Genomic DNA, 48,885 nt, shown 5'->3' with positions numbered 1-48,885 from the left:
TGAGGATGAACCTTAGCCGGTCTTTTTGGCGTAAAAGAGAGAGAAATATACTGGAAATATTTAACATAGAAAATTAAGGCAAAATGTTATTATATGGTATTGTTAAAAAATTTACTCCTCATGGCTGCGCATTCGATTATTTTGTGGAATGCTGAAGCATAATATGCTATAATTGTCACTAGAATGAGCAAAGAGAACGGTTCTTGCTTTGTCCATTGTGTTTGAAAATAAATCTTTCTATTCTCAATACGGTGATGGTTGCCGCAACGACCAGCCGAAAGGGGTGTAAACATGGACGATTTGCAGCAACGTGCAGCCTACCTGGTGGAAAGGCTGTTGGCCTTTGCGCTGGCCAATGACATGATATCCAGGTTTGATGTCACCTATACCAGGAATCTGCTGCTGGACCTTCTAAAGATAGACCAGCCTTATCCACAGTCTCTAGATCTTGAAAGCCTGGAGGTGCCCGAGACGGCAACGCCTATACTGGAAGAGCTTTTGGACTATGCCGTTCAGCGAGGGCTCATACCTGAGGATACGCTTACGTGCAGAGATCTGTTTGACACGCGTATAATGGGCCTTTTAATGCCAAAGCCGTCGGAGGTCATCGAGCGGTTTAACAGGATAAAGGACGAGAAGGGCATCAAAGCCGCTACAGATAATTTTTATAATCTCTGCCAAAAGTCTGATTACATACGCGTAAGTCGCATTGCCCGCAACATAAAGTGGCAGTATGAGAGTGAATTTGGCCAGCTTGAGATAACCATCAACCTCACAAAGCCCGAGAAGGACCCCAGGGAGATTGCAGCGCTTAAAAACGCGCCGCAGGTGGGATACCCCAAGTGCGTGCTGTGTCCCGAAAATGTAGGTTATGCCGGGCGGATCAACCATCCCGCTCGACAGACCCTTCGGGTGCTGCCCATCAAGCTCAGGGGTGAGCAGTGGTACTTTCAATATTCGCCTTACGTGTACTATCATCAGCACTGCATTGTGCTGAGCGAGCAGCATGTGCCCATGAAAATCAGCCGGGAGACGTTTGAACGCCTTTTTGAATTTCTCGAGTATTTTCCCCATTATTTCATTGGCTCCAATGCCGACCTTCCCATTGTGGGTGGGTCTATACTCAATCACGATCACTTCCAAGGCGGTTACTATACTTTCCCAATGGAAAAGGCGCCTGTTGAGTATTATCTCAAATCGCAAGAGTATCCTGATGTTACGATAGGCGTGGTTCACTGGCCTATGTCGGCTTTAAGGCTTCGTCATGCAAAGCCTCGGGTGCTGGTAGAGTTGGCCGATAAGCTGCTTCACCTCTGGAGGGGTTACTCCGACCCGTCGGTGGATATTTTGGCATTCACCACAAATGAAAAGGGGGAGAAAGTGCCCCACAACACCATTACCCCGATTGCCAGGATAGGCAAGGATGGTCTCTATGAGCTTGACCTTGTGTTCAGGAATAACCGTACCAGCAAACAGCATCCGATGGGCATATTCCATCCTCATCAGGAACTCCACCACATAAAGAAGGAAAATATAGGGCTTATCGAGGTAATGGGGCTGTTTATACTTCCCGGCCGTTTGAGGGATGAGCTTGCAGATATATGCGATATATTGACCGGCAAAAAAACTTTAAGCGATGATATCTATCAGGAGTCGCATCCACTCAACAAACACCTCCATTGGATTAAAGAATTGATTGAAAGGTACGGCACCAATCTTGATGATGAAGCTGCCCGCAGGATAATCAAGGATTCGGTGGGCGAGAAGTGCCTGCAGGTGTTGCATCATGCCGGCGTGTTTAAGGCTACGAAAGAAGGGCGTCAGGCCTTTGACCGCTTCCTGAAGACGGCCGGAATAAGAAGGGTTTGAGTGGCTTTACCGTCGACAGAGCGCTTTTAATGTGTATGTGTATATTTTATATCTTCTACAAGATGGAGATGAATTGAGGGTAAAAATATATGTACACCAAAGTAACTGGCGAGTCTGCGGCTAAGCAGGCAGTCAGCAGTGAGCGTGTGAGTCATAACATCTCTGCATGTGATGTGGCGATGTGATTCACGCTGTATACCAGTTAGCAAATACACGGCATATTAGCAAATGCGCTATTCAGATAAAGCGTTTGAAGTTGGGAGGTAAAGATGCCATGATGACTTTGGAGCTGCTTAAAGAAAAGCTGAGCACCGATAAGGGCAGGACTTTACTGGCAAAGCTCTACGGTCAGGCCCCGGAAATTATCGAAAAGCAGATTAACAGGTATGTACAGGCTGTTGTGCGTTACAGCCAATTCTTTCCACATGAGTCTCAAAAGGGGTTTTACATGTTCAGCACCCCTGGACGCACCGAAATCGGCGGAAACCACACCGACCACAATGCAGGAAGGGTACTGGCGGCAGGCGTCAGCCTGGACGCCATCGCAGTTGCAACGCCAGCGCCAGATGACGTCATAAGGGTGTATTCCGAAGGGTATCCAGAGCCGTTTGTGGTTAAACTGGACAGCCTGGCCCCTAGAAAAGAAGAGGAAGGGACCACCTCCGCGCTTATAAGAGGAATCGCCAGCCGCATGAGGGAATTGGGTTATAGAATCGGTGGATTCAATGCCTATATTACCAGCGATGTGTTAGGCGGTTCGGGGCTTAGCTCATCGGCCTGTATCGAAGTGCTGCTGGGCAGCATCATCAATCACCTGTACAATGACGGCAAAATCGACGAGATACTTCTAGCTAAAATAGGGCAGTATGCCGAGAACGTATACTTCAACAAGCCCTGCGGGTTGATGGATCAAATTGCCTGTGCAGTAGGCGGATTTGTTACAATCGACTTTAAGGATTTTGATAATCCCGTTGTTCGAAAGATCGACTTCGATTTTGCGGCACAAAACTATTCTCTGCTGGTGATCAATACGGGAGGCAGCCATGCCGACCTCACCGATGAGTATGCCTCTGTGCCTCGAGAGATGAAGGCGGTAGCCAGCGTATTGGGTAAGAAGGTTTGCAGGGAGCTTACCATGGAAGAGGTCATTCAAAATATTCCCAAGCTCAGGGTGCGGGTGGGGGATCGCGCTATACTCAGGGCCATGCACTTCCTGGCCGAGGACCAGAGGGTGGTACAGCAGGTAGAGGCTTTGGAAAGAGGAGATTTTGGTGGATTTTTGAGGCTGGTGAATGAATCGGGGGACAGTTCGTGGAAATGGCTTCAGAACTGCTATACCAACAAAAATCCGCATGAGCAGGGGATTACTCTGGCTTTGAGCGTCACCGAGAACTTTTTAGATGGCAGCGGAAAAGGAGCCTGCAGGGTACACGGCGGTGGTTTTGCTGGTACCGTGCTGGTGTTCATGCCCAATGAACTGCTGGATGAGTATGTGGGGCTCATGGAGGGCATATTCGGAAAGGGTTCGGTAACCGTTTTGTCCATACGGCCCTATGGTACGCTGTGCATAAATTTAGGTATATAAGCAAATTAAAGAAATAGGGAGAATTATTGGGAAAAAACTATTTTTGATGAGAAGAATAGGTAGTAATTGGGCCTATTCTTCTTTAACAATATTTAACTGACTTTGACTTACTTTGACTTTAGTTTTTATAATAAAAGCGAACTCGAAAGGAGATACTTAAAAAAGTAAAAATTCAAAACGAAAAATTATTTTAGAAAAGGAGTGGTTGTCAATGCGTGATATTACGCCCTTCAGGAGGAGACGTCCCGCTTTGACGCCCAGCGAATGGATAAGAGACTTTTTCGGGAGAGACCTTTTGGATGAATTCTTTGATATGGGATTCTTGACCGGGTTTGGTTCTGGTTTAGCCGGCATGCGCGTCGACGTGAAGGAAACCGATAAGGAATACATCGTCGAGGCTGAACTGCCAGGATTTGACAAGGACGACATCGACATCGAGTTGTTTGATGACAGGTTGACCATCTCTGCAAGGCGCAAAGAAGCCGTCGATGAGGAGAGAGCCGATTACATCCGCCGCGAGAGGAGATACGGCGAAGTATCCCGTACCTTCATCTTAGAAGGCGTGAAGGAGGATGGCGTAAGGGCAGAGTACAAAAACGGTATCTTGAGGGTTGTGCTGCCCAAGGCCGAGGAATACACACGGCGCGGCAGAAAGATTGACATCAACTAATGGCTGGCGGAAGAGCAAAGGGGTTATGGCCCGCTATGGCTGTAACCCCATTTTTTTATGACCTTAAACGGTTGTTAGGCAATTTTGAGATTGTTGCTCTGTTTCTTCAAGCAGGGCTTATTCACAGGCTCTCGCTTCTTTAAGCGGTGAGCAGTTCGCGAATTTTCTTTACGTAATTCTGGGTTTCAGCAGGCAGCTTTGCAAACTGGACAGGGTCGTTCAAATCGGTGATGCCCCTTGACTCAATGTTGGCCGGCCCCCAGTTATAGGCTGCCAGGGCCAGATCCAGGTTTCCGTTGAAGCGCTTGAGCAGGCTTTGCAGGTACCGTACCCCGCCATCGATGTTTTGTACCGGGTCAAACGGGTTTGTCACCCCAAGCGATTTGGCAGTGGTGGGCATGAGCTGCATAAGGCCCATAGCCCCGGCAGGCGATACGGCATACGGGTTAAAATTGGATTCCACCCTGATGATGGCCTTGATGAGCGCTGGGTCTACGCCGTATCTGCTGGCTACCTGTTCAATGATGCCATCAAATTGGGTCTGAAAACTTGACTGGCTTGCCATCATTTGCCAGGTATATGCCATCCACTGATGTGGCTGCAGTGTCATCAGCGCGTCCAAAATATTTCCAGCGTTATTGCCATTTAACTGCTGTGAATACAACTGCATAAACGGCAACAGGCTGGTGTACGTCCACGAAGAATCGGTGTCTGTGCCAAACGGTGAAAATGCGCCATCCATGCCTAACTGGGGTAACAGGGAAGCAAACAGCCAGGGGTTGTACGGCCTCTGTCCATTCAGCTGTTGAAGGTGCATATTGATAGAACCAGTGCGATTCCCGTCATCGGTGAACGGTGTATTTCCATTTGTGACCGATGCGTTCCCATTTAAAGTTTTCTCATGGAGCCGCTCAACTGACTGGCTTGAGCCCGTGCGCTGAGCACCTTCAGCTTGCCGCAGCACCTCTTCAAATGATAGAGCATTTCTCCTGTGACCGGTCAGATTTACGCTGTAAGGCAGGCGCCCCTGTATCTCTTCTAGCTTTTGTTCGAATATCTGGCGCACTATGTTTGGCAAGGGATATCACCCCATTTTCACCGTTATATGCACATTTTACCATTGAATCGGGAGTTGTGCAAGTATGACGTTTGGCCTAATCCAGTTGGCCTGACGTTGCATTGCAGGTTTTTCTGAAGCGGCACAGGCTTCATTTTCTTTGTTTAAAGATTTCTTGATGCCATGGAATAAAAAGTTACCTAATAGGGATTACTTTACATTAGAGTGTTATATATTCTACTGGGATAGTTGAAAAGCAGTTCTAAAAATTATGGCAAAATATACAAAAAAGCATTAAAATAATAACATGAATCTGAACAGAAGGGATTGATGATTACCCATGGAAACAAAGTTTTATGGAAACAAAGTAACCATAATTGGGGTGGGCTTTGTGGGTGCCACCACCGCTTATGCTTTGATGATGGGCGGAACGGCTTCGGAAATCGTGCTGGTGGATGTAAACCAGAAAAGGCTTGAAGGGGAGATGATGGACCTCAATCACGGCATAGCTTTTGTCCCTCCTGTCAGGATACGCGCCGGTACATATGAGGATTGTGCCGATTCCAATGTGGTCATAATAACCGCAGGGGTGGCTCAAAAACCGGGTGAGACCCGCATTGATCTGCTCAAGAGAAACATAGAGGTTTTTCGTTCCATTGTGCCCAGGATTGTGGAGCACAATAGGGATTGCATAATAGTGGTGGTCACCAATCCGGTGGATATACTGACCTACGTGACGCTTAAGATTTCGGGACTGCCTCCATCTCAGGTAATGGGCTCGGGTACCGTGCTGGACAGCGCGCGTTTCAGATTCCTGCTGGGGCAGCACTGCCATGTTGCCACCCAAAATGTCCATGCTTATATCATAGGCGAACACGGCGACAGCGAGGTGGCTGCCTGGAGCATTACCAATATAGCCGGAATGCCAATAGAACAATATTGCTTGAGGTGTGGGCGAAGCTGTGAAGAGGATGTAAAGAGAAAGATATTTGAGGAGGTAAAAAATGCGGCCTACAAAATAATCGAAGCCAAGGGCGCCACTTATTATGCTGTTGGCCTTGCGGTAAGGCGCATAGTGGAGGCTATACTGCGGGATGAAAACGTGGTGCTTCCGGTTTCGTCGCTTATGGAGGGTTACTATGGGGTAGAGGACATATGCCTGAGCCTTCCCACGCTGGTCAATGCCAAGGGAGTTGCCCGGGTGCTGGAGCTTCCCTTAAGCCAATCTGAGCAGGAAGGATTCAGGAGGTCAGCCGAGATTTTGAAAGGGTGGTTAAAAGAAGCGGGATTTTAGGGGGATGGGTATGCCTTTACACGTTGTTTTGGTAGAGCCAGAGATTCCTCAGAATACAGGCAATATAGCTCGTACCTGTGCCGCTACCGGATGCATCCTTCATCTGGTGAGGCCGCTGGGCTTTTCCACTGAGGATAAATACCTCAAGAGAGCAGGCCTGGATTACTGGCACCTGGTGGAGATACATTATCACGATTCGGTTGACGAGATATTTGCCCAGTATCCGCAGGGGGATTTTTATTTTTCCACCACCAAGGCGGCCAAGGATTACGCTTCGGTGAGGTATACCCCTGACAGCTTTATATTTTTTGGCAAGGAGACGGCCGGACTTCCTGAGGACTTGCTGAGAAGGCACTATGATCGCTGCATACGGATTCCCATGAGGGCGGAGGCCAGATCGCTGAATCTGTCAAACTCTGTGGCTATCATTGTGTATGAAGCATTAAGGCAGCTGGGCTTTCCTGGCCTGGAGCTTAAAGGCAGGCTGAGGTCTGAAACAAATGGACAACCATAGATTGGACCTATTTTGGCATACCGGATATAATAGCCTGAAACCTGAAATATACTGATATTGAGGTATGCCCGAAGGAGGCAGCCAGGGCCATTCCATTGGGGGAGGAATCCCATGTGAAGCAGGATTTTGGCTTTGAGACAAGGCAGATACGGAAGGATGGCGATGGTACGGCGCTACATGAGATATTGCGGTGGTCTTCTGAAGAGCTTTATCGTTATATACAGAGGGAAATGGAGATAAATCCTTTGCTTAAGATGCGGGAGGATTTTAAAAGGGAAATGGATGAGGCCTTTGGTGCCAGATTCCCAGTGGACATGGATGAATGGTTCCAAGATGCCTGTGATGATGACGATATAGATAATGCATGTGCTGAAAGGGAATGCCGCCGTAAATACCAGAATATGGCGTATAATGGAATTACGTTGCAGGAGCACCTTATGTCACAGCTCAAAGCGATGGACATTCCCACGGATGATGAAAGGATTGCTGCCTTCATCATTGAAAACCTCGATGAGAATGGTTACCTGTCCGTATCCAAGCATGAAATAGCAGCAATACTCAAGGTTGACAGGGACAGGGTTTCGCGTATGCTCCGTCTGGTTCAGACCCTCGATCCTCCGGGAGTAGGAGCCAGAAGCCTAAGGGAGTGCCTGCTGATACAGCTGTCTCAAATGGGCAAAGCTACGCCTCTTATAAAGACTATAATACTTGAACATTTAAAGGACATGGCGCGCAATCGGCTGGGTGTGATAAGCAGAAAGACCGGGATTCCTCTTGAGGAGGTTCAGCGCATAAGAGACCTCATACGCTCTCTGGAGCCCAAACCTGGAAGACGGTTTGCTAGCCTGAGAGAAGAGAGATATATCGTTCCTGATGTTGTGGTAAAGCGTATAGGGGAAGAGTATCATGTCTTTGTCTTGGAACATGCTGCTCCCCGGCTGCGCATAAACAGAATGTATTTAAACCTACTACAGAAGCCTTATCTGGATAAGGATGTTTCGGAGTACATTGCTGGTAAGCTGAATTCTGCCCTCGGATTGATTAAAGCTGTGGAGCAGCGCAGGATTGCCCTCAATAAGGTGGCCATGTCCATCGTCTCAAGGCAGAAGGAGTTTTTGGATGGCGGGCCCAGGTATCTTAGGCCGCTGACGATGCAAATGGTGGCCGATGATTGCAGCATGCATGTCTCTGCTATAAGCCGGGTTGTTGAGGGCAAATATATTCAAACTCCACACGGGATTTTTGAGCTTAAATGTTTTTTGATAAATTTTTAACTTTTTGCTGCCGTTCTATTGAAATTTTTGGCTGTTTAATATAAAATAAAAGGCGTAATTTGAAATTGCCCTCAGGTGCAGCTGTTTTTTTTATAGTCGTGGTGGGACGTTTTTTGCACGGTGGGACAATTTCAGTCCAGGGTGAAGCCTATGTCACAGCCCCACATGCTTCTGAAGAAAATAGTGCCAGAGTTAATAGAAGTATATGAGAAGAGATATACTATATTGCGTAGTATATATAACTTTCAGCCGATAGGCCGGAGAACATTGGCGTCGCGTTTGGGCATGGGAGAAAGGGTGGTCCGCAGCGAGACGGAATTTTTGAGAAACGCAGGCTTTCTGGAGATTTGCCCTTTAGGGATGAAGGTGACCCCAGAAGGCGAGCTGTTGCTGGAAGGGCTTAAAGATTTTACCCATGAGCTCAAAGGGCTCAATGAGCTGGAGGAGAGGCTACAGGGTGTCCTGGGTTTGGAGCGCGCCATAGTGGTTCCTGGGGATGTGGATGAAGACTGCCTGGTTTTAAAGGATATAGGCAAAGCTGCAGCAAGATTTCTGGAAGGCATCATTACGAGGGGTAATATAATAGCCGTGACCGGCGGTTCCACCGTAGGGGCAGTGGCCGATGCCCTTTCCCCTGTCAACGATAATACCGATATAGTTGTGTTGCCCGCCAGAGGGGGAATGGGCAGGAATGTCGAGCATCAGTCTAACGTAATAGCCTCCATATTTGCCAAGAAATTGGGAGGCCAGTACAGGCTGCTTCACATCCCTGACCAGCTGCGGGCCGAATCGATGGAGACGCTTTTGAATGAGCCGGATATAAAAAGCGTTATTGACAACCTCCAAGATGCCGATATACTTATTTATGGAATAGGCCGGGCGCAGGATATGATGCAGAGGAGGAACTTCACTCCCGAGCAGCAACGGGAGCTAGAAAGGCGAGGTGCTGTGGCCGAGGCGTTTGGATACTTTTTCAATGCAAAGGGCGAAATAGTTTATGCCTGCAATTCCATATGGCTGAAAATGGATAACCTAAAGCGCATTCCGAAGGTTATAGCCGTGGCGGGTGGCAGGCAAAAGGCGCAAGCCATAATGGCGGTGTTTAAGCACTGGAAAAAAGGTGTCCTGGTGACCGATGAGGGCGCAGCGCGGGAGATGATACGCCTGGCTGAACTTGATGTAAATTGAGCGTTTGAGTTTTTAATGTGCAGTTGATATATTATTAGTATGGATCCCATGCTTTCATGGGTTATAATAAAAATTTATAATGAGGAGGAATGTACATATGGCAGTCAGGGTTGGTATTAACGGATTTGGAAGAATAGGGAGGAATGCTTTTAAGGCAGCTCTGGAGAAATACGGCAACGATATCGAGTTTGTGGCCATCAACGACTTGACCGATGCCGCTACATTGGCTCATCTGCTGAAGTATGACTCCTGCTTTGGCAAGTTCAACGGCGAGGTTGTCGCAAAGGATGATTCACTGGTTGTAAACGGGAAAGAGATCAAGATTTTGGCCGAGAAGGACCCAGCTAATCTGCCATGGAAGGACCTGGGAGTAGACATCGTGATTGAGTCTACAGGGCTTTTCACTTCCAGGGATAAGGCCATCAAGCACATCGAGGGTGGCGCAAAGAAGATCATCATCACTGCTCCTGCAAAGAACGAGGACATCACCATCGTCATTGGCGTTAACGAGGACAAGTATGACCCTGCCAACCACCACATCATCTCCAACGCTTCGTGCACGACCAACTGTTTGGCTCCGGTTGCAAAGGTGCTGCACGAGAAGTTTGGCATCAAGAAAGGGCTTATGACCACTGTTCACTCCTACACCAACGACCAGAGGATTCTGGACCTGCCCCACAAGGATTTGAGGAGAGCGAGAGCGGCTGCGCTGTCGATTATTCCTACTACCACTGGTGCTGCTAAAGCTGTTGCTCTGGTATTGCCCGAGCTGAAGGGTAAGCTCAATGGATTTGCCATGAGGGTGCCTACACCCACCGTATCGGTAGTGGACTTTGTGGCCGACCTCGAGAAGCCCGCTACGGCAGAGGAGATCAATGCCGCATTGAAAGAAGCTGCAGAAGGCCCGATGAAGGGCATTCTCGGGTATGAGGAAGAGCCGCTGGTATCCATAGACTTCAAGCAAGATCCTCGTTCATCCATAGTTGATGCGCTATCGACCATGGTAATCGAGGGTACTTTAGCAAAAGTGGTAGCCTGGTACGACAACGAATGGGGTTACTCCAACAGGGTAGCAGACCTCGTCATGTACATCGCATCCAAGGGCCTGTAATGTAAAGGAGTGGTCTTTGTGAACAAAAAAACCATAGAGGATATTGATGTAAGAGGAAAGCGCGTGCTGGTACGCGTAGACTTCAATGTCCCGCTGGATGAAAACGGGAATATCACCGATGATACGCGTATAAGGGCTGCCCTTCCCACCATACAGTACTTGATCAAGAACAACGCCAAGGTAATACTCATGTCGCATCTGGGAAGGCCCAAAGGGGAGTTTGACCCCAAATACAGCCTGGCGCCTGTTGCCAAACACTTGAGCAAGCTGCTGGGCCAAGAGGTCATCATGGCAAAAGACGTCATAGGGGAGAGCGCCAAGAATGCCGTTGCCAACATGAAGGAAGGGCAGGTTGTCCTTCTGGAGAACGTTCGCTTCCACAAGGAGGAGACAAAAAACGATCCGGAGTTTGCCAAGGCTTTGGCGCAGCTGGGCGATATCTACGTCAACGATGCCTTTGGCAGCGCTCACAGGGCTCATGCTTCCACTGAAGGGGTGGCCCATTACCTGCCGGCGGTGGCGGGTTACCTCATACAGAAGGAGCTTGAGGTCATGGGCAAGGCACTGGAGAATCCCGAGAGGCCGTTTGTGGCCATCCTGGGCGGTGCCAAAGTGTCGGATAAGATAGGGGTAATTGAAAACCTCATCAACAAAGTGGATGTCCTGTTAATCGGCGGAGGTATGGCCTATACATTCCTTAAGGCCAAGGGCTATGAGGTTGGCAATTCCCTGCTCGAAGAGGACAAAGTTGAGCTGGCCAAACAGCTGATGGAAAAGGCAAAGGAGAAGGGCGTAAAGCTGCTGCTGCCCGTCGATAACGTTGTGGCTGAAGAGTTCAAAGCCGATGCACCCCATAAGGTGGTGGACAGCGACAAGATTGAAGCCGGATGGATGGGCATGGATATCGGGCCCAAGACTAGGGAGATGTTCGGCGAGGAGATCAAGAAAGCCAGGACCGTTGTTTGGAACGGGCCCATGGGAGTGTTTGAGATGCCCGCCTTTGCCGAAGGTACAAAGGCTGTGGCCAAATATGTAAGCGAATGTGGCGGTACCACCATTATCGGTGGAGGCGATTCGGCTGCCGCTGTAGAGCAGCTGGGATTTGCCGATAAGATGACCCACATTTCGACAGGTGGCGGCGCCTCTCTGGAATTCCTTGAGGGCAAAGTGCTGCCGGGAATTGCAGCCCTTAATGATAAATGACCGAGTATAAATTTGCTGTGCGAAAACAAAAAGGAGTATTGACATCACAAGGAATGTTGTGTTAAATAAAAAAATATGTGAGATTGCCAACATTGCCCCCTAAATTTTATATAGATTACCCAACCAGTTGCTGCCCGGGATTTTTCTCCCGGGCAGGTAGGTTGGGATGTGATGTAAGGAGAGTTGCGTATGAGGAAACCCATCATAGCAGGTAACTGGAAGATGCACAAAACGCCGTCTCAGACGGTGTCTCTCATAAATGAATTGAAACCATTGGTGAAGGATGCACAGGTGGAAGTAGTTGTGTGTCCTCCTTTTGTTTGTTTACCTGCCGCAAAGGAGGCTGTGGCAGGTTCCAACATCAAGCTGGGTGCCCAGAATATGCACTGGGAAGAGCAAGGAGCCTTTACCGGTGAAGTGGCTCCCGGGATGCTGAAAGAGCTGGGCGTGGAGTACGTCATCATTGGCCATTCTGAGAGAAGGCAGTACTTTGGTGAGACCGATGAAATGGTAAACCAAAAGGTACTGTCTGCTGTGGCTCACAACCTTATTCCCATCATATGCGTTGGCGAGACGCTTGAACAGCGCGAGCAAGGAATTACCGAGGAAGTTGTGGACAGGCAGACGCGCGCTGCGTTGAAAGGATTAAGTCCTGATGTGGCCGATCGAGTGGTAATTGCCTATGAGCCGATATGGGCTATAGGTACGGGCAGGACGGCGTCCAGCAATGATGCAAACGAGGTAATAGGCTACATCCGCAAGGTTGTGGGAGAGGTGCTGGGCAGCCAGGCAGCTCAGCAGATGAGGATTTTGTACGGCGGAAGTGTGAAGCCCGAAAATGCTGCCGAGCTGATGCAGATGCCCGAGATTGACGGTGGACTGGTGGGAGGAGCCAGTTTGAAAGCACAGGACTTTGCTAAAATCGTGAAATACTAGGAGGAAGACATGCAAAAGGATTTGACCGTCCTCATCATAATGGATGGGTTTGGGTTAAGCGATCGAAAAGAAGGGAATGCGGTTTATCAGGCCAGGACTCCCAATTTGGATAGATACTGGAATGAATATCCCCATGTAGCCATTCAGGCAAGCGGTCTTGATGTAGGGCTTCCTGCAGGGCAAATGGGCAATTCTGAGGTAGGACACCTCAATATAGGTGCCGGCAGGATAGTATATCAGGAGTTTACTCGCATCAGCAAAGCCATAGAGGATGGCAGCTTTTTTAATAACAAGGCTCTTTTGGCTGCCATAGACAACGTCAAAAAGCACGGCACAAAGCTGCATCTGATGGGCCTTGTTTCAGATGGAGGAGTTCACAGCCACATCGAACACCTGTATGCGCTGGTAGAGCTGGCAAAGAGAAATGGCTTGCAGCAGGTTTATATACACTGCTTTACGGATGGGAGAGACGTTCCACCTACCAGCGGCAAGTCGTACATTGAGGCCCTTGAGCGTAAGCTTGAGGAATACAAATTTGGCAAAATCGCCACTGTAATGGGGCGTTATTATGCGATGGATAGAGATAAGAGATGGGACCGCACGCAAAAGGCCTATGACGCACTGGTTTTGGGCACAGGGGAGTTTGCCTCCTCGGCGGTGGAGGCCATGGAGCAGTCTTACAAGGCAGAGGTAACGGATGAGTTCGTGCGTCCCACAGTGGTGCTGGAGAACGGTAAGCCGGTTGCCACCATTGGGCCCAATGACTCGATCATATTCTTCAACTTCCGGCCCGATAGGGCCAGGCAGCTTACCCGCGCCTTTATCCAGCCCGAGTTCAATGAGTTCCCGCGGGGCAAGGGTTATTTCCCCGTGTGTTTTGTATCCATGACCCAGTATGACGAGACCTTTACCAACATCCATGTAGCCTATGAGCCCCAGACTCTTACCAACACGTTTGGCGAATATATAAGCAAGCTGGGAAAAAAACAGCTCAGGATTGCCGAGACCGAGAAGTACGCTCACGTGACGTTCTTCTTTAACGGTGGAGTGGAGTACCCCAACGAGAATGAGGACAGGGTGCTCATACCTTCTCCGAAGGTTGCCACATATGATATGAAGCCGTCCATGAGCGCATTTGAGGTGACCGATGAGGTTGAAAGGAGAATCGCTTCAGGGGAATACGACGTGATTATTTTAAATTACGCCAACTGCGACATGGTAGGGCATACTGGAGTTATGGAAGCGGCGATTGAGGCGGTTGAGACGGTGGATAAATGCGTGGGACGAGTGGTAGAGGCTGTCCGCGCAAGGGGTGGCAAGGTGATCGTAACGGCTGACCACGGCAACGCCGAGCAGATGATAGATTATGAGACCGGCGAGCCGCATACCGCTCATACTTCAAACCCCGTTCCCTTTATATTGATAGATGACACCAGAAAAGATGTGACCTTAAGGGAAGGGGGCCGGCTGGCCGATGTCATACCCACCATGCTTGAATTGATGGGGCTTACCAAGCCCGAGGAGATGACAGGGGAAAGCTTGATTTTGAAAAAGCGAAGAGGTTGAATAAAAAGTTCGGGTTATGCTGTAATACAGCAAACAAAGCGGCCTTGTAGGCAATGCTGTTTATGCTTTTAAGCCTGTGGAGATACCTAATGGTGTCGTTAAAGCAGGAAACTTCGTCTTCAATTATTAAGATGGAGTAATTTACACTCATGATAAGTCTGGTATGATAAGCCTGTAATGAAAGGAGAGTAAAGCCGTGACGACCATTGTGGATGTAATAGGGCGAGAGATTCTGGATTCAAGGGGTAACCCGACTGTAGAAGTGGAAGTATATCTGGAGGGTGGAGCTGTAGGCAGGGCTGCCGTTCCTTCCGGCGCTTCTACAGGTGCCTTTGAAGCCGTGGAGTTGAGGGATGGCGACAAAAAGAGGTACATGGGCAAAGGCGTACAAAAAGCTGTAGAAAACGTAAACAACGTGATCGCTGAGGAAATCATCGGAATGGATGCACTGGATCAGGTCGGGATTGACAAGCTCATGATTGAGCTGGACGGGACGCCCAACAAGAGCAAACTGGGTGCTAATGCCATCCTGGGTGTATCCCTGGCGGTTGCAAAAGCCGCTGCAGAACAGCTGGGACTTCCACTTTATCAGTACATCGGCGGCGTCAACGCTAAAGTCATGCCGGTACCCATGATGAACATATTAAACGGCGGCAAGCATGCTGACAACACCGTAGACATTCAAGAGTTCATGATCATGCCGGTTGGAGCCACCAGCTTCAGAGAGGCATTGCGCATGTGCTCCGAGGTGTTCCACAACCTGAAAGCGGTGCTCAATAAGAAGGGTTACAGCACTGCCGTAGGCGATGAAGGCGGTTTTGCTCCAAACCTGAAGACCAATGAAGAGGCCATCGAGGTGATCCTTGAGGCCGTTGAAAAGGCAGGTTACAAGCCGGGCGATGACATACGCCTCGCCATCGACGCTGCAGCTACCGAGCTTTATAATGAAGAGGATGGGAAATATCACTTCCCTGGCGAAGGCGTGGTAAGGACGGCAGCCGAGATGGTAGACTATTACGTCAACCTGGTTGATAAGTACCCGATTATATCGTTGGAGGACGGCGTAGCTGAGGAAGACTGGGATGGCTGGAAATTGCTCACACAGAAGCTGGGCAGCAGGATCCAGCTGGTGGGCGACGACCTGTTTGTAACCAACACAAAGAGGTTAGCCAAGGGAATTGAGCTGGGAGTGGCCAATTCAATACTCATCAAGGTGAACCAGATTGGTACCTTGACCGAGACTCTGGATGCCATCCAGATGGCAAACCGCGCAGGATATACGGCGGTTGTATCCCATCGTTCGGGTGAGACCGAGGATACCACCATCTCCGACCTGGTGGTGGCCGTGAATGCCGGCCAGATCAAGACGGGTGCTCCGTCGCGTACCGACCGCGTCGCCAAGTACAACCAGTTGCTCCGCATAGAAGAGCAGCTGGGCGATGTGGCGCAGTATCCTGGCCTCAATGCCTGGTTCAATCTGAAGAACAAGTAAGGCGATATCCCCCACCTTGTGAGGTGGGGGATTTGTTTATGCAGCAGCAAAGCGGGGTTGTGTTGGGGGAGCTCTCTATTGAAAAAATCTGCCTTGATTTTCCCGTAAGGGTGTGGTACAATATTGCCGTCATTCATAGGAAGGAGGAGTTCCTTTGGCTGTTGTGAAGAATATACTTACTGCACTGCTTGTATTAGTGGAAGTGTTTCTGATAGCCGTTGTGCTGCTCCAATCGGGTAGAAAAGCCGGATTATCTGGAGCCATTGCAGGGGGTGCCGAGACGTTTTTCGGCAAGAACAAGGCCAGAAGCTTTGAAGGGAAGCTCCAGCGGTGGACCAAGATATCGGCGGTGCTGTTCATCGTCATTGCGGTGGTTCTGGCCATTCTTGAGTAGCCAGGATTGGTTTTCTGACAGTGCCGGGAGGATTTGCTTTTTACCGTCTGGCCTTTGAGTTAAAGATTTAATTTAAGAAATAAGAGGTGAACAAAAACGACCCAATGGTCGTTTTTTCTGTTATATGAGGATATAAAAGATTAAATTTGCGTCAACTACCTACCGCTTAAAGAAACGGAGGTTTGGGAGCAAGTCCTAGTTGACTAGCCTCAGCCAGCGGTACAAAGTTGACGGGTCTATGTTGAACAGGTCATGACATCCTGGGGTGCTGCTCAAGCTCCTGGTTCTATCGTACAGGTTTAAACAGTACTGAGGGGTAGGACAGTGTTGAAAAAGAGGGGGTTTCCTGCGCTCGCATATGATGAAAAGTTTGCAGGTAATCCAAAATTTAAAGGAGGGAATAAGGATGACGAGAGAAGAAGCCCTTCAGATGGTGAAGGAGAACGTCAAAAACGCCAACCTGATAAAGCACATGCTGGCCACCGAAGCGGTCATGCGCGCTCTGGCCAGGAGATTGGGAGAGGACGAGGAAAAATGGGGAGTGATAGGGCTTGTCCATGACGTTGACTATGAGAAGACCGCCGACTCTCCATCGCGGCACGGGCTTATAGGTGCCCAGATGCTTGCAGAAGCAGGCATGGGGGAGGACGAGGTAAACGCCGTGAAGGCCCACAATGAGGCTCTGGGATACCCGCGCGTGACCAAACTTGATAAGGCATTGTATGCTGCCGACCCTGTAACCGGGTTGATTGTAGCCGCTGCGCTGGTTAAGCCTAGCAAAAAGCTGGCAGACGTGGATACCGAGTTTGTGCTAAAAAAATTCAAGGAGAAGTCGTTTGCCCGAGGCGCTTCAAGGGAGCAGATCATGAGCTGTCAGGAGCTGGGGCTCACCCTGGAAGAGTTCATTGGCCTGGCAATTGACGCCATGCAGTCGATAGCCGGCGATCTGGGACTGTAATTGGGTGATGACCAATGTACAAAACCTAAAGTAACTGGTAAGTCTGCTATTGAACGGATAGTCAGCAGAGGGTGCGTGAACCACCCTCTGAGATTAAGGGTAGCATAGACTACCAAACTTCTCATGAAGCCACAACATCTATAGGTGGTTGGTAGTTCACAATTGTATGAGAAATAGTTGAAGATAAAAGTGAGTCAACGCCGTATAACGCTAATGTTTCTGTTTGTGATGGTGTAAAAAGGGTTAAACTATATAAAAAAGCTGTGAAAATACATGCAGCGTTTTTACACTGCGTAATGCTATCAGCAAAAACGTAAGGTAATTGTTGGCTAAACTAACACAGAAGAAGTGGAGGAAAGAAGGCTTGAAGATAAAGGATAAGATAATCGAGATTTTAGGGGAAAACAACAGGCCTCCCATGTACATCGAGCAGTTGATGGAGGTTCTGGGCATTTCGCCCGGGGAAAAGAGGGTGCTCCAGTCCATACTGGATGAAATGGTCAAAGATGGGCAGATCATCCAGACAAAGAAGAAGAAATATGCCCTGCCTGAGAAGCTGGGGTATATAATAGGCAGGATCCAGGGCAATCCGAGAGGTTTTGGATTTTTGATCCCCGATGACCCCGCTGAAGAGGACGTGTATATATCGGCCGAGAACATGAACGGCGCCATGCACAACGACAGGGTCATAGTGCGCCTTTTGCCTAGCGTATATGGCTATCCGTCCCGAGAGGGAGAGGTGTACAAGGTCCTCGAGCGCGCCAACAAGACCATCGTCGGCACCTTTGAGGGCAACGGCAAAGGCCGCCACGGCTTCGTGGTGCCCGATGATCCAAAAATTGGCATGGATATTTTTGTACCTTCAATAGAAGGGGTTGACGTCAAAACGGGCTACAAGGTAGTGGTGGAGATCTACAAATGGCCCGAGCAGAGGAGAAATCCGGTAGGTAGGATTATCGAGGTCTTGGGTCACAAGGATGACGCCGGGGTTGACGTGCTGTCGATCATACGGCAGTACAAGCTGCCGGAAAAATTCCCTGCCGAGGTTGAGGCCGCTGCAGCTGAGGTCAGCCAGACGGTGCGGGAAGAGGATATGGTGGGGCGCAAGGATTTCAGACATTTGCGGACGTTTACCATCGACGGCGCCGACGCAAGGGACTTTGACGATGCGGTTTCCCTGGAGATAATGGATAACGGCCATTTTCTGCTGGGCGTGCATATAGCCGATGTAAGCCACTACGTCAAGGAAGGGTCGCCCATCGACAAGGAGGCATTTTTGCGGGGCACCAGCGTGTACCTGGTGGACAGGGTGATTCCCATGCTGCCGCCCGAGCTGTCCAACGGCATATGCAGCTTAAATCCCAATGAGGATCGCCTCGCCATTTCGGTCATGATGGAGATCGACGAGGAAGGCAAAGTGGTGGATTATCAGATATACGAGAGCGTCATTCGCAGCAAGATGCGCATGATATACGAAGAGGTCAACAGAGTTTTGGAGGATAACGACCAGGAGCTGCTGCCTAAGTATGCCGAGTTCTTAGAGGATTTGAGGAACATGCAGCGCCTGAGCGAGATACTTCACAGGCGCAGGATGAGAAGGGGCAGCATAGATTTTGACCTCAACGAGGCCAAGATAACCTTGAACGAGGAAGGCAAGGTAGTTGATGTCAGGTTATACACCCGCGGCGTCAGCGAGCGCATGATAGAGGAGTTCATGTTGATATGCAACGAGACCATAGCGCAGCATGTGTTTTGGCGAAACATACCTTTTATGTACCGCATACACGAGGATCCGGACATTGAAAAGATGCTGGAGTTCAACGAGTTTATACACAACTTCGGGTATCACTTGAAGGGCATCGGGGGAAGGATACACCCCAAGACGCTTCAGCAGCTGCTGGAGAAGATCCGCGGGACCAGGGAAGAGGCTATAATAAATACTGTGATGCTCAGGTCGCTTCAAAAGGCCAGGTACAGCCCCGACAATACAGGCCATTTTGGACTGGCGGCAGAGCATTACTGCCACTTTACCTCGCCCATCAGGAGATACCCTGACCTGGTGGACCACAGGATAATAAAGGATATGCTGCACAACAGGCTGGATTCGGCCAGAATAGCCAACCTTGAAAGCATGCTGCCCGATATGGCCGAGCATTGTTCGGAGCGCGAGATCGTTGCAGATGAAGTAGAGCGTGAGGTCGATGATTTGAAGAAAGCCGAGTTTATGCTCGATAAGATCGGCATGGAGTATGACGGGATAATATCGGGTGTTACCAATTACGGCATATACGTGGAGCTGGGCAACACGGTGGAAGGGCTGGTGCATATAAGCACCATGGATGATGACTACTACGTCTATGATGAAAAGCACTATTGCTTGATCGGCCAGAGGACCAATAAGATATACCGGCTGGGCGATGCCGTAAGAGTAAGGGTTGTGGGAGTGGACCTGGCATCGAGGAATATCGATTTTGTGTTGGTGGAATGATAAAAACGGCCAAGTCCCCTTATTGACATGTTGCTTAATGTGTGGTATACTTTGATTGCAATTGAATAGGAAGTAGCAATGAGACGAACCCTATTTGTGCTGCTTGATCAGTTCAAGTAGGGTTATTTTGTCGGTAGTAGGTGTTAATTAGATGGCGGATGAGGGTATAAAGATAATAGCGCAGAACAAGAAGGCGAGGCATGACTACTTCATCGAAGAGACATACGAAGCAGGAATTGTGCTGGCAGGTACCGAAGTGAAGTCGGTACGCCAGGGTAATGTGAACATCCGTGACAGCTATGCCGTCATCAAGGATGGAGAGGTTTTCCTCTACAATATGCACATAAGCCCTTACGAGAAGGGAAATATATTCAACCGGGATCCATTGAGGACGCGCAAGCTGTTGCTAAACCGCAGGGAGATCAACAAGCTAACGGGTTATGTGCAGCAAAAGGGCTATACCCTGGTCCCTCTTAAGGTTTATTTAAAGAGGGGATGGGTTAAGATAGAATTGGCTGTGGCCAAGGGTAAGAAGAGCTATGATAAGCGCCAGAGCATCGCCAAGCGCGATGCCCAAAGGGCTATAGAAAGAGCCTTCCGCGAACGCCAGAAGATGTAGGCTGTTAAAAGATGTATCCAACGATGCATCCATATAGACAGCTAAATGTACAACGCTATATATATCGTGGGGGCGTACTGGGTTTCGACGGGGATAGTTGAGGCGAAAGAAGCGAGCCGCGGACTCCGGGACCGCGTCAACAACCTGGAGAAAAAATAAGTGCAGACGACGCATAATTAGCCTTAGCTGCGTAAGGAAGCAGCTAACGTCCACCCTGTAGTGCCCACGCTACAGGTGCTGGGCGCCGACTCAGTGGGGAACGAACCTGCCTTTGCTTCGGGGCAGGCCGGACTTCGATGAAGCTACCGACACCGGGATCCTGTCAGTGGGAGCCCGGTGAAGGGAATGTCAAAACACTGACTGCGCTCGGAGAGGCTTTCGCCGAGGCATCTTCGGACAGGGGTTCGACTCCCCTCGCCTCCACCATAAAGATAAGGGCTGCCGATTGGGTAACCCAACGTGCAGCCCTTTTTATATTATCATACAATTCTGATTGGTTCGTTGTAAAATTAAATGCAACGCCCTAAAAAATTATAGAAATCAAATTACTTTATATTCCTAGTTTTTTCTCTTGTAATGTGGCTACATTTAGGTTATAATATAGCCACAAAGGAGGTGTCTTTTATGGAATATGTAGGCGTACGACAGCTCAAAAATTCTTTGAGCCGTTATTTGAAACTGGTTAAGAGCGGTAAAACAATACAGGTAACAGACAGAGGGAAACCCATTGCAAAACTGATGCCGGTAGATAATTCTCTTCCGCAGGGAATCATTGAAATGCTGGACAAAGAAATCGCTTCCTGGAACGGAGGAAAGCCTAGAGGAACGACAATACTTCATCCCACCAGTAAAGGCAGAAACGTTTCCGATATTGTATCGGAGGATAGACGATGATCGTATATCTTGATACAAGCGCTTTGGTTAAACTGTATATTAACGAAGAAGGAACTTCTCTGGTCAGGGAGGCTGTGCAGAACTCTTTAATAGTTGCCACTTCTAAAGTTGCCTATGCTGAAGCGCGATCCGCCTTTGCACGTGCCTGCCGCGAAAAACTTATCGATATCGGTACACATGATGAAATTGTTGCTGCCTTGAAGCAAGATTGGAAAAACTACTTTAAAATCGAGATCACCGACGAACTGATAGACCTGGCCGGAGAACTGACTTATACTCATTCCCTGCGAGGATTTGACGCCATCCATCTTTCCTCTGCCCTGACTTTAAGCTATATGGCAAATAATGAGGTTACCGCAATCTGTTTTGATGTAAAATTGTGGGAGGCCTTTAAAAAGTATGCCCGTTTTAATGTGCTACCGGAGAATTGTATAGCAAACAAAAAATAGTCTTTGTCTGTCGGAGGGAAACAGATGAAAATGAAGGTGTATTGTTTGAAATAAAAAAAAGCTCTATAGTTGTTTGTTTTTGGGATAAGTATAAAACATTCTTCTGCAATTGGAAGGGATACATTTATCCTTACAGGAGCAGATATATTTGCCGCCGGGCAGCTTGGTAGTTTTAGGACAGATGAACTTATTTCTGAAAGCTCTGTTTTTACCTTTGCAGGAGCCATCCCACTTCATGGGGAGGGATGGGTCTTTAGGACAGGTAGGGATACCATATTCATTGAATCCTGGTTTACCGAAGTTTTGTTTGGTATTTCTGGGGTTAAGGGCGATGACAGGGAGTATACCGTGATTTTCGAATAATAAAGAATTTAGGGTTTTACAAAAGCCTAAAGATAAAAATGTTAAGGAGGATACTGTTACCAGAGTGAAGTAACACTTTAAACAATACCAGAAAGGAGCTAAAAGCTCCCATACACAAAATTATTTACACTCCCATTAAACTCCGTAAATACTTTGTCCTTGATTTTAAGAAAATCAAGGCTTGTTCTGTCTCTTTTTCTTGGCAATGGTACTTCAATAATGGTTTTAACTCTTCCAGGAGAGGGTGTCATGATGACAATCCTATCGGCTAGAAAGACAGCTTCTTCAATATCATGTGTTACAAATATAATTGTCTTTTTCTTTTCCTGCCATATCCTCTCTATTTCATCCTGCATGTGCATACGGGTCATTGCATCCAATGCTCCAAAAGGTTCATCCATGAGCAAAATCTTGGGTTCAACTGCTAAGGCCCTTGCCAGCGCAACCCTCTGCTGCATTCCTCCTGATAGTTGTGGTGGATGATGTTTTTTATAATCCGATAGTCCTACTAGTTGGATATATTCTTCTGCTATTTGACGGCGCTTTTTTCTTTTTAGTTTTTTAGCTTCGAGGCCAAGTTCCACATTTTTTATTACATTTCTCCACGGCAGTAATCCATAATTTTGAAATATAACTATGCGATCAATAGAGGGCTGTGTAACGGTATCTCCGTCTATCTTGATGGTGCCGGTAGACGGTGTATCAAAGCCCGCTATCAGGTTTAGAAGGGTGGATTTTCCGCAGCCACTGGGGCCAAGAAGGCATATAAATTCCCATTCTTTTATATACAAATCAACTTTATCGAGCACTGTCAAAGCGCTTTTATCTTTCAACGTAAAAGCTTTTGATACTTTCTCGATAGAAATGTACATATTAGTTCCTCCTCCCATCTGAGACTCCCCATTGTCTTTCGATATAGCCTTCCAGGAGTTTTATCAGCCGATCCAGAACAAGCCCTGATATGCCAATAAAAATTATGCCCGCTAAAACTAGATCCGATCTTAAGGAATTCCTTGAATCTATTATCAGGTATCCTAAGCCGGATTGCGCTCCTACCATTTCTCCAGCAACCAGGAAAACCCACGCTGTACCGAGCGCTATATGCAGCCCGTTAGCAATCATTGGGAAGGCGGCGGGAAGTATGATTTTAAAAAGCAAGTGTGGCTGTCGGATGCCAAAATTGTTTGCAACATTCAAATAAACAGGATCTACCTTTCTAACTCCGGAAACGGTGGAAAGAAGGGTAGGGAAGAACCCGGCAATGAAAATGATGATGATTGCAGGAACATCGCCTATACCAAACCAAAGAACGATAAAAGGAAACCAGGCAATGGGAGACACAGGTCTCAACAATTGCACAACGGGTTCTACAAATTCCCATACTTTTTTATTGTAGCCTAAGACAAGTCCAAGGCTGATTCCTGTAATTACAGCCATAGCATATCCCGTTATAAATCTTGACAGGCTGACTTTAAAGTGGGTAATAAGGGTCCCGTCTTTTACCAGTTCTCCCATTCCTTCTAGCACTTTTACAGGGGAGGGAAGGAGGGATGGTTCATATCTTCCTGTAAGTACTATCAGCTCCCATATTGCAACAAATAAAGCCAAACTTGAGATAACTTTTAAAACTTTTACTATTTTCCCCATAACAGCATCACTTCGCATTATCTATTAGTGTATTGTCTACAAAATCACTGTATGGAGGAGGATTTTCTATAAGGCCCATTTCAACAAGGTATTTTGAAAGATCATTGTAATCCTTTTCTTCAAGTTTTAAATTTTTATAAGAAATCCATTTGAGCGATAGCTCCAGGACACGTGAGTCGGTTCTTAAATATTTTGTTAGGATATCCAATGTAGCACGGTCTTTTGAATCTGCTTTATGGGCTGCTTTTACATACTCCTGTACAAATTTTTCTGCGATAGATCTATTGTTTTGAATGAAATCATTTCTCAGCACAAGAGCGCAGCAAACGGAATTTCCCCACAGGTCTTGAGAGTTAAATAATACTTTTCCTTTACCGTTGGCAACCGATACAGCGCCAAAGGGTTCTGCAACTGAATAGCCGGAAATCCTTCCTTCCGACAGGGCTGCAGGCATTTCTGGCGGGGGGAGCTCTATTACGTTTATGTCATTGTATGAAAGCCCATTGTTCTTTAGCATAATATACAGCAAAATATTGTGGGTAGAAAGCCGATGGGGAATTGCAAACGTCTTCCCTTTTAATTCAGCAACGCTGGTAATATATTTTGATGTCACAACAACGTTTCCGTCTCTATGGCCTAAAGCAACGGCTTTTAAGTCAATTCCCTGTTCTCGGGCTTTCATTGCAAGCTGGATCAATATGGAGGCGCCATCCACTTTACCCGCATTTAAAGCTTCTATAACCTCAGGCCATGAACTAAACTTAACGAGTTCAAGCTTTACATCCTGTGGGTTTTGTTTTAATAGTTCATTTTGTATATACAGTGGGACTGCATGTGTAAGTGGAATATATGCTATTTTTATCGTTTTTATCTCTGTCTGTGTATTTGTTTCATATGTTGATTTGCAGCCTGCTAGGTTGAGCATCAAAAGCGCTAATATAATGGCAAAGATGGTTCTAATAAATTTTTCTTTCATTAATATTTCCCTCCAATATTTACCTCCGATTTGTCTCTGATTGTTGTAATGATTTTTATTCCCATCCCAAGGCTTTTCGCTTGTTTTTTATATCTGACACTATTCTTTCGGCAAGCTTTTCGTGGTCTACTTCCACAACCATAACCGAGCCCAGAGTCTTTTGCGTATCCTCAAATAGGAATTTCATCACCTTTTCAGAACCCTGCACCGGTGGATAAACCGAATGATAAGAATTGATTCCAAGGAGCCTGAACCCCAAAGCTGCCCCGACTCCTTTTTCATTGGACCATTCTGGGCTTGCAAAGGCAAAAGGCATATCTTTTATATCTTTACCTAAGGCATCGGCCAGCGCTCTGAAAAACGCAGATGCTCTCGCATTGTCAAGACACTCCCCCATATGCCACACAGGAGGGAGATCCGGTTGGAGAAACTCCCTTAATTCACTCCCGGTCATGCTAAGGGCTGATTTATTGCAAAAGCCCAATTTCAGTAGAGGGAATGAAGCGCAGCCGTTTGTCAAAACGAGGATGTTGTTTTGTATTAAGATCGATGCGATGTCTGTAATCGCCTTTTCATAAATCACTCTTGGATTGTTGCAACCCACGAGATTTACTATTCCTGCGATCTTGCCGTCTTTCAGGGCATCGGCTATTATTTCTATGCTTCCAAAATGGCTGATGGCATACTCCAATGAAAAGCCTACTTCAGCTTCTACTTCGTATTGGGGTATAAAAACAGGAACATCCCTTCTCGATGCAAAGCTGTCAATAGCTCTTTTTATGATTTTCCTGACAAGCGCTTTGGTCTCGCTTAGATTCGAATGCATGTGATCGTATCCGTAATGTTCGGCTCCCTGTAGCCTTGCGGAATCGCTGGTTGTCACCACAGTTGTTTTAAAGCATTTCGCCACTTCCATTATGGAAGGATATACATCCTGAACATCTGCTACCCACAGGTCAATAGCGCCTGTGCCAAGCACCAGCTCTACGCCAATGGCATTTGATAGCGGAATGACTCCGCCGTAACGATACATTGCGGAAAGCCCTGAACAGCATATGCCGTAAAATTGAATGCCCAAAGCACCTTTTTGCTTTGCAAGGTTTATAAACTCCTGGCTTCTTCCTTGTTTTACGATTTCACTTACCAGTAGTGGAGAGTGCCCGTGGACGGCAATATTGACGTACCCTTTTTTCAAAGCCCCTAAGTTTGCTCTTACCGTTCTTCTTTCAGGCATGCCAAAAAGGCTGTCCATGGCTATGGAGGAGCCAAGTACGCTGGTCCAGGCAAATGCAAGCCCGCATCTTAAGAACTGCTTCATGACATTTTCCCAATCTCCATCGGTCCCTGTGCTTGTTCTATGAAGAGCCTCAAACACCTCGTGATAGGCTCCAATAGGGAGAATATCAAGGCCCTCCCATACTCTTATTCTTTCTTCCGGTGCAAAGGCATGCAAGGTTTTATGTTTGCCAGGGACTGCTCTGCATAAATCTTCAATGAGAATATCGGCTACCTCAGAAGCTATCTCTTCCAAGGTTTTTCCCTCTGTATCGATTCCAAGCTGGACGGCCGACTTTTTCAACTTATCAGATCCTGCAATGGGCATATCTAAAAGACCCTGAGCGGCAGCTTTTAAAGCCAGCATTATTTCGCGGCCCCGTGCCCCATGAGCTGCCACTCCTGCTGCAACCCAACGCAAAAGATTTCTGGCCACAATAAGGTCGGCGTCTGCGCCGCATACTCCTTTGAAGCTTTTTTTAGTGATCCTGCATGGGCCCATATTGCAGTTTCTGCAGCATACACCTGCTATACCGAAAGAGCATTGAGGTTTTTGTTTGTCAAAGCGGTCAAAGCAGGTTTCACATCCGGCCTTTTCCATATGTAGAAGCATTTCTCTGACTGCCGGATCGGGGGTATATTTCAGTACATCGCTTTTTGAAGGAAAGCTTTTTTTATATTCCTCTACTGCCTGGATGTAGTCATTGAAGTCAGTATGATGGTAATAAACCCGTTCTTCATGGCCGAAATGTGTGTGATGATAGTGGCGTGGATGGTGCAACTTCATTTTCAACCCTCCTGCAAATAATACTATTCCTATATGATTAGTACTATTTAATTTTATTTAAAAACATAACGGCTGTCAACAGTTATTTTAAATAATTCCTATATGAATAATATGAATAGTTGTAAAAACTTAAAAACTTATAAAAAAAGGCTTACCTTGAATTAAGGTAAGCCTTTGGTTAGGAGTTTTAAGAATCAACATAAAAGAATCAATATAACGCTTTTTCGAAATCTTCAATTAAATCCTCGATGTCTTCAAGCCCCACCGATACTCTTATCAAATCGTCTGTTATCCCCAGCCTTTCTCTTTCTGATCTGGGTACAGCGGCATGCGACATTTTAGAGGGATAGGATACGATGGTTTCAATTCCGCCGAGGCTTGCAGCTACTGCGGCTAGCTTTATTTTTTTCATGAAACTCTTTGCTTTTTCAGCATCGATGGTTTTAAAAGAAAGCACAGCTCCTGCTCCATCCGCCTGGCTGTAATGAATGTCTCTGCCCTCGTGATTTTGAAGCCCTGGATAGTATACCTGTTTTACATTTTTATTCTTCTGCAGATATTCTGCGAGCTTTTGCGCGCTATCCTGCTGATAATCAAGCCTGACCTTAAGCGTTTTCAAGCCTCTTAAAAGCAGCCAGCTGTCCTGAGGGCCAAGAATTGCGCCAAAGCCATTTTGCACTGAATATATCCTTTGGCTCAATTCAGCGCCTTTGACCACTACCAGGCCTCCAATCACGTCGCTGTGTCCGCCGATAAACTTTGTAGCGCTGTGAATTACAATGTCAAACCCAAGCTCTATAGGCCTTTGCAGATAGGGCGACATAAAGGTGTTGTCGATAATGGTGATAAGGTTATGCTCTCTGGCGATTTTAACTATACTCCTTAAATCAGTTATTTTAAGCAAGGGATTTGAAGGCGTTTCAACATAAATTGCCCTGGTATTAGGGGTGATGCTTTTCTTTACAGCATCGATATCTGTTGTGTCCACAAAGCTGGCGGAGAGGTGATAGCGGGCAAAGAAGGATGTGAGGATCCGGTGAGTTCCGCCGTATACGTCCTGGCTCACTATAATATGATCACCCGAAGAAAAAATCGAGAGCACCGAGGCTATTGCGGCCATTCCGGAAGCAAAGGCAAAGCCTTTATCGCCTCCCTCAAGTATGGCTATGGTTTCTTCAAGGGCCTTTCTGGTCGGATTGCCCGAGCGTGAGTATTCGTATTCCTGTGGTTGGTCGATGTCTCTCAGGTGGTAGGTTGAAACCTGGTATATTGGTATGCTGAGCGCTCCCGTATTTTTATCCATTTCATTTCCGTTATGAATTAGTTTTGTTGCAAATCTCATATATATCACCTTACCTTGATTATTTTATTTAAGTTCTTAGTCCAGCGCCTGTTCCAGATCGGATATAAGATCTTCAACCGCCTCAATTCCTACAGACAGCCTAAGAAGTTTATCTGTAACGCCAATTCGCCTTCTCATTTCTTCAGGTATAGCTGAGTGTGTCTGTACAATAGGATAGGTTATGAGGCTTTCTACGCCTCCAAGGCTTTCGGCAAACATAATTACCTGTACCCTTTCAAGGACCTGTTCTACCAGTGCCGTGTGCTTAACTGAAAATGATATCATCGCGCCAAAACCTGAAGCCTGCCGCCTGGAAATCTCATAGCCCTCATGATCGCTCAGCCCTACATAATACACTCTTTCAACCTTCTTATGGTTTTGCAGCCATTTAGCGATAGCCAGCGCATTTTCCTGCTGTTTTTCAAGCCTCACTGCCAGCGTTTTGATTCCCCGGAGGATCAACCAACTATCAAAGGGAGCTAAAACCGCTCCTTCGGATTTCTGTATCAGTTTTATCCTTTCGGCTATGTCGTCGTCGTTTACAATTATAAACCCGGCTAAGGTATCGTTGTGACCTCCGAGGTATTTGGTCCCGCTGTGAATTACGATATCGGCTCCCAGTTCGAGAGGCCTTTGAAAATATGGGGTAAGAAAAGTATTATCCACGATGGTCAGTATTTTTCTTGATTTTGCAAGGGCGGCTGTGAGGGCGATATCGGTAACCTTCATCATGGGATTGGAAGGCGTTTCGATAAATATTGCTGTTGTGGTATTTCTTAAGGCCTGTTCTACCTCATGGATACGGCTGGTATCTACATAAGTGAATTCAATACCGTATCGCCTGTAAATTTCTTCAAACAGCCTGTATGTACCCCCATAAAGGTCATCTGAAACGATGATGTGCTGGCCTGGCTCAAATAAAGAAAGCACTGTTGAAATGGCGGCCATACCACTTGAAAATGCAAAACCATGTTTTCCATTTTCAAGGTTTGCAATGGTATTTTCAAGCTCTTCCCTTGTTGGGTTTTGAACCCTGGAATAATCGTAACCCGTTGTTTGATTCAGGCCCGGATGCTTAAAGGTAGCGCTCTGATATATCGGAAAGCTTACCGCGCCGGTGTATTGGTCATAGCCCTTATATCCATGTACTACTTTGGTTTCGAGTTTCAATTGCTTGGATATCCCCATGAAACATCACCGCTCCTCTTTCACTTTAGCGCAACGGCTTCGATTTCTATCAATACATCCTTGGGCAGCCTGTTTACCTCTACGCATGACCTGGCAGGATACGGCTCAGAAAAATACTTTGCATACACCTCATTCATGGCCGAGAAATCGCTGAGGTCCTTCATAAATACGGTGGTCTTTATCACCTTTTCCATGCTGCTTCCTGCCGCTTCAAGCACGTTCTTTAGGTTTTCCAGCACCTGGGCGGTTTGCTCTTTAATCCCGCCGCTTACCACCTGGCCGGTTGAAGGGTCTATTGGGATCTGCCCCGATGTATAAATCAAAGCCCCTGTATCTATAGCCTGAGAATATGGCCCTATAGCAGCGGGAGCTTTATCGGTATGCACGGCCTTATGCATTTGCCTCACCCCTTTTGAAAAAACCTTCGTTCATGCTGCCCGTTCTGTATCCTTTAAGGTCAAGGGCGACGTATAGAAAGCCCAGCTCTTTGAACCTTGAATATATGACTTCCCTTATCTGCTTATCCAGGAATTTGCCAAAGTCGTTTTCATCTGCCTCGATTCTCGCTACGCTGCCGTGATACCTTACGCGAACCTGCCTGAAGCCCAGATCTATAATGAACTGTTCTGCTTTGTCCACCATTTCCAGCTTTTCCTTTGTTATCTTCTCTCCGTAAGGGAATCTTGATGACAAGCAGGCGAAAGAGGGCTTGTTCCATGTCTTTAGGCCCATCTCTTTTGACAGCAGCCTGATTTCCTCCTTAGTGAGCTTGACTTCCCTCAAAGGGCTTATCACACCGAGTTCTGACACCGCCTGAAGGCCGGGGCGGTAGTCTCCTATGAGGTCATCATAATTTGAGCCCTCGGCTACAAATTTGAAGCCTTCTTCCTCTGCAAGCTTTTTGATCTTGCTGAACAGCTCATGTTTGCATAAGTAGCACCTGTTTAAAGGGTTGTCAGAAAAGCCTTCCACTTCGAGCTCTTCCGATACTATTACCCTGTGTGGAATTCCATGCTCAGCTGCAAACTGCACCGCTTCTTTGAATTCCCTTTCGGGATATGTAGAGGATCTGGCGGTCACAGCAAGCACCTTATCCCCCAAAACATCATGGGCTACTTTTACGAGAAATGAAGAGTCCACTCCTCCTGAAAAGGCGATGACAACGCTTCCCATGGATTTGAGCAAATTCTTTAATGCTTCCAGCTTGGCATGTGCCTCATTGGCATGCGCTCCAGTAGGCATTATTTTTACCTCCCCTATATGTTTGTAATCTTTAAAATTAATAGGAATCTGGCTGTAAAGTTTATAAAACTGATCGTTTTAAGGGATTTTTTCGGCAACCCAGAGCTTTCTTCTTATAGTTAAGTAATCCTATATGATTAATATAATAATTTACAAGAATACATTTTGTCAATAACTTGAATTAATCTACAATAACTTGAATTAATCTACAATGGTTCTATTATAGAGAGGTTTAAATTGGGTGAAAAGTTTAAAAAGCGAGACTAATCAATAAAAATATGGTAAAATAACTCTTGGATTTTACCGTGTATACGATATACGAGGATATGGAGGTGAGAATGCGTTTTTGCTGAGCCCAACTCAAATCATTATTTAATAGATAATTGGGCTTAAACGAGGGTTATAATTTAGGGGTTTTCCTGGTTCATAAGTGTGAGTATTAAATGATGAAATAATTAATACGGCAGAAATCATGGTTAACTTTTGTATTAGACGTTTACTTAGCTATGCACAGCGAAATATATAAAGGAGTTGGTGATGTACATATGGCAAAGCTTGCGGATTTGTTTGCTCCACGAGACATGACAGTGGGGAAACCGTGGAAGCGAATAATCGAGTTTTCGATTCCCATGCTTATTGGCAATGTGGCGCAGCAGCTTTATAATACCGTTGACTCGATTGTCATTGGAAGGTATGTAGGGGACAATGCCCTTGCTGCGGTGGGTACTGCTTTCCCGGTATTGAATTTTTTATTGGTGCTTTTTGTGGCGGTAGCCACCGGTGCAGGCATAATGGTTGCGCAGTATTTCGGGGCAAAGGACCGCGAAAGGCTTTCCCGTTCCATTGGTGTATGTATCACCCTTACGGCCATAGCGTCGTTGATAATAATGGTGGTGGGGCCCATTGTGGTCCGTCCTATGCTCGTGTTTATAAATACGCCCGAGTCCATTTTAGACTGGTGCGCCAATTACCTATTGATATTATTAGTAGGCAACTGGGGTTTTTCGTACTTTAACATTTTATCGGGAATTCTGCGCGGCTTGGGCGATTCGCTTTCAGCGTTGGTGTTTTTGCTTATATCTACCGCTCTCAATGTGGTGCTGGACATATGGTTTGTGGCAGGATTCAACATGGGGGTGCCGGGAGTAGCGCTGGCCACCGTTATTGCGCAGATGATATCTGCTATCCTGTGTCTTATTAAGCTGAAAAAGATGGAGAAAGTATTTGACCTCAATTGGAAAGTGCTCAAGCCTCTTAAGGAGTATGCAACTCAGCTGATAAGGCTTGGGATACCGTCCGGGCTTACACAAGCTATATTTTCAGTTGCCATGGTTGCTGTGCAGTCTTTGACTAACACCTTTGGCGAAATGGTCATAGCCTGTAGCGTCATGGTCATGCGCGTAGACGGTTTTGCCATGATGCCAAACTTTACCTTTGGTGTAGCCATGACTACCTTTGCAGGTCAGAACGTTGGGGCAAAAAAGATGGACAGAGTGGAAAGGGGAACACTGGAGGGCCTCATAATTGCTGTTAGCGTTTCTACCGTAATTACAATAACCATATTGACATTTGGAAAGTATCTCATGAATATATTTACCAGCACTGTTGAGCTTGTGGATTTAAGCATGCGCATGATGCGTATCCTTTCGGTAGGATATATTGCTATGGCGGTGACACAGGTTCTGTCAGGGGTTATGCGTGGGGCAGGCGATACCGTGACTCCCATGTGGATTTCGCTTATCACCACCATCGCTTTGCGTGTGCCTATTGCTTACGGTATTGCCTACCTGACGCGAAGTGAAGCCTATCCTACTGGAAGGCCTGAGTCTGTGTTTATATCTCTGCTGGTTGCCTGGGTGTGCGGTGCCATAATCACTACAATTTTTTATAAAAGAGGCAACTGGCGAAAGAAAGCGCTTTTGGGCAATGAACAAATTGGTGTATAAGCTTGAAGAAGGAGGGGTTTTCATGTCAAGCATACCACGGCCTGAGTATCCGCGTCCCAATTTTGTAAGAAAAGATTGGCTTAATTTAAACGGTATATGGGAGTTTGAGTTTGATGATGACGATGTGGGAGAAAAAGAGGGATGGTATAAAAATCACGCTTTTTCACGTACCATAAATGTCCCGTTTTGCTTTGAAAGCGAATTAAGCGGCATAGGAGACACGTCACGCCATGACCATATATGGTACAGGCGCAAGCTGGCAGTGCCGGACAGCTGGAAGGGTAGAAGGGTTATGCTGCACTTTGGTGCAGTGGATTACCACGCTAAAGTGTGGGTAAATGGTGTTTATATGGGTAGCCATACCGGCGGTCATACGCCCTTTAGCTTCGATATAACCGATGCTCTAAAGTGGGACGGCAGCGATGAGGTGGTGGTAAAGGCGGACGACATATCGTCCGATTGCCAGCAAGCTCGTGGGAAGCAGTCATGGCTGGATCACCCGTTTGATTGCTGGTATAACCGCACCTCTGGGATCTGGCAGACGGTGTGGATGGAGCCTGTAAACCCGGCGCATATTATCAACGTCCGTATGACTCCTGATATCGATAAAGGCACTGTGGGCGTAGAGGCCTTACTTACTGCGCAGGCCATCGGCTGCAGTTTGAAAACGTGTATATCTTTTGAGGGCGTGCCAGTTGCTTCGGTTACTGTACCTTGCTTTCAGCAGCGGGTTGTCTTCGAGGTGAGCGTTATAAACCATGCCTTCAAGTGGGGGTTAATGCTGTGGAGCCCCGAGAATCCCAATCTTTACGATATAACGTTCACGTTGGTGGATGAAAAAGGCGATACGGTTGACCATGTGGCTAGCTATTTTGGCATGCGCAAGGTGTCGGTCAAGGACGGCAAGGTGTTATTAAACAATCACCCTTATTATCAAAAGCTCATACTGGATCAGGGGTATTTCCCACGGTCAAACCTCACCGCTCCCAGTGAGGAGGCTTTGATAAACGACATAAAGATGACAAAGGCTTTTGGTTATAACGGTGTACGGAAGCATCAGAAGGTGGAGGACCCGGTGTACCTTTACTGGTGCGACAAGCTGGGGCTTTTAGTGTGGGGCGAGATGGCCTCGTATTATGAATACAGTCCAAGGGCAGCCAATGCGTATATTAAGGAGTGGCAGGAGATCATCGAGAGGGATTACAATCATCCTTGCATCATAGCCTGGACGGCCTTCAATGAGTCCTGGGGCGTGCCAAATGTAATGGTGGATAGACAGCAGCAAAGCCATACTGTGGCTGTGGTCAACATGATACGGAGCCTGGATAGAACGAGGCTAGTGGTGTCCAATGATGGCTGGGAGCATACAGATACCGATTTGTGTACCATACACGATTACCGTTCAGATGGAGAGGATTTGAGGAGGGTTTATGCTGACAAGGATAAGGTGGTAAATGGCGCTCCTGCGGGGAAATTCATATTTGCTGAAGGATATGGTTATAAAGGTCAACCTGTTCTTATAACCGAATACGGCGGTATAGCATTTGCATCTAGCAAGGGATGGGGATACGGTGATAAGGTGGCTGATGAGGAGGAGTTTTTGAAACGCTTTGCTGGTTTGACTCGTGCCATCATGTCTATAGACTATATATGCGGTTTTTGCTATACCCAGCTTACCGATGTGCAGCAGGAGGTTAACGGCCTTATGACTTACGACAGGAAGCCTAAAATTGATCCCAGCAAAATAAGGGCTATAAATGAGGGGAGAGTATGAATTGGGACAGGGGTGTTTGAATAAAACACCCCTGTTAATGCTTTATACTTAATTTTTGTACTTTTTTTTGTCTAATAAGACAACTAGAATTCCTGTTATTATTAAAAAGAAACCAATTATTGAGAATGTTTTTATATCTAACCACGAACCTGTTTGAACAAGCTTATCTTTTTCCTCAAAGGTACTGCTTTGCTCTGATTCACCAATGTATTCAAACACACCATATACAGAAAAATGTTCGGCTATAAAAGTTATGGTTTTCTGTGATTTATCAATTTCGCCTCCAATGTACTCCCATTTACTGGTTTCAGGATTGAAATAAAATACCGCTGCTTTTGTGATGTCTTTTACGTCTTTTAGGTCAAATGTCACCTTTATGGGAGCTCCAATATTTATGTCTTGTTCCTCTACTTTTACTGTTATATCGTATGCATTTGTCAAAGGTATGAGAGACGATTCGGCCATTTTACCTTTGTCTTGTATACTTATTTTAACTGCTGCTTGTTGTGAGATGTGTGCTACGTTTTTCAAGGCAGCTAGAGCTTTTGTGTCAAACTGCAAGGCAACTTCTTGTGATTTTACTATTGTAGTTTTATTGTTTTTTACCATTAATTCAATGACATCAAAAGGTATTTCCACAGTTCTTTTGTTACTAGCGCTTATTATATTGGTTAAATCGATGTATATACTTTTCTTTGAAGGATCTTCTATGTCTTTTGAAATTTTATTTATATCCATATAATAGGTTCCGGGTTCAATTGTTTTGGAAACGGTAATTTTCACATTAGCGGTAGCTTCTCCGCCGTTGCCGTCTGAGACAGTATATGTGAAAGAGTCATCTCCGCTAAATCCACTTTCGGGAGTATAAGTGACTATTCCATATTTATTATACGTTACCTTGCCGTGTTTAGGTTCTGTAACAGTAATTACTGCCAATGTATCATTATCAGGGTCTAAGTCATTAGCCAACACATTTATTGTGACGGAGGTACTTTCTTTTGTTTCAGCGGTGTCATTTACTGCTTTAGGTGGTGAATTTACTTTATTGACGGTGACTTTGACATTGGCAGTAGCTTCTCCACCCTTGCCATCGGAGATAGTATATGTGAAAAAGTCATCCCCGCTAAATCCACTTTCGGGAGTATAGGTAATCGTTCCATTGCTGTTAATTTCTGCCTTACCATGTTTTGGCTGAGTAATGTTAGTAATTGTTAATGTATCGTTATCGGGGTCTGAGTCATTATCCAACACTTTTATTATAGCCGAAGTACCCTGGTCGGTTTTAGCTGTGTCGTCTGCTGCTACAGGTGCAGCGTTTTTAGGTTTTTGAGATAACTTTGCTATGAAAGCATCTCCCGAGAAGAAATTTCCACCTTCTCCTGGCTCACGTTCATCATATCCACCATGATAATCGGTTTGATAGGCACCTTCAGTAATGGGAAGATCTTCAGACAGAGTTATTCCAGCAATAAATATGTCACCCTGTATATTTAAAGCTATGCCATATCCTATATCGTCGCCTGTTCCACCAAAATATGTACTGTATTTTAGATCTTGTGAATCTTGCCCATTAGGAGCTAGCTTAATTATAAAAGCATCGTAGTTTCCGCCATTGTAGTTTTTTTGATGGGCATCATCTGTCACAGGAAAATCATGAGACTCCGTGCCGCCTGTTAAATATATATTGCCTTCGCTGTCTACTGCTATGCTGTAACTGAAATCGCATTTAATTCCACCAATGTAGGAGCTGTATTTTAGATCCAGCGTACCCTGTTGGTTAGGTTTAAATTTCACAACAAAAATATCATCTTGTTCTCCTCTGCGTGTAGACTGAAAAGCTCCTTTGGTAACAGGAAAATCGTTAGAATGCGTTATACCTGTTAAGTATATATTATTGTAGTTATCCAGAGTTATACTTAACCCTACGTCAAATTCGCTTCCGCCAAAGTAGGTACTATACTTTAAATCCTGCATTCCTTGACCATTGGGTGTAAGTATCGCTATAAAAATATCTTCATATCCATTGAGGCTGGTTTGGTATGCGTTGTCTGTAACCGGAAAATCTTCTGAGTTTGTCTCCCCTGTGATATAAATGTTGCCCTGAGTATCGACTGTTATATCGTTTATATAGTCATTTTTATAATAATTCTCGCTTCCACCAAAATAGGTGCTGTATATTAAATCTGCTTTTCCTTGGTGCTGGGGTGCCAATTTAGCGATAAAATTAGTAGGCACTTCACCTTTTGGGGAATTTTGATAAGCTCCTTCAGTAATGGGGAAATCGCTGGACCATGTAGTTCCTGCTAAATAAATGTTTCCTTCATTATCTACTGCTAAGCTTTGTACATAATCATAATCGGATCCTCCAATGTAAGTGCTGTATTCAATGTCTAGTGTTCCTTGACTGTTAGGTTTTAGCTTGACTACCCAACTTTCAGTACCCCCTTTTTGATCGGTTTGATAGGCTCCGTCAGCAATAGGAAAATCATTCGAGACCCCATATCCAGCTATATATATGTTTCCCTTCTTATCTACTGTGATATCTTCTATAAACGCAACTGCTCCAAAATAAGTGCTGTACTTAAGGTCCAGTTTTCCTTCTCCATTGGGCATTAATTTGGATATATAGGCACATCCCCATGCATTTTCCCACATATTATCCTGATAGGCACCTTCTGTAATAGGAAAATCAGCAGAACGTGTGGACCCTGCAATATATACATTGCCTTCAGCATCCACTGCCATTCTAATTCCTGTACCTTCCATGTGATCGCCTTCAGTCCCACCTATGTATGTACTGTATTCTAATTTTGGATCGATGATGAGTTCTTTATTGGGGTTATATGTTCCCACCTGAAAGGTATAAATATTGCCGGACAGCTTATACATTACATCAATAGTGTTATTGTCTTGAAATGCCACAGGTTTGGTGAGATATATATCGCCTATGGATGACTTCAAATTCAAATATCCGTTACTCTTTAGTTCAATTTTATCCTGGCCTATAACCCGAATTTTTATATCAGATGGATTGGCGCCGGGTTTTATTTTAAATATTTTTTCAATATTGCCTCCATGAGCTTTAAGCGTTACCTCTATGCCGGGATATATTTCTCCTAAACTGATTATGTTCCACGTCTCCAAAGCTGTCTGCCATTTATCAGGGTTTTTGCCTATATATAAATCGGCTTTTATATTTGATTTCTGCATTCCAGTTGATTCAAATACTATGGGATTACCTTCGGCATCTAAGAATTGTTCTTTTATCAATATGGTGTCGTTGTCCCCATCGTACAACCTATGAATTATAGCATTGTTTGTAATATATACAGTTCCATAAAATGTAGTTGCGTAATACTTTACTTCCGATTGTTTTGAATTAGAGTTTTTTATAAAAGGAATGGTAATTCCGTGAAGATTTAAATTGGATGTAATTGTTTTGTTATCGTTATTAAGTAAACTGGATTGTGAACCAGTCGCAGCATGAACCCATGATGGTGGTGAGATAACAATTAAGGAGAAAAACAGTGCAATTGTTAAACTATAGCTAATTATTTTCATAACTGATCTATTTACCATCTCACTTACTTCCTCCTTTTGTAAAATTTAAAAGAAGTTGATAAGGGCTTTATTGCTATGCACTCTGCAAAGTGTTTGATATCAATAAGTTCACCTCCTTTTAAAAACGAGGTGTTAGAAATTATGCATGTTGAAGGAAATGGGTGTGAGATATTCCTGCTACATCAATTCAAAATTTTAGCAAACTATTTAATACCTACTTTTGCATAATAAATCAATGTCAACTGCTTTTATACAGATTTACTTATATTTTAACTTCTTGCTGCCATAATGTGGGTTTTAACTTATGATAACAATTTTCAAAAGGAATTAGGTAATGGATGATTAAATTTTAAATAAAAGTTGAATGATAGCATATTTTTACCCCCAAACTAATGGGTTAAAATATTTTAACTTTCCCGCTTCTGGCTGAAGAAAATTTTACACGGTATAATTAAAGAATAGAGTATTATTTCCTAGGGGGAGGAGGTATTTTTATGCTAGAGGAATTAAATAATCATTTAATGCAACTGCAGGAGCAGGTGCAAGAAGGATATAAAATCCGACGGAGGTTAGAAGCTGCAGAAAAGAGCTATATGGAGTTACAAAAGCGCCTTTGTGAGTTCAGGGAGCAACTGGAAAAGGAAAAAAGTGATGTAGATAAGCTGGAGGGGATGAACCTTACTAATCTATTTTACTCTATTCTGGGCACGAGGGAGGAAAGATTGGAAAAAGAGCGGCAGGAGTATCTGGCTGCAAAGCTTAAGTATGATCAGTGCCAAGATGAGCTGGATGCCTTGGGAAAGGAAATTCAAGACCTCAAGCTGCAACTGGGAGAGATAAACGTATTGGAAAGGGAGTATCAAGATCTCTTACGACAAAAGGAGAAAGTACTCGAGGGGATACATGATGCTACTTCCAGGGAACTTGAAAAACTTTCAGAAAAGCTGGCAGAAGCCCGTGCAAAAGCAAAGGAGATCATGGAAGCGTTAGAAGCGGCCAATGCTGCAATAGATGGATTGGAAAGGGTATTGAGTTGCCTGAATAGCGCTAGCGGCTGGGGCACGTGGGATATCATAGGAGGAGGGATTTTATCTACCGCCATCAAACATTCGTACATTGACGGTGCAAAAACTGCTGTAAGTCAGGTACAATATCAACTGCGGAGGTTGGAAAGAGAGCTTATGGATGTGGGCAGCTTTCAGCATCTGAATATAGATATAGGTTCCTTTGCTACCTTTGCCGACTTTTTCTTTGATGGGCTGATTGCCGATTGGGTGGTTCAATCGCGGATTTCTCAGTCGCGGGAAAACGCGTTTCGGGTATTAAGGCAGGTGGAGAATATTAAGCAAAGGCTTGAGAGGGCTCTTGAGGAGGCTAAAAATGAGATTGGACAGATTGAATACGAAAGGCAGGAACTAATAAGGAAGGCTTGATGGCGTTTGTCTTCTTGATGCCACAACGAAAGCTTACTCTTTTTGAGTTGTGTATATTGTGTATATTAATGAAGGAAATGGAGGCGAGAATTGATGAGGAAGCTTTGCACTTCAGCGGATACAAAAGAAGTGTCTTTGACCATATACAACGGGGGCTTTGGAGCCGTCAAAGAAGTCCGAAAGGTGTGCCTTACTGGTGAGGAGACCGAGCTTGTGTTTGCGGATGTGGCTCAACATATAGAAACAGATTCGCTGTTGGTTGAAGGCTTGAATGTGCTGGAATTTAACTATGATTATGACCTGGTGAGCAGGGATAAGCTCCTTCAAAAGTATGTAGATAAAGAGGTATGGCTGGTGAAAAGAGAGTCTGGTGAAAAGAGAAAATGCCGGTTGCTATCGGTAGAAGAGGGAGGTAGGTGCGTTTTGGAGGATTATGCTACAAAGGAAATATACATTGACTCACAGGCTGAAATCGTATTGCCTTCGCTGCCGTCTGGCTTGATTGTGAAGCCGGCCCTTGTATGGAAGATAGCGCCCAGCAAAACGGATACTGTTAGAGTTTCTTATCTCAGCCGTGGATTTAAATGGATTGCCAATTATGTAGTAGAACTTTCAGAAAATGTTTTAAACATCGCCGGATGGGCTGAGATTAAAAATGAGAGCGGTGCAACCTTTGAAAATGCTAAGGTCAAGCTTATAGCTGGTGATGTTAATCGTGTAAATAAAGGTGGTCGGTTTAGATATTTTGATGGTGAGGTATGTGTTAATGAAGCGACGAAATGCTATGCTGAAGAGAAAAGCTTTTTCGACTATCACATGTATACGTTGCTTCATCCTACTACGTTGAAAAATAATCAGACCAAGCAGATTAACATACTGAGCGGTTCAAATGTGCCATATAAGAAATACTATCAGTTGAATATGTACGAAGAAAAAGTCAATATCGTTGTTGAATTTGCCAATACAAAGGAATCCGGTCTGGGGGTTCCTGTGCCTAAAGGCAAAGTCAAACTGTATAAAATGAATGAAGACGATGGCTCCTTAGAGTTTATAGGTGAAGACTTTATAGACCATACTCCAAAGGATGAGAGCATAAAGTTAAGAATAGGCAATGCTTTTAATATAACTTTTGATTGCATAGAAGTGGAGCGTAAGAAGGTAAATGGTTTTGAGCATCACCGTTACGAATATACAATTAAAAATCACAAAGGGGAACCAGCGGAAGTACACTTTGAGCACGAAATCCGAGGTGTGTGGGAGATGGTATCGTCAAGCCACGATTATGTCAAGAAGTCGTCCGACAAAATAGAATTTGTCGTGTCCGTCCCAGCAGACGATGAAATAAAGGTTAGTTTTGAGTACAAAGTCGATAGGAGGATAGAAGTGATGTTGCGCAAGTGATTGATTCTGAAACCCTTTAAAATATGACCAGGAGGATTTTTTATAGGAAAAATTAAAAAGATGTTACAGTTTGCCTATGATGATGGAAAAGAATGCTAGGGATTTTTATGAATTTTTATGTTGATAAAGCCATCTTAGAGGAGACAAAGCGCATCTTTGAAGAGGTGATTGAAATTAAAAAGCAGCACTTTGATACCTTAGAGAAAGAATATGATAAGTTGGGCTCTACAGAGGCTCCCATAGATATCTTGTGTGTGGTGGATGACAATTAATTTTAAAACCAGAGGTTCTCACATACTGGCCGACGATTCCGACATGCTTTAGGGAGCTAGTGCAGGAACATCCGATGTATTGGTTGATGCGCATAGTTTAATTTGGTAAAGACCGACTTCTGACGCTTTTATGACGAGGCAACTCAGGCAGTGGACGAACCTGACGTCAGAAAGATGCTCGCCGACTTGGCTGGATGGAAAAAGCAGCGTGGTAACATGTTTTACAAAAAATACCTTGAGCTGATCGATAAAAATTTGAGGTATAAAAGAAATAAAGTTATAAAAGAGATCATGGATCCTCCACTCGTGTGATGAGGGGAGGATAATTTTTTACTTTAATCTCGGGGTAAAATATAGCAGAAAAAATGGAGTAATTTGTTGAAATATGAGGTAAGTGTTGCTATAATTAAATTAGCAAATTTTACTATACAACTTGTAATGCTATATGCCAAGCGGCTAAAATCTATAAAAATGAAAAATCAAGCAACCTTTGTTAAAGGGCAAACCTGTCGAAAGGCAGGGACGCAAAGCCGCGGGCCTAAGGAACGTTCTTGTTCTATGGCAGCCGGTTGCACAAAGGGTGATTATGCAAGTACAGGGAATGGCTCTGCAGGAAATATGTACACTCTTTTTGCAATCGGTATGCAGAGCCCTTTTATTTTAGGGGTATGTGGTATAGAATGAAAAAAGTTTTAAATGGTATGGTGGTGAAAATATATGCCCATTTCTTCATATACGCACAGGTTTTCAAGGGTAAAAATTGGGAACGTAATCTCTTCTGTTGTGGGTGTGTTATACGAATACGTAAACATATGTTTGTATAGGGGGAGTAATTTGTGTATTAAATGTAACAAAATAGAAAATAATTCTTTTAATGTCAAATATTTAGCTGGTGCGTCGTAAAGGGCTGTTGAGCACCATACTTTGCCTATTTTAAAACTTGTTCTACGTGTTTTTGTATGGTAAGGTGCACAACAGCCCTTTATTTATGAAAAATTACAAAATTTAATGAAGACAGGGGGCTAAAATGACAGAGAAAATCTTGTGGGAGATTCTACACCGTATCCCGATGGCGTGCGCAATTCACAGGTTAGTTGGAAAACATGAAGAGGATAGAGATTACGTTTTTGTCTACGCTAATCCTTATTTTGAAACCATGGCTGGAGTAAAAATGGATGATATTGTAGGCAAGGGGATAAAGGAAATTCTGCGCTATATCGGTTTTAAAGATTTGGGTTGGGTGGATTTATATGAAATAGCGGCATTAAGTGGACAGACTCAGGAAGTCGATGTATATTTGCCATTGAGAAAACGCTGGTACAGGCTAATTGTCTTTGCGGTAGATAAAAAACTATTCGTTTCGTTTTTTCACGACATTACAAGGGAAATAGAACTAAAGAACGTTTTGGCACAACTTGTACGGTTTAAATTATACGATGAAACAGAGGCAACGACAGCTATGCCCATACTGAGGGAGGATGAGGAAGGCTACTTACCAGGTGTTCATGATGGCGTGCCAAGGGAAAAGTTTTATATCTTAAGTTATCGCGATTTGTTAACCGGGCTTTATAACCGTCGTTTTGCAGAGGAAGAGTTTGCAAGATGGCAGGCTTTTCCCAGGGCGTTTTCCATTGCGGTTATAGTGGCTGATATCAATGGACTTAAGATGATCAACGATGTGTACGGCATTCAGGAAGGGGATAACCTGCTCAAAAGGGCTGCTAGAATATTGATGGAAAGCTGCAGGAAAACCGATATAGTAGTCAGGTGGGATGGGGATGAGTTTTTGATTCTATTGCCCCATATTTCAGAGCGAGCGGTTGAGAAAATTATAGAGAGGATAAAAAGTAGGTGTTTGCAGGAGAAGGACGAAAAGATACCCCTCAGCATAGCCTTCGGCTACGCCATAAAGAAAAAGCCGGTGGAAAGTTTGAACCAAATTGTTAGAGAAGCAGAGGAAATGATGTACTGCGTAAAGCTTATGGAGGAAAAAAGCTATCGCAATGCCATAGTAAATAGCATGCTTATGGCCCTGGTTACCAAGAGCGCAGAGACCGAGGAACATGCCGAACGCCTCAAAAATTACTGTTTGGCAATAGGCAGGAAAATGGGGCTTTCTTCAAGGGAACTGGATGAATTGGCTCTGCTGGCCATATTACACGATATAGGCAAAGTTGGCATAAGGGAGAGCATACTACAAAAACCGGGACCGCTGACTGCTGAAGAGTGGGAGGAGATGAAGAGGCACCCCGAAATTGGCTGTCGTATTGCAAAGACCATCCCTGAGCTTACACATATAGCAGAGTATATACTGTGCCACCATGAGCGGTGGGACGGGCACGGATACCCGAAAGGACTAAAAGGGGAACAGATTCCTCTGTTGTGCCGTATCCTGGCGGTTGTAGATGCCTATGACGCCATGACCAGCAATCGGGTATATCGAAAAGCCATGACTCGGGAAAAGGCGTTTGCAGAGATAAAAAGAAATTCTGGGACGCAGTTTGATCCGCAGGTGGTGGAGATTTTTTTGAGTTTGTTTGAGGAGGGTAGTATAGAAAAATTAAACACGATTTAATGCCCTCTTTAAAAAGAAGGGTGAGGGGTATGCTGGTTAAGGCATATAGTATAGAAGAGGCGCTAGCCAACGCTGAGAAATATTATAACTGCCCCAGAAGTTGTTTAAAGGTTTATACTATAAAGGCCACCGGGGGTCATTTTTTGGGGAATTATCAAGTGGAGAGGAATTTACAAGATAGAGGTAGCCAAAAAAAGAGAAGAGGTGGTTAAAGAGTATAAAGCCATCGATGGAACAGTAGAAATCAAGGATGACGTTGTAAGAGTGAAAAATCCTGTAAAAGGTGGTAAATATCCTTCTTTAATTGTAAATGACCAAAACTTCGAGGTATTTGTAAATAGTAATAAAGTGTCTGGGGCATGTGTGGTTACAGAAACAGATGTGATCCAGGTAATTCCTCGGGAAGTTCCCCCGATAGCCCGCATTGAGGTTGATATCACACCTGATAAAATGAAGGCAATCTTAAGAATTCAAAAGAAGCCGGGAAAAAGATACTTTTTGCGAGATATAAAACCCAGCAATAGTATTGTAATTAGCGGGGACTACGAAGAAATTCCACCACCGCATATTTCAGTCGAGCAGTGCGTCAGTGAGTTAATTAGGAATGGAGTTTTGCAAGAGTTAATACTCGTAGAAGAGATTGAAAAATTGCTTGAGTTGCTGTCGGGTGGGAGTGCTGTTGTAGCAAAAGGAAGGCCGCCAATTGATGGAGTTGATGTCCGTGTTGAATACTATTTTTCTCAACACAGCTTTAGGAATCCCGATTTTGATACTGATAGAAGAGTTGATATGATGGACCATACTGTTATTCCCACGGTTAAAATAGGACAAATATTGGCTGAAAAGGTGGCTTCTGCTATACCAGGTGTGGACGGGATGACGGTTACAGGTGAGGTTATTAGAGCACTACCTGCTAAGGAGGCGGTGTTTAAAGCAGGGAAAGGTGCCGTGATTTTGAATAACAACAGAATTGTGGCAGCTATTTCTGGGAGACCTGTGTTGGAGAAAGGAGTAGTGAGCGTGAATCCGGTCATGAATGTTCCAGGTGATGTAGACGTAAGTACGGGTAATATTAGGTCTTTAAATCCAGTTTCCATATGTCAAATCTAAATAAAAACGGGTTACCCTTTCCAAAATGTAGGGATAACCCGTTTTTCAGCTTTTTGTTTAACCCAGTATCTTATCTACCTCTTCTGCATCTACGTCCATTATATACTTAATTCCGGTTATCTTAGCTGCTTCGGGTGTCAAAGCTGCTATGTCATCTCGTGTGATGTATTTAACGTCAAACTTACGTGCTCCAGCCATTAATTGCTGTAAACCACCCATAACTCGATCCATATATGTGTATACAGCTATTGCTGCCGGTGACATATTGTTAAAGGCTTCTTCACCGTATTGTTCTTTGAGTTTAATTGCACCATAGAATATCTGCTCCACTGATTGACCATGCTTCTTAAGGTCCTCGGGAAGTTTACCTTCTTGTATCATACGAGCTATAGTTTTACCGACCATTGCAGCAGTCATAGGTGAACGCCCCATGCCTACCAGCTTTACATAAGGTGCACCAAGAGCCAAACCCTTGAAAATATGGTCTTCAAGCGTAAAACCACCAGCTATAGCTACTGCTGGTATATAAGCGCCTTTATCTGCCAGACGTTTCAGGTAATTATAAAGCAATGCTTCAATATATACAGTGGGGATACCCCATTCATTCATCATACGCCATGGGCTCATTCCTGTACCGCCACCTGCACCATCTACTGTCAACAGATCAATTCGTGCATCTGAAGCGTATTTTACCGCCCTGGCTAGATCAGCAGGTCTATAAGCCCCCGTTTTTAGGAAGATGTATTTGGCTCCAGCATTGCGTAATTGATTGACCCTAGCATGGAAACTTTCTTCATCGACCATTCCTAATCTGGAATGCCGTTCAAATTCGGTAAAAGCGCCATTCTTAAATGCCTTTTGTACTTCGGGGTCTGTAGGATCAGGTAGTACTATATAACCACGTTCTTTCAGCTGTAGCGCACGTTCCAGGGATGAGAGCTTAACTTCCCCTCCGATGTCTTTGGCACCTTGCCCCCATTTTATTTCTACAGCTTCGACGCCTAATTTTTCAATGGCATATTCTAAAACTCCCAAATTGGTATCTTCTACATTTGCCTGTACTGCAATAGTACCGTATCCGTTATAGTATTTTCTAAACGCGTTAATGCGTGCTTCCATATCTGGAGAACGCTTCACTCTGCCATTTACTATTTCAGCGTTGGGGTCCATGGCACATACATTTTCGCCTACTGTCACAATTACACCGCACAACGCGGCTCCACCAGCGTAACCTTCCCAGTTTTCTTTAGCTACATTGGTAGACCCTTGAGCAGGAAATACTATTGGCATCTTCAGTTTAATCTTATTATCTCCAGCTCCTATTTCAGTTTCTAACTTGACTGCGGGGAAAATAGCCTTATCTGGGTCGGCTTCAATACCTACTGCTCCTACAGCGGTGCCCATGATGTTAAAGTGAGAAAAGTCAATGGGATAATCTTTTTCTGCAGCAGCTGTAATTTTACCAAAGGGTTGTGGATACAGTACTTCTCTGCCTCTTATTGAGGACAATCCAACTTCGCACAGACCGGTACATCCTTCTAAGCATACGGAGCACATGCCACTGAAGGGTGAAAAATCGTTTGGAGTACGTAATCTGGTTTTTGTAGCCAAGCTACGTCCCGGTTTGCTGAACGACATTTTATGACCCGCCTCCTTATTTAAATTTGAATTTTTCTTAGGGGGTGGGGTGTACCCACGACAACACTTATATTTTAATATATAAGTTTAGTTTATGCAAGATTAAAATTAAAATATGTCATTTTGAATCTTGCAGTTGTTTTGTGATTTGTAATTTGTTAGTAATTTTCCGCTTTTTATTATTGGATTGAAATCTGTAAAAGAAATATTGCAGGAAAATGAAGGAATGGTATACGCTATCTTTCTTCTTAAGTAATTGTTTATTAAGCGAGAAACAATTAACTAACGCTAATGGCTGACAATGACAAATTTGTAAATGTTAATGATTAATGATGTTTACAAATAGATGGGACGAGTAGAATAAATATATTGTAATTTCCAATGGACTATTATACAATAAAACTTAATAAGATGTTTAACTTATATAAAATTCAACAAAAAGGACGAAATTGGCATATGAACGAAAAAAAGAAGATTCTTCTGGTGGAAGATAGCCGCTTGACAGCAGCTATGGTGGGCGATTTTTTAGTAAAAAATGGCTTTGAAGTAGAGGTTGTGCCTACGGGAGAGGAAGTGGTACAGCGGATAGGGAAGGGCATGATTCCAGACTTGATATTGATGGATATAGAACTAGCCGGGAAAATGGACGGCATTGAGACGGCAGATATAATATCAAAGCAGCAGGATGTGCCCATCGTATTTCTCACGGCTAACACTTCAAAGGAAGTCATAGAGAAGATTAAGAAAGTTAAGGCTTATGGTTTTGTACTCAAAGATACAGATCGAGTGGCGCTGTTGTCAACTATAGATATGGCTATTAGGTTGCATGAAGCAAGTGTATATGCCACTATGTTTGAGCGGCTTTTTGAGACGTCTGTAAATGAGCTATACATATTTGATCCAGACTCATTCAAGCTTGTGGTAGTCAATGAAACGGCCAGAAGTAACTTGGGGTATAGCTCTTTTGAACTTGAAAAGATGACCATTTTTGACATAAATCCTCAGTTTGAGGCTGAATCGTTGAGAGATATTATTAAAGGATTGAAGGTTGGGAAACAGGAGCGTGTGGTGTTTAATACCTTGCATAGAAGGAAAGATGGTTCGTTTTATTATGTTGAGTCACACATGCAGCTATTCGAGTATAGAAGAGCTAAGTACTGCATGGTGTTTTCCATCGATGTTACTGAAAAAAAGAAAGTTGAGGATGAGCTTGATGAGAGCAAAAAGCAATATGTTGAGTTGGCACAGGAAGCCCCTATAGGAATATTGAAATGCGATGTTGCTGGTAATATCGTCTATGTGAATAAAAAGGCTTTGGACATATTGGGATCTCCAGGAGAGCAGGAAACACGCTGTATAAACCTTTTGACCTTTCCATTACTTGTCGAGGCAGGCTTGTCACAGAAATTGAAAGAGTCTATAGAGAACAATGTGCCTCAAACCTTTGAGAAATTCTATAAGTCAAAATGGGGAAAAGGGGTGTGGCTCAGGATTCACGTAAAACCCCTTTTGAATAAGGAGGGAATGGTAAAAGGGGCTCAAATCATAATGGATGATATAACTGAGAAAAAAGAAATGGAGAGGCAGCTTTATGAGATGTCCATTACCGATCCACTCACTGGTGCATATAATTTTAGATATTTTAATAAAAGGCTGGAAGATGAGATTTTACGGGCTCGACGGTATGGTGAGAGGTTTGCTCTTATAATGTTTGATGTGGATTATTTCAAGAGCTTCAATGATACCTTTGGACACCAAACAGGGGACTTGGTATTAAAGGCTGCGGTTGATATGGTAAAGGGGCGTATACGCAAGACGGATGTCTTAGCCAGGTGGGGTGGTGAGGAGTTTATAATCCTCCTTCCCAACACAAAGCTGGAGGATGCGGTGAAACTGGCTGAAGAATTGCGCCAGAGATTAATGCAGCTGAAAATAGGAGAGGTCGATAGCGTGACAGCCAGCTTTGGGGTGGTTGAGTATCAGGAGGGCGATACATTGGATTCTATCGTGAAAAGAGTCGATGATATGATGTACAAGGCAAAAAATGAAGGGAGAAACTGTGTGAGGTATTAATGACCTTATTGTCATAGCTTTTTTTACATTTTTGGTACTGTTTGAAGATATATTTCTATGCACTATTGTCAAACCTATAATCTGTGGTTATCCTTGATATTACAATTCATAATTTTACTCTTGTATGTTTTATGGGTATAATTTTGAGAAAAATGTAATAAAACGCTATTATTTACAAGTTTATTTAAACGATTTTTCATAAGCGACTTATTCGAGGAAGGTGGAACCATGCATAAAGAAATATCCCACTATCTTGTTGAATGGATACGGGATAGGGTTGCGGAGGCCAATGCCAGAGGCTGTGTGCTGGGTATAAGTGGAGGTGTGGATTCGGCAGTAGTGGCTGCGCTGTGCGCAAAGGCTTGCCCGGGAAAGGTGCTGGGGATTCATATGCCCTGCTACAGCTTGCCTCAGGATACCGACGATGCAAGACTTGTGGCCAAAAGCTTGAACATCGACTATATAGAGGTTGAACTCAACGATGTTTTTGACTGCATGATGGGCGTTTTGAAAGATGCGCGGCAAACAAATAAAATGAGGGAGTTGGAACAAAGAGTTGTGCCTACTGCCCATTCGGAAAGATTGGCCTCGAGTAATATAAAGCCCAGGCTGAGGATGATAGTGCTGTATTATTTTGCCAACCTGTATAATTACCTTGTTGTGGGAACTGGCAACAGGAGCGAACTGGAAGTGGGCTATTTTACCAAGTACGGCGACGGTG

42 protein-coding genes, 1 other RNA gene and 1 riboswitch are annotated in these 48,885 nt (G+C 44.9%); of the genes, 32 read left to right on the top strand and 11 right to left on the bottom strand.

Annotated features, from left to right (window positions below):
• Nucleotides 1-291 precede the first annotated feature (291 nt).
• From KVG29_RS10290 to KVG29_RS10280, 3 genes are all read left to right on the top strand, one after another.
• Nucleotides 292-1,869 carry a UDP-glucose--hexose-1-phosphate uridylyltransferase gene (locus tag KVG29_RS10290; protein ID WP_252228355.1) on the top strand — a complete coding sequence of 526 codons (1,578 nt, stop codon included), beginning with the start codon at nt 292-294 and terminating at the stop codon, nt 1,867-1,869.
• Between the two features lie 274 nt (nt 1,870-2,143).
• Nucleotides 2,144-3,454, top strand: a complete 1,311-nt coding sequence (locus KVG29_RS10285; RefSeq protein WP_252228354.1) for a galactokinase — start codon at nt 2,144-2,146, stop codon at nt 3,452-3,454.
• A 211-nt stretch (nt 3,455-3,665) separates the two neighbouring features.
• The gene (locus KVG29_RS10280; RefSeq protein ID WP_252228353.1) at nt 3,666-4,124 is read left to right on the top strand and encodes an Hsp20/alpha crystallin family protein; all 459 of its coding nucleotides are present in this window, start codon (nt 3,666-3,668) and stop codon (nt 4,122-4,124) included.
• A 139-nt stretch (nt 4,125-4,263) separates the two neighbouring features.
• Here KVG29_RS10280 and KVG29_RS12455 read toward each other — a convergent pair whose 3' ends face one another.
• Nucleotides 4,264-5,202: a lytic transglycosylase domain-containing protein gene (locus KVG29_RS12455; protein WP_276576519.1), complete on the bottom strand. Its 939-nt coding sequence runs from the start codon at nt 5,200-5,202 to the stop codon at nt 4,264-4,266.
• Nucleotides 5,203-5,521: 319 nt separating this feature from the next.
• Here KVG29_RS12455 and KVG29_RS10270 point away from each other — a divergent pair, with 319 nt between their 5' ends.
• The 18 genes from KVG29_RS10270 to KVG29_RS10190 all read left to right on the top strand — a co-directional run bounded on the left by KVG29_RS10270 (nt 5,522) and on the right by KVG29_RS10190 (nt 21,924).
• Nucleotides 5,522-6,475: an L-lactate dehydrogenase gene (locus tag KVG29_RS10270; protein ID WP_252228352.1), complete on the top strand. Its 954-nt coding sequence runs from the start codon at nt 5,522-5,524 to the stop codon at nt 6,473-6,475.
• 10 nt (nt 6,476-6,485) lie between these two features.
• On the top strand, nt 6,486-6,989 hold the full coding sequence (gene trmL / locus KVG29_RS10265; protein ID WP_252228351.1) for a tRNA (uridine(34)/cytosine(34)/5-carboxymethylaminomethyluridine(34)-2'-O)-methyltransferase TrmL: 504 nt from the start codon (nt 6,486-6,488) through the stop codon (nt 6,987-6,989).
• A 113-nt stretch (nt 6,990-7,102) separates the two neighbouring features.
• On the top strand, nt 7,103-8,263 hold the full coding sequence (gene rpoN, locus KVG29_RS10260; protein ID WP_252228350.1) for an RNA polymerase factor sigma-54: 1,161 nt from the start codon (nt 7,103-7,105) through the stop codon (nt 8,261-8,263).
• Between the two features lie 165 nt (nt 8,264-8,428).
• The gene (locus KVG29_RS10255) at nt 8,429-9,451 is read left to right on the top strand and encodes a sugar-binding transcriptional regulator (protein ID WP_252228349.1); all 1,023 of its coding nucleotides are present in this window, start codon (nt 8,429-8,431) and stop codon (nt 9,449-9,451) included.
• A 97-nt stretch (nt 9,452-9,548) separates the two neighbouring features.
• Complete coding sequence (gene gap / locus KVG29_RS10250; RefSeq protein ID WP_252228348.1) at nt 9,549-10,562, top strand: type I glyceraldehyde-3-phosphate dehydrogenase; 1,014 nt, start codon at nt 9,549-9,551, stop codon at nt 10,560-10,562.
• A gap of 9 nt (nt 10,563-10,571) precedes the next feature.
• The gene (locus KVG29_RS10245; protein ID WP_338084641.1) at nt 10,572-11,765 is read left to right on the top strand and encodes a phosphoglycerate kinase; all 1,194 of its coding nucleotides are present in this window, start codon (nt 10,572-10,574) and stop codon (nt 11,763-11,765) included.
• Between the two features lie 189 nt (nt 11,766-11,954).
• The gene (gene tpiA / locus KVG29_RS10240; protein WP_252228346.1) at nt 11,955-12,701 is read left to right on the top strand and encodes a triose-phosphate isomerase; all 747 of its coding nucleotides are present in this window, start codon (nt 11,955-11,957) and stop codon (nt 12,699-12,701) included.
• A 9-nt stretch (nt 12,702-12,710) separates the two neighbouring features.
• Nucleotides 12,711-14,267 (top strand): 2,3-bisphosphoglycerate-independent phosphoglycerate mutase, encoded by a 1,557-nt coding sequence (gene gpmI, locus KVG29_RS10235; RefSeq protein WP_252228345.1) that lies wholly within the window; start codon nt 12,711-12,713, stop codon nt 14,265-14,267.
• Between the two features lie 196 nt (nt 14,268-14,463).
• Nucleotides 14,464-15,759: a phosphopyruvate hydratase gene (gene eno, locus KVG29_RS10230; protein WP_252228344.1), complete on the top strand. Its 1,296-nt coding sequence runs from the start codon at nt 14,464-14,466 to the stop codon at nt 15,757-15,759.
• Between the two features lie 38 nt (nt 15,760-15,797).
• A complete protein-coding gene (locus KVG29_RS12450; RefSeq protein ID WP_276576518.1) occupies nt 15,798-15,926 on the top strand; it encodes a hypothetical protein in 129 nt (42 codons plus the stop codon).
• On the top strand, nt 15,923-16,153 hold the full coding sequence (secG, locus tag KVG29_RS10225; protein ID WP_338084642.1) for a preprotein translocase subunit SecG: 231 nt from the start codon (nt 15,923-15,925) through the stop codon (nt 16,151-16,153). The genes KVG29_RS12450 and secG overlap by 4 nt, the downstream gene beginning before the upstream one ends.
• A gap of 406 nt (nt 16,154-16,559) precedes the next feature.
• Nucleotides 16,560-17,111 (top strand): HDIG domain-containing metalloprotein, encoded by a 552-nt coding sequence (locus KVG29_RS10220; RefSeq protein WP_252228342.1) that lies wholly within the window; start codon nt 16,560-16,562, stop codon nt 17,109-17,111.
• A 364-nt stretch (nt 17,112-17,475) separates the two neighbouring features.
• On the top strand, nt 17,476-19,599 hold the full coding sequence (gene rnr / locus KVG29_RS10215) for a ribonuclease R (protein ID WP_252228341.1): 2,124 nt from the start codon (nt 17,476-17,478) through the stop codon (nt 19,597-19,599).
• Nucleotides 19,600-19,750: 151 nt separating this feature from the next.
• Nucleotides 19,751-20,218, top strand: a complete 468-nt coding sequence (smpB, locus tag KVG29_RS10210; protein WP_252228340.1) for an SsrA-binding protein SmpB — start codon at nt 19,751-19,753, stop codon at nt 20,216-20,218.
• Nucleotides 20,219-20,286: 68 nt separating this feature from the next.
• Nucleotides 20,287-20,644: a transfer-messenger RNA gene (gene ssrA / locus KVG29_RS10205) on the top strand.
• Between the two features lie 198 nt (nt 20,645-20,842).
• The gene (locus KVG29_RS10200) at nt 20,843-21,112 is read left to right on the top strand and encodes a type II toxin-antitoxin system Phd/YefM family antitoxin (RefSeq protein ID WP_252228339.1); all 270 of its coding nucleotides are present in this window, start codon (nt 20,843-20,845) and stop codon (nt 21,110-21,112) included.
• Nucleotides 21,109-21,561: a type II toxin-antitoxin system VapC family toxin gene (locus tag KVG29_RS10195; protein ID WP_252228338.1), complete on the top strand. Its 453-nt coding sequence runs from the start codon at nt 21,109-21,111 to the stop codon at nt 21,559-21,561. Before KVG29_RS10200 ends, KVG29_RS10195 begins: the two co-directional genes overlap by 4 nt.
• A 69-nt stretch (nt 21,562-21,630) precedes the next feature.
• Nucleotides 21,631-21,924 carry a hypothetical protein gene (locus KVG29_RS10190; protein ID WP_252228337.1) on the top strand — a complete coding sequence of 98 codons (294 nt, stop codon included), beginning with the start codon at nt 21,631-21,633 and terminating at the stop codon, nt 21,922-21,924.
• A 98-nt stretch (nt 21,925-22,022) separates the two neighbouring features.
• Here the strand turns inward: KVG29_RS10190 and KVG29_RS10185 are convergent, their stop codons facing one another.
• The 8 genes from KVG29_RS10185 to larE form a co-directional block, all read right to left on the bottom strand.
• Entirely contained in the window at nt 22,023-22,796 is a 774-nt protein-coding gene (locus KVG29_RS10185; protein ID WP_252228336.1) for an ABC transporter ATP-binding protein, read from the bottom strand.
• 1 nt (nt 22,797) lies between these two features.
• The gene (locus KVG29_RS10180; protein WP_252228335.1) at nt 22,798-23,571 is read right to left on the bottom strand and encodes an ABC transporter permease; all 774 of its coding nucleotides are present in this window, start codon (nt 23,569-23,571) and stop codon (nt 22,798-22,800) included.
• 7 nt (nt 23,572-23,578) lie between these two features.
• The gene (locus KVG29_RS10175) at nt 23,579-24,547 is read right to left on the bottom strand and encodes an ABC transporter substrate-binding protein (RefSeq protein WP_252228334.1); all 969 of its coding nucleotides are present in this window, start codon (nt 24,545-24,547) and stop codon (nt 23,579-23,581) included.
• Between the two features lie 55 nt (nt 24,548-24,602).
• On the bottom strand, nt 24,603-26,609 hold the full coding sequence (gene cooS, locus KVG29_RS10170; protein ID WP_252228333.1) for an anaerobic carbon-monoxide dehydrogenase catalytic subunit: 2,007 nt from the start codon (nt 26,607-26,609) through the stop codon (nt 24,603-24,605).
• Nucleotides 26,610-26,817: 208 nt separating this feature from the next.
• Nucleotides 26,818-27,951 (bottom strand): trans-sulfuration enzyme family protein, encoded by a 1,134-nt coding sequence (locus KVG29_RS10165; protein ID WP_252228332.1) that lies wholly within the window; start codon nt 27,949-27,951, stop codon nt 26,818-26,820.
• Between the two features lie 36 nt (nt 27,952-27,987).
• On the bottom strand, nt 27,988-29,139 hold the full coding sequence (locus KVG29_RS10160) for a trans-sulfuration enzyme family protein (RefSeq protein WP_252228331.1): 1,152 nt from the start codon (nt 29,137-29,139) through the stop codon (nt 27,988-27,990).
• 20 nt (nt 29,140-29,159) lie between these two features.
• Nucleotides 29,160-29,537 (bottom strand): RidA family protein, encoded by a 378-nt coding sequence (locus KVG29_RS10155; RefSeq protein ID WP_025747831.1) that lies wholly within the window; start codon nt 29,535-29,537, stop codon nt 29,160-29,162.
• Nucleotides 29,530-30,381 (bottom strand): ATP-dependent sacrificial sulfur transferase LarE, encoded by an 852-nt coding sequence (larE, locus tag KVG29_RS10150; protein WP_252228330.1) that lies wholly within the window; start codon nt 30,379-30,381, stop codon nt 29,530-29,532. Before larE ends, KVG29_RS10155 begins: the two co-directional genes overlap by 8 nt.
• 545 nt (nt 30,382-30,926) lie before the next feature.
• Here larE and KVG29_RS10145 point away from each other — a divergent pair.
• Both KVG29_RS10145 and KVG29_RS10140 read left to right on the top strand, forming a co-directional pair.
• Nucleotides 30,927-32,327 (top strand): MATE family efflux transporter, encoded by a 1,401-nt coding sequence (locus KVG29_RS10145; RefSeq protein WP_252228329.1) that lies wholly within the window; start codon nt 30,927-30,929, stop codon nt 32,325-32,327.
• On the top strand, nt 32,308-34,101 hold the full coding sequence (locus KVG29_RS10140) for a glycoside hydrolase family 2 protein (protein WP_252228328.1): 1,794 nt from the start codon (nt 32,308-32,310) through the stop codon (nt 34,099-34,101). The genes KVG29_RS10145 and KVG29_RS10140 overlap by 20 nt, the downstream gene beginning before the upstream one ends.
• 48 nt (nt 34,102-34,149) lie before the next feature.
• Here the strand turns inward: KVG29_RS10140 and KVG29_RS10135 are convergent, their stop codons facing one another.
• Nucleotides 34,150-37,662 carry an Ig-like domain-containing protein gene (locus KVG29_RS10135; protein ID WP_252228327.1) on the bottom strand — a complete coding sequence of 1,171 codons (3,513 nt, stop codon included), beginning with the start codon at nt 37,660-37,662 and terminating at the stop codon, nt 34,150-34,152.
• 494 nt (nt 37,663-38,156) lie between these two features.
• On the opposite strand from KVG29_RS10135, the gene KVG29_RS10130 reads away from it, so the two are divergent.
• The 7 genes from KVG29_RS10130 (at nt 38,157) to KVG29_RS10100 (ending at nt 44,453) form a co-directional block, all read left to right on the top strand.
• A complete protein-coding gene (locus tag KVG29_RS10130) occupies nt 38,157-39,095 on the top strand; it encodes a hypothetical protein (protein WP_252228326.1) in 939 nt (312 codons plus the stop codon).
• A 93-nt stretch (nt 39,096-39,188) separates the two neighbouring features.
• Nucleotides 39,189-40,496, top strand: coding sequence for a DUF4139 domain-containing protein (locus tag KVG29_RS10125; RefSeq protein ID WP_252228325.1), 1,308 nt, complete (start codon nt 39,189-39,191; stop codon nt 40,494-40,496).
• Between the two features lie 92 nt (nt 40,497-40,588).
• Nucleotides 40,589-40,768 carry a hypothetical protein gene (locus KVG29_RS10120; RefSeq protein WP_252228324.1) on the top strand — a complete coding sequence of 60 codons (180 nt, stop codon included), beginning with the start codon at nt 40,589-40,591 and terminating at the stop codon, nt 40,766-40,768.
• Nucleotides 40,769-40,918: 150 nt separating this feature from the next.
• The gene (locus KVG29_RS10115) at nt 40,919-41,080 is read left to right on the top strand and encodes a hypothetical protein (protein WP_252228323.1); all 162 of its coding nucleotides are present in this window, start codon (nt 40,919-40,921) and stop codon (nt 41,078-41,080) included.
• Nucleotides 41,081-41,257: 177 nt separating this feature from the next.
• A riboswitch (cyclic di-GMP riboswitch) is annotated at nt 41,258-41,345 on the top strand.
• Between the two features lie 450 nt (nt 41,346-41,795).
• A complete protein-coding gene (locus KVG29_RS10110) occupies nt 41,796-43,343 on the top strand; it encodes an HD domain-containing phosphohydrolase (RefSeq protein ID WP_252228322.1) in 1,548 nt (515 codons plus the stop codon).
• 29 nt (nt 43,344-43,372) lie between these two features.
• On the top strand, nt 43,373-43,555 hold the full coding sequence (locus KVG29_RS10105) for a hypothetical protein (protein ID WP_252228321.1): 183 nt from the start codon (nt 43,373-43,375) through the stop codon (nt 43,553-43,555).
• Nucleotides 43,548-44,453: a flagellar assembly protein A gene (locus KVG29_RS10100; RefSeq protein WP_252228320.1), complete on the top strand. Its 906-nt coding sequence runs from the start codon at nt 43,548-43,550 to the stop codon at nt 44,451-44,453. The genes KVG29_RS10105 and KVG29_RS10100 overlap by 8 nt, the downstream gene beginning before the upstream one ends.
• Nucleotides 44,454-44,510: 57 nt before the next feature.
• Here KVG29_RS10100 and KVG29_RS10095 read toward each other — a convergent pair whose 3' ends face one another.
• Nucleotides 44,511-46,091, bottom strand: a complete 1,581-nt coding sequence (locus tag KVG29_RS10095) for an FMN-binding glutamate synthase family protein (RefSeq protein WP_252228319.1) — start codon at nt 46,089-46,091, stop codon at nt 44,511-44,513.
• Between the two features lie 456 nt (nt 46,092-46,547).
• Between KVG29_RS10095 and KVG29_RS10090 the strand changes: the two genes are divergently transcribed.
• Both KVG29_RS10090 and nadE read left to right on the top strand, forming a co-directional pair.
• Complete coding sequence (locus tag KVG29_RS10090) at nt 46,548-48,164, top strand: GGDEF domain-containing response regulator (RefSeq protein WP_252228318.1); 1,617 nt, start codon at nt 46,548-46,550, stop codon at nt 48,162-48,164.
• Nucleotides 48,165-48,392: 228 nt separating this feature from the next.
• A partial coding sequence (gene nadE / locus KVG29_RS10085) for an NAD(+) synthase (RefSeq protein WP_252228317.1) occupies nt 48,393-48,885 on the top strand: 493 nt, incomplete at its 3' end.

This window comes from Caldicoprobacter algeriensis, assembly GCF_023838525.1.
Taxonomy (GTDB): domain Bacteria; phylum Bacillota; class Clostridia; order Caldicoprobacterales; family Caldicoprobacteraceae; genus Caldicoprobacter; species Caldicoprobacter algeriensis.
Note: the sequence above shows the minus strand (reverse complement) of the source record. Positions and strands in the feature narration are given on the sequence as shown.

Coding starts and splice junctions, on each gene's coding strand:
- smpB (WP_252228340.1), top strand. CDS start 19,751: ATGGCGGATGAGGGTATAAAGATAATAGCGCAGAACAAGAAGGCGAGG.
- KVG29_RS10105 (WP_252228321.1), top strand. CDS start 43,373: ATGCTGGTTAAGGCATATAGTATAGAAGAGGCGCTAGCCAACGCTGAG.
- cooS (WP_252228333.1), bottom strand. CDS start 26,609: ATGAAGTTGCACCATCCACGCCACTATCATCACACACATTTCGGCCAT.
- KVG29_RS10130 (WP_252228326.1), top strand. CDS start 38,157: ATGCTAGAGGAATTAAATAATCATTTAATGCAACTGCAGGAGCAGGTG.
- KVG29_RS10220 (WP_252228342.1), top strand. CDS start 16,560: ATGACGAGAGAAGAAGCCCTTCAGATGGTGAAGGAGAACGTCAAAAAC.
- KVG29_RS10180 (WP_252228335.1), bottom strand. CDS start 23,571: ATGGGGAAAATAGTAAAAGTTTTAAAAGTTATCTCAAGTTTGGCTTTA.
- KVG29_RS10285 (WP_252228354.1), top strand. CDS start 2,144: ATGATGACTTTGGAGCTGCTTAAAGAAAAGCTGAGCACCGATAAGGGC.
- KVG29_RS10110 (WP_252228322.1), top strand. CDS start 41,796: ATGACAGAGAAAATCTTGTGGGAGATTCTACACCGTATCCCGATGGCG.
- KVG29_RS12450 (WP_276576518.1), top strand. CDS start 15,798: ATGCAGCAGCAAAGCGGGGTTGTGTTGGGGGAGCTCTCTATTGAAAAA.
- KVG29_RS10120 (WP_252228324.1), top strand. CDS start 40,589: ATGCTAGGGATTTTTATGAATTTTTATGTTGATAAAGCCATCTTAGAG.
- trmL (WP_252228351.1), top strand. CDS start 6,486: ATGCCTTTACACGTTGTTTTGGTAGAGCCAGAGATTCCTCAGAATACA.
- KVG29_RS10270 (WP_252228352.1), top strand. CDS start 5,522: ATGGAAACAAAGTTTTATGGAAACAAAGTAACCATAATTGGGGTGGGC.
- KVG29_RS10195 (WP_252228338.1), top strand. CDS start 21,109: ATGATCGTATATCTTGATACAAGCGCTTTGGTTAAACTGTATATTAAC.
- KVG29_RS10145 (WP_252228329.1), top strand. CDS start 30,927: ATGGCAAAGCTTGCGGATTTGTTTGCTCCACGAGACATGACAGTGGGG.
- KVG29_RS10165 (WP_252228332.1), bottom strand. CDS start 27,951: ATGAGATTTGCAACAAAACTAATTCATAACGGAAATGAAATGGATAAA.
- KVG29_RS10200 (WP_252228339.1), top strand. CDS start 20,843: ATGGAATATGTAGGCGTACGACAGCTCAAAAATTCTTTGAGCCGTTAT.
- KVG29_RS10125 (WP_252228325.1), top strand. CDS start 39,189: ATGAGGAAGCTTTGCACTTCAGCGGATACAAAAGAAGTGTCTTTGACC.
- KVG29_RS10185 (WP_252228336.1), bottom strand. CDS start 22,796: ATGTACATTTCTATCGAGAAAGTATCAAAAGCTTTTACGTTGAAAGAT.
- KVG29_RS10095 (WP_252228319.1), bottom strand. CDS start 46,091: ATGTCGTTCAGCAAACCGGGACGTAGCTTGGCTACAAAAACCAGATTA.
- gpmI (WP_252228345.1), top strand. CDS start 12,711: ATGCAAAAGGATTTGACCGTCCTCATCATAATGGATGGGTTTGGGTTA.
- gap (WP_252228348.1), top strand. CDS start 9,549: ATGGCAGTCAGGGTTGGTATTAACGGATTTGGAAGAATAGGGAGGAAT.
- KVG29_RS10155 (WP_025747831.1), bottom strand. CDS start 29,537: ATGCATAAGGCCGTGCATACCGATAAAGCTCCCGCTGCTATAGGGCCA.
- KVG29_RS10280 (WP_252228353.1), top strand. CDS start 3,666: ATGCGTGATATTACGCCCTTCAGGAGGAGACGTCCCGCTTTGACGCCC.
- KVG29_RS10290 (WP_252228355.1), top strand. CDS start 292: ATGGACGATTTGCAGCAACGTGCAGCCTACCTGGTGGAAAGGCTGTTG.
- KVG29_RS10160 (WP_252228331.1), bottom strand. CDS start 29,139: ATGGGGATATCCAAGCAATTGAAACTCGAAACCAAAGTAGTACATGGA.
- larE (WP_252228330.1), bottom strand. CDS start 30,381: ATGCCTACTGGAGCGCATGCCAATGAGGCACATGCCAAGCTGGAAGCA.
- KVG29_RS10140 (WP_252228328.1), top strand. CDS start 32,308: ATGAACAAATTGGTGTATAAGCTTGAAGAAGGAGGGGTTTTCATGTCA.
- KVG29_RS10175 (WP_252228334.1), bottom strand. CDS start 24,547: ATGAAAGAAAAATTTATTAGAACCATCTTTGCCATTATATTAGCGCTT.
- KVG29_RS10255 (WP_252228349.1), top strand. CDS start 8,429: ATGCTTCTGAAGAAAATAGTGCCAGAGTTAATAGAAGTATATGAGAAG.
- tpiA (WP_252228346.1), top strand. CDS start 11,955: ATGAGGAAACCCATCATAGCAGGTAACTGGAAGATGCACAAAACGCCG.
- KVG29_RS10135 (WP_252228327.1), bottom strand. CDS start 37,662: ATGAAAATAATTAGCTATAGTTTAACAATTGCACTGTTTTTCTCCTTA.
- KVG29_RS10090 (WP_252228318.1), top strand. CDS start 46,548: ATGAACGAAAAAAAGAAGATTCTTCTGGTGGAAGATAGCCGCTTGACA.